Annotated in this window: 40 protein-coding genes (2 of these 40 running past the window's edge); 22 read left to right on the forward strand and 18 right to left on the reverse strand. The window is 72.4% G+C overall.

Going from position 1 to position 57,671, the window contains the following annotated elements:
- From ABD269_RS13635 to ABD269_RS13645, 3 genes are all read right to left on the reverse strand, one after another.
- Window positions 1–750, reverse strand: the 5' portion of a protein-coding gene (locus tag ABD269_RS13635; RefSeq protein WP_344118110.1) for an ABC transporter ATP-binding protein. Its footprint begins 120 nt before the window's first position; 750 of the gene's 870 nt are visible here — the first part of the coding sequence; it begins with the start codon at window positions 748–750; its stop codon lies off the left edge, out of view.
- Window positions 747–1,202: a MarR family winged helix-turn-helix transcriptional regulator gene (locus tag ABD269_RS13640; protein WP_344118111.1), complete on the reverse strand. Its 456-nt coding sequence runs from the start codon at window positions 1,200–1,202 to the stop codon at window positions 747–749. Before ABD269_RS13640 ends, ABD269_RS13635 begins: the two co-directional genes overlap by 4 nt.
- Before the next feature lie 173 nt (window positions 1,203–1,375).
- On the reverse strand, window positions 1,376–1,723 hold the full coding sequence (locus ABD269_RS13645) for a hypothetical protein (protein WP_301890090.1): 348 nt from the start codon (window positions 1,721–1,723) through the stop codon (window positions 1,376–1,378).
- A 223-nt stretch (window positions 1,724–1,946) separates the two neighbouring features.
- On the opposite strand from ABD269_RS13645, the gene ABD269_RS13650 reads away from it, so the two are divergent.
- Together ABD269_RS13650 and ABD269_RS13655 are read left to right on the forward strand one after the other, a co-directional pair.
- The gene (locus ABD269_RS13650; protein ID WP_301890089.1) at window positions 1,947–2,960 is read left to right on the forward strand and encodes an ArsR/SmtB family transcription factor; all 1,014 of its coding nucleotides are present in this window, start codon (window positions 1,947–1,949) and stop codon (window positions 2,958–2,960) included.
- Window positions 2,961–3,103: 143 nt separating this feature from the next.
- On the forward strand, window positions 3,104–4,459 hold the full coding sequence (locus ABD269_RS13655) for a cytochrome P450 (RefSeq protein WP_344118112.1): 1,356 nt from the start codon (window positions 3,104–3,106) through the stop codon (window positions 4,457–4,459).
- A 20-nt stretch (window positions 4,460–4,479) separates the two neighbouring features.
- Here the strand turns inward: ABD269_RS13655 and ABD269_RS13660 are convergent, their stop codons facing one another.
- Genes ABD269_RS13660 through ABD269_RS13675 form a run of 4 tightly spaced genes read right to left on the reverse strand, consistent with a single transcriptional unit; the run spans window position 4,480 to window position 12,956 of the window.
- Window positions 4,480–6,186: an AMP-binding protein gene (locus ABD269_RS13660; RefSeq protein ID WP_344118113.1), complete on the reverse strand. Its 1,707-nt coding sequence runs from the start codon at window positions 6,184–6,186 to the stop codon at window positions 4,480–4,482.
- A complete protein-coding gene (locus ABD269_RS13665; RefSeq protein WP_344118114.1) occupies window positions 6,183–10,904 on the reverse strand; it encodes an amino acid adenylation domain-containing protein in 4,722 nt (1,573 codons plus the stop codon). Before ABD269_RS13665 ends, ABD269_RS13660 begins: the two co-directional genes overlap by 4 nt.
- A gap of 45 nt (window positions 10,905–10,949) precedes the next feature.
- Window positions 10,950–11,774, reverse strand: coding sequence for an SDR family NAD(P)-dependent oxidoreductase (locus tag ABD269_RS13670; RefSeq protein ID WP_344118115.1), 825 nt, complete (start codon window positions 11,772–11,774; stop codon window positions 10,950–10,952).
- Window positions 11,775–11,798: 24 nt separating this feature from the next.
- On the reverse strand, window positions 11,799–12,956 hold the full coding sequence (locus ABD269_RS13675; protein ID WP_344118116.1) for an MFS transporter: 1,158 nt from the start codon (window positions 12,954–12,956) through the stop codon (window positions 11,799–11,801).
- A 146-nt stretch (window positions 12,957–13,102) separates the two neighbouring features.
- On the opposite strand from ABD269_RS13675, the gene ABD269_RS13680 reads away from it, so the two are divergent.
- Genes ABD269_RS13680 through ABD269_RS13695 form a run of 4 tightly spaced genes read left to right on the forward strand, consistent with a single transcriptional unit; the run spans window position 13,103 to window position 16,604 of the window.
- Window positions 13,103–14,644: an AMP-binding protein gene (locus ABD269_RS13680; protein ID WP_344118117.1), complete on the forward strand. Its 1,542-nt coding sequence runs from the start codon at window positions 13,103–13,105 to the stop codon at window positions 14,642–14,644.
- Window positions 14,645–14,685: 41 nt separating this feature from the next.
- A complete protein-coding gene (locus ABD269_RS13685; protein ID WP_344118118.1) occupies window positions 14,686–15,309 on the forward strand; it encodes an energy-coupling factor transporter transmembrane component T family protein in 624 nt (207 codons plus the stop codon).
- 57 nt (window positions 15,310–15,366) lie between these two features.
- Window positions 15,367–15,927 carry a biotin transporter BioY gene (locus ABD269_RS13690; protein WP_301890081.1) on the forward strand — a complete coding sequence of 187 codons (561 nt, stop codon included), beginning with the start codon at window positions 15,367–15,369 and terminating at the stop codon, window positions 15,925–15,927.
- Entirely contained in the window at window positions 15,924–16,604 is a 681-nt protein-coding gene (locus ABD269_RS13695) for an energy-coupling factor ABC transporter ATP-binding protein (protein ID WP_301890080.1), read from the forward strand. The genes ABD269_RS13690 and ABD269_RS13695 overlap by 4 nt, the downstream gene beginning before the upstream one ends.
- A 76-nt stretch (window positions 16,605–16,680) precedes the next feature.
- On the opposite strand, the gene ABD269_RS13700 is transcribed toward ABD269_RS13695, so the two are convergent.
- From ABD269_RS13700 to ABD269_RS13710, 3 genes are all read right to left on the reverse strand, one after another.
- Window positions 16,681–17,244, reverse strand: coding sequence for a streptavidin (locus ABD269_RS13700; protein ID WP_344118119.1), 564 nt, complete (start codon window positions 17,242–17,244; stop codon window positions 16,681–16,683).
- Window positions 17,245–17,394: 150 nt separating this feature from the next.
- On the reverse strand, window positions 17,395–17,856 hold the full coding sequence (locus ABD269_RS13705) for a hypothetical protein (protein ID WP_344118120.1): 462 nt from the start codon (window positions 17,854–17,856) through the stop codon (window positions 17,395–17,397).
- A 209-nt stretch (window positions 17,857–18,065) separates the two neighbouring features.
- The gene (locus ABD269_RS13710; RefSeq protein WP_344118121.1) at window positions 18,066–19,190 is read right to left on the reverse strand and encodes a uroporphyrinogen-III synthase; all 1,125 of its coding nucleotides are present in this window, start codon (window positions 19,188–19,190) and stop codon (window positions 18,066–18,068) included.
- A gap of 191 nt (window positions 19,191–19,381) precedes the next feature.
- On the opposite strand from ABD269_RS13710, the gene ABD269_RS13715 reads away from it, so the two are divergent.
- The 5 genes from ABD269_RS13715 to ABD269_RS13735 all read left to right on the forward strand — a co-directional run bounded on the left by ABD269_RS13715 (window position 19,382) and on the right by ABD269_RS13735 (window position 28,880).
- Window positions 19,382–21,490 (forward strand): molybdopterin oxidoreductase family protein, encoded by a 2,109-nt coding sequence (locus tag ABD269_RS13715; RefSeq protein WP_344118122.1) that lies wholly within the window; start codon window positions 19,382–19,384, stop codon window positions 21,488–21,490.
- Window positions 21,487–22,704, forward strand: coding sequence for an NAD(P)/FAD-dependent oxidoreductase (locus ABD269_RS13720; protein ID WP_344118123.1), 1,218 nt, complete (start codon window positions 21,487–21,489; stop codon window positions 22,702–22,704). The genes ABD269_RS13715 and ABD269_RS13720 overlap by 4 nt, the downstream gene beginning before the upstream one ends.
- A 16-nt stretch (window positions 22,705–22,720) precedes the next feature.
- Window positions 22,721–25,318 (forward strand): nitrite reductase large subunit NirB, encoded by a 2,598-nt coding sequence (gene nirB, locus ABD269_RS13725; protein ID WP_344118124.1) that lies wholly within the window; start codon window positions 22,721–22,723, stop codon window positions 25,316–25,318.
- Complete coding sequence (nirD, locus tag ABD269_RS13730) at window positions 25,315–27,048, forward strand: nitrite reductase small subunit NirD (RefSeq protein ID WP_344118126.1); 1,734 nt, start codon at window positions 25,315–25,317, stop codon at window positions 27,046–27,048. Before nirB ends, nirD begins: the two co-directional genes overlap by 4 nt.
- Before the next feature lie 326 nt (window positions 27,049–27,374).
- On the forward strand, window positions 27,375–28,880 hold the full coding sequence (locus ABD269_RS13735) for a glycoside hydrolase family 18 protein (protein WP_344118127.1): 1,506 nt from the start codon (window positions 27,375–27,377) through the stop codon (window positions 28,878–28,880).
- Window positions 28,881–28,952: 72 nt separating this feature from the next.
- Here ABD269_RS13735 and ABD269_RS13740 read toward each other — a convergent pair whose 3' ends face one another.
- From ABD269_RS13740 to ABD269_RS13760, 5 genes are read right to left on the reverse strand one after another with little or no spacing between them, the layout of a single operon-like run.
- Window positions 28,953–30,071 (reverse strand): hypothetical protein, encoded by a 1,119-nt coding sequence (locus ABD269_RS13740; RefSeq protein WP_344118128.1) that lies wholly within the window; start codon window positions 30,069–30,071, stop codon window positions 28,953–28,955.
- Window positions 30,068–30,958: a hypothetical protein gene (locus tag ABD269_RS13745; protein ID WP_344118129.1), complete on the reverse strand. Its 891-nt coding sequence runs from the start codon at window positions 30,956–30,958 to the stop codon at window positions 30,068–30,070. The genes ABD269_RS13740 and ABD269_RS13745 overlap by 4 nt, the downstream gene beginning before the upstream one ends.
- 26 nt (window positions 30,959–30,984) lie before the next feature.
- On the reverse strand, window positions 30,985–34,626 hold the full coding sequence (locus ABD269_RS13750) for a hypothetical protein (RefSeq protein WP_344118130.1): 3,642 nt from the start codon (window positions 34,624–34,626) through the stop codon (window positions 30,985–30,987).
- Window positions 34,619–36,964, reverse strand: a complete 2,346-nt coding sequence (locus ABD269_RS13755) for a hypothetical protein (RefSeq protein ID WP_344118131.1) — start codon at window positions 36,962–36,964, stop codon at window positions 34,619–34,621. The genes ABD269_RS13750 and ABD269_RS13755 overlap by 8 nt, the downstream gene beginning before the upstream one ends.
- A complete protein-coding gene (locus tag ABD269_RS13760) occupies window positions 36,961–41,622 on the reverse strand; it encodes a DUF6603 domain-containing protein (RefSeq protein WP_344118132.1) in 4,662 nt (1,553 codons plus the stop codon). The genes ABD269_RS13755 and ABD269_RS13760 overlap by 4 nt, the downstream gene beginning before the upstream one ends.
- A 542-nt stretch (window positions 41,623–42,164) precedes the next feature.
- Between ABD269_RS13760 and ABD269_RS13765 the strand changes: the two genes are divergently transcribed.
- Window positions 42,165–42,770, forward strand: a complete 606-nt coding sequence (locus ABD269_RS13765; protein WP_344118133.1) for a hypothetical protein — start codon at window positions 42,165–42,167, stop codon at window positions 42,768–42,770.
- Between the two features lie 146 nt (window positions 42,771–42,916).
- Window positions 42,917–44,746 carry an acyl-CoA dehydrogenase family protein gene (locus tag ABD269_RS13770; protein WP_344118134.1) on the forward strand — a complete coding sequence of 610 codons (1,830 nt, stop codon included), beginning with the start codon at window positions 42,917–42,919 and terminating at the stop codon, window positions 44,744–44,746.
- Window positions 44,747–44,759: 13 nt separating this feature from the next.
- On the opposite strand, the gene ABD269_RS13775 is transcribed toward ABD269_RS13770, so the two are convergent.
- On the reverse strand, window positions 44,760–46,037 hold the full coding sequence (locus ABD269_RS13775) for an erythromycin esterase family protein (RefSeq protein WP_344118135.1): 1,278 nt from the start codon (window positions 46,035–46,037) through the stop codon (window positions 44,760–44,762).
- A gap of 447 nt (window positions 46,038–46,484) precedes the next feature.
- Between ABD269_RS13775 and ABD269_RS13780 the strand changes: the two genes are divergently transcribed.
- Entirely contained in the window at window positions 46,485–48,194 is a 1,710-nt protein-coding gene (locus tag ABD269_RS13780; protein ID WP_344118136.1) for an enoyl-CoA hydratase-related protein, read from the forward strand.
- Here the strand turns inward: ABD269_RS13780 and ABD269_RS13785 are convergent.
- On the reverse strand, window positions 48,178–49,044 hold the full coding sequence (locus ABD269_RS13785) for a hypothetical protein (protein WP_344118137.1): 867 nt from the start codon (window positions 49,042–49,044) through the stop codon (window positions 48,178–48,180). The two genes, ABD269_RS13780 and ABD269_RS13785, sit on opposite strands and share 17 nt — an antisense overlap.
- Before the next feature lie 404 nt (window positions 49,045–49,448).
- Between ABD269_RS13785 and ABD269_RS13790 the strand changes: the two genes are divergently transcribed.
- The 8 genes from ABD269_RS13790 to ABD269_RS13825 all read left to right on the forward strand — a co-directional run bounded on the left by ABD269_RS13790 (window position 49,449) and on the right by ABD269_RS13825 (window position 57,092).
- The gene (locus tag ABD269_RS13790; RefSeq protein ID WP_344118138.1) at window positions 49,449–50,405 is read left to right on the forward strand and encodes a carbohydrate-binding protein; all 957 of its coding nucleotides are present in this window, start codon (window positions 49,449–49,451) and stop codon (window positions 50,403–50,405) included.
- A 69-nt stretch (window positions 50,406–50,474) separates the two neighbouring features.
- Window positions 50,475–51,410, forward strand: a complete 936-nt coding sequence (locus ABD269_RS13795) for a phytoene/squalene synthase family protein (protein ID WP_344118139.1) — start codon at window positions 50,475–50,477, stop codon at window positions 51,408–51,410.
- A gap of 389 nt (window positions 51,411–51,799) precedes the next feature.
- Window positions 51,800–52,075 carry a hypothetical protein gene (locus tag ABD269_RS13800; RefSeq protein WP_116210014.1) on the forward strand — a complete coding sequence of 92 codons (276 nt, stop codon included), beginning with the start codon at window positions 51,800–51,802 and terminating at the stop codon, window positions 52,073–52,075.
- 143 nt (window positions 52,076–52,218) lie between these two features.
- Window positions 52,219–53,580, forward strand: coding sequence for a type I glutamate--ammonia ligase (locus ABD269_RS13805; RefSeq protein ID WP_344118140.1), 1,362 nt, complete (start codon window positions 52,219–52,221; stop codon window positions 53,578–53,580).
- 42 nt (window positions 53,581–53,622) lie between these two features.
- On the forward strand, window positions 53,623–54,762 hold the full coding sequence (locus ABD269_RS13810) for an amidohydrolase family protein (RefSeq protein ID WP_344118141.1): 1,140 nt from the start codon (window positions 53,623–53,625) through the stop codon (window positions 54,760–54,762).
- A 156-nt stretch (window positions 54,763–54,918) separates the two neighbouring features.
- Window positions 54,919–55,812, forward strand: coding sequence for a TIGR03619 family F420-dependent LLM class oxidoreductase (locus ABD269_RS13815; protein WP_344118144.1), 894 nt, complete (start codon window positions 54,919–54,921; stop codon window positions 55,810–55,812).
- Between the two features lie 155 nt (window positions 55,813–55,967).
- Window positions 55,968–56,828, forward strand: a complete 861-nt coding sequence (locus ABD269_RS13820; RefSeq protein ID WP_344118145.1) for an SAM-dependent methyltransferase — start codon at window positions 55,968–55,970, stop codon at window positions 56,826–56,828.
- Between the two features lie 81 nt (window positions 56,829–56,909).
- Window positions 56,910–57,092 carry a hypothetical protein gene (locus tag ABD269_RS13825; protein WP_344118146.1) on the forward strand — a complete coding sequence of 61 codons (183 nt, stop codon included), beginning with the start codon at window positions 56,910–56,912 and terminating at the stop codon, window positions 57,090–57,092.
- A 128-nt stretch (window positions 57,093–57,220) separates the two neighbouring features.
- Here the strand turns inward: ABD269_RS13825 and ABD269_RS13830 are convergent, their stop codons facing one another.
- On the reverse strand, window positions 57,221–57,671 hold the 3' portion of the coding sequence (locus ABD269_RS13830; RefSeq protein ID WP_344118147.1) for a cupin domain-containing protein. It continues 47 nt past the right edge of the window; 451 of the gene's 498 nt are visible here — the last part of the coding sequence; its start codon lies beyond the right edge, outside the window; its stop codon occupies window positions 57,221–57,223.

Below are 57,671 nucleotides of genomic sequence, written 5' to 3' on the forward strand. Positions count from 1 at the left end.
GGTCGGGGGGCCGGTGTCCTCCCCGCCCGCTTCCCGGCGGAGGGTGACCAGCGCGCTCTTGAGCTCCTCCGGGGTGCCGAGCGCGCGGATCTTCCCTCGGTGCATCAGGGCCACGCGGTCGCAGCGCCGGTCGGCCTCCTCCATGGAGTGGGTGGTGACCAGCACCGTCATGCCCGTGCCGGCGCGTATTCGGTTGATGCGGTCCCACACGCTGTCCCGGGCGATCGGGTCCAGGCCGACGGTCGGCTCGTCCAGGATCATCAGCCGGGGCGCGCTGACCAGGGCCTGCGCCAGCTCCAGCCGACGGACCATGCCGCCGGAGTACGTGGCCACCAGGCGGCCCGCGACGTCGGCGAGGCCGACCGCCTCCAGCGCCTGCGCCACGCGGGCGGGGCGCTCGCGGCGGGGCGCGTCGAAGACCCGGGCGAAGAGCGCGACATTTTCCCGGCCGGTCAGGGTGCCGTCGGCGGACAGCTGCTGCGGGACGTAGCCGAGCAGGCGCCGCACCGCCATCTTCTGGCGGGCCGCGTCGTGCCCGAAGACCTCGACGGCCCCGGGCGGTACGGGCAGCAGGGTGGTGATCGCCCGCATGGTGGTGGTCTTGCCCGCGCCGTTGGGGCCGAGAAGGCCGAAGACCTCTCCGGGGGTGACGGAGAGGTCCAGCCCGTCGACGGCGGTGACGTGGCCGAAGGCGTAGTGCAGTCCGGTGCAGCGGACCGCGGGGGCGGGGGTGCGTACGGATGCGGTCATGGTGCCTCCCCGGTGTCGCGGAGCGACTGGGCGAGCCTTCGCAGGGCGGGCATCGCCGCGGCCAGGGCAGCCTGGTCCTCGGCCGCGAGGGTCCGCACCCGCGCGTGGAAGAGCGCGGTGCGCCGGGCGTCCCAGGACCGTAGCCGCTCCCGGCAGGCGGGGGTCGGATACAGCATGGCGACGCGGCCGTCGCGCGGGTCGGCCTCGCGGCGCAGCAGCCCGGCCTTGACCAGCTGATTGACCAGGGTGCTGACCGAATTGGCCGCCAGATAGAGCTCTTTGGCGGCGGCGGAGACCCCGATGCCGGGGCGCTCCGTGACGACCCGCAGGAGCTCGGCCTGGGCACCGCGCAGGCGCGGCTTCGTCAGCCCGGCCCACAGTCTGCGCCGGACCAGTCGATGGATACCCGTCAGGACTCCGGCGAGATCGTCGGAGAGGCCGTCTGCGCTCACCCTTCCAGCCTACCTCTGTATGAGAGGTATTGAAGGGGGCGGAACGGCCCCGGACACCACGGTCGCGGTGGCACCGGGCGGACCCCGGTGGGGGCGCCGCCGCCCCCGTACGCGTCGGCGGCGTCCCCGCCGGTGGGCCGTGCCCGTGCCGGTCGGAAGGTGACGCTAATCGGTCAGATGGTGACGCAGACGTCCTCGATGGCCCGGCCGTCCCGCTCCAGGCCACCGCAGACGAGCGAGTTGTTCTGCTCGTAGCCCACGTTCCACTTGTAGGAGGAGGCATTCACGCGGCCGCTGCGGAACTCGCCCCAGTAGGCGCGCAGGGTGCCGGGGACGCCGTCCTTGGTGTAGACGGTGATGTCCTGGACGAACTTGTTCTGGTGGGCGGTCATCACACAGACGTAGGTGCCGCAGTTGCCGTCGACCTTGGCAGGTGCCGCGTTCGCGGGTGCCGCGGCCAGGGCGCCGAGGGCGGTGAGACCGGCGGCCGTGGTGACGACGCGTCGCACGATGGCGTTCATGGGAAGCCTCTTCTTTCTGTACGGCCCACCGCCTGTGGCGGGCCCCCGTTTTCCGTGAACAGCAGCCTCTTATTCCGCTCGGGTTCGGATCAACATTTTCAATCTGGGCCAAAAAACGGCAATAGCCGTTCAGTGGGCAACCCTTGGAGCGGACCGCGGCGTCCGTGTGCTCAGGGAAGTCAGCCGTTCCCCGAGGGCGCAAGAGGGGAAGAGGGGGCAAGCGGTGCTGCGTATCCACTTCACCAGCGAGGACCTGGCCAGGACCCGGATCGCCACGGAACCGGATGTGCTGTGGGAGATGCTGCTGAGCATGCATATGGCGCAGTCGGTCGCGACCGGACCGGCCGCCGCGGATTTCCTGCGCTGGCGGGCCGCGGTCCGCCCTCGGCTCACCGCGGAAATACCGCACCGGGCCGTGCTGCTGGGGAAGTTGGCGCCACCGATCGGATATTCCGCGGACTTCCTCACCCCCACGGCCGGGTCGGCCGACATCGATTCCGCCGTCGACGCCGTCCTCGCCACACCGCGGCACCGGCTCGGCCGCGATATCGGCCGGCTCGCCGTCGCGCGGGGGCCGGTGGACAGCCGGCTCGCCCGGCTCGCCGAGGGCGACACGGAGGCGCTCGGCGCGCTGGGGCAGACGCTGCGCGCGTACCACCGGCTGGCGCTCGCCCCGTACTGGCAGCACGTGACGCGGCAGATCGCGGCCGACCGCGCGGAGCGCATGGCGGCACTGGCGGAAGGGGGCACGGAGCGGCTGCTGCTCGGGCTGCACCCGGCCGCGCGGTGGGAGCCGCCGGTGCTCTCGCTGGCCTATCCGCTGTCCCAGGATCTCTTCCTCGACGGGCGGGGCGTGACGCTCGTGCCCTCGTTCTTCTGCTGGGGCGCGCCCATCACGTTGAGAGAGCCGGGGGCCGTCCCCGTCCTCGTCCACCCCATCGCCCGCCGGACCGGCTGGATGGACGGCCACCTCCTCGGCCGCACGGTCCCGGCAGGCCTGGTGACGCTGGTCGGCCGCACCCGTGCGCAGGTGCTCTACGAGGTGATACACGGCTGCGGCACAGGCGAGCTGGCACAGCGCGTGGGCATCTCCAACGCGTCGGCCAGCCAGCACGCGACGGTGCTGCGGCACGCGGGACTGATCGTCACCCGCCGCTCGGGCAACACCGTGCACCACTCCCCCACGGCGCTCGGCAGGGCGCTGCTGGACGGCGACGCGCCACGGGCCGCGAGGTGACGGGCGTTCGCACCGCTCGGGCGGAGGCGGACGAGAGCCGATGCCGTACGGACAGCCGTGCGGCATGATCCGCTGCTACCGTGACGAACGGGGCCGTGTCCCCTGAGCCGCAGGCAGGAAGATCCGGATGCCGGGGGGCCGCCATGTCCAGCGACACCGACGGCCGGCCGGCCGTCGCGCAGACCTCCGGGGCCGGACCGGCGCGGAGACCACCGGGGGTGCGGCTGCCCGCCGTGGTGCAGACGCTGTTGTTCGCCCGCTACCGGCACCGGCTGTTCCCCCTGCTCCGCCGCAGGTACGGGGATGTGTTCACGCTCAGGCTGACCGCGCCGACCCGGCATCTGGTCATCCTGGCCGGGCAGGAGGACATCAGGACGGTGTTCGCCGGCCCGGTGGAGGTGCTGCACGCGGGCGAGGGCAACGCGATCATGGGCCCGGCGCTGGGCGACCACTCCGTGCTGCTCACCGACGAGCACGAACACCGCAGGGCACGACGGCTGTTGACGCCCGCCTTCACCGGCACGGCACTGCGCGGCTATCAGGACATGGTCGTCGAGCTGACCAGGGCCGAGGTCGAACGGTGGCCGGAGGGGCAGGCGTTCGCCGCCCACCGCAGGATGCGGGCCCTGACGCTCGAGGTGATCCTCCAGGTGGTGTTCGGGGTGACCGACCGGGCGCGGCTGGCCGCCCTGCGCCCGCTCGTGCGGGGCCTCGCGGACATCGGGCCGGTCACCCTGCTGGGCCTGCCGTATCCCGCGCTCCGGCGCGTCGGGCCGTGGCGCCGGTACGTCTCCTGCCAACGGCGCGTGGACCGGCTGCTGTACGCCGAGATCGCCGACCGGCGACGGGCCGCGGACCTGCACAGCCGCACCGATGTGCTCTCGCGGCTGCTGCAGGCCGCGCAGAACGAGCCGGGCGGCGGGTTCACCGACCCGGAGCTGCGCGACCAGCTCATCACGCTGCTGCTCGCGGGGCACGAGACGACGGCGACCGCCCTGGCCTGGGCCCTGCACGAACTGGCCCGGCGGCCCGAACAGTTGCGCAAGGCCCAGCGGGCCGCGGACGAGGGCGACGACGCCCATCTCACGGCGGTCGCGAAGGAGGCGCTGCGCCTGAAGCCGGTGGTGCACGAGGTGGCCCGGCAGCTCACCGAGCCGTTGACGGTCGGGGGGTACCGGCTGCCCGCGGGCGCCACCGTCATGCCCGCGATCGGTCTGGTGCAGTCGGATCCGGCGCACCACGAGGATCCGGACTCCTTCCGCCCGGAGCGCTTCCTGGACGAGCAGCCGCCGGCGAACACCTGGATCCCGTTCGGCGGGGGCGCGCGGCGGTGTCTGGGGGCGGGGTTCGCGCTGCTGGAGGCGACGGTGGCGCTGCGGGAGACGCTCGTGCGGTACGACGTCCGTCCGGAGCGGCCGGAGCCTGAGGCCCAGCGGGCCCACCATGTGACGCTGGTCCCGGGACGCGGGGCGCGGGTGGTGGTGACGCGGCGGGTCTGACCGCCGCCGGGCCCCCAGGCTCAGCGGGCACGGGCGGCCAGAACAACGGCCTCGCCCGACAGGCACAGATCGCGGCAACGGCCACGCTGGACCTTGCCCGACGACGTGCGGGGGATCGTCCCCTTCTCCAGGACGAGGACCTTGTCGGGCGCGTGGCCGAGCTGTTCCTTCAGCCGTGTCATGACCCGCCCGGCGAGATCCGCGTGGTCGGTCACTCCCTTCGCCGGTTCCACCGCGACGGCCATCCGTTCCGTGCCCGGTACCGCGAAGGCCGCACACGCGGGCCGTACACCCTCGACCTTGGCCGCCACGTGTTCGTAGTCCTCCGGGTAGAGGTTGCGCCCGGCCACGATGATCATGTCCTTGACCCGGCCGCAGACGACGAGGCCGTCCGGGGTGCGGTAGCCCAGGTCTCCCGTATGCAGCCAATTGTCGTGCACGGCTTCGGCCGTGGCCTCGGGGTCCGACCAGTAGCCGTGCATCAGGGCGGGGCTGTGGACCCGGATCTCCCCGACCTCGCGGTCGGCGAGCGGCTTTCCGTCCGGGCCTCTGATTTCGACGCGGACGCCGGGCACCGGGTGGCCGCACACCGCGAGGGTCCTGGCGTCGGGGGCGTCGGGCGGCACCGGCCGGGCGGTTCCGCCGACTTCCAGCCCTTCGCGGGACACGTGGTCCCAGACGATGCGTCGGGGCACCTCGCCCATGGTGACGGCGAGGGTGGCCTCGGCGAGCCCGTACATGGGGGTGACGGCTTCCGGTCTGAGGCCGTGGGCGGCGCCGGCCTCCAGGAACTGTTCGACGGCGGTGGGCCGGATCGGCTCGGCGCCGTCGCCGCACACCTGGAGCGCGGACAGGTCCAGGGCGCGGGGCCGCAGGCGCATGCCGCGGGCGGCCAGGCCGTACGCGAAGTTCGGGGCGACGGTGCTGGTGGCGCGGTGGCGGGACAGCGCGTCCACCCAGGAGTCGGGCCGGAAGAGGAACTCCTCCGGTGGCATCAGTACCAGGGGGATGCGGTAGGCCATGGCGGCGAGCGCGGAGATCAGGCCCATGTCGTGGTGGAGCGGCAGCCAGCTCACATGGACGCTGCGGTCGCGCTCCAGCCGGAACCGTTCGCAGCACACGGCGGCGTTGGTCAGCATCTGACGGTGGGTGAGCGTCACGGCCCGCGGCGGGCCGGTGGTGCCGGAGGTGAACTGGAGGTACGCGAGGCCGTCGGCGTCGGCGGGCGCCGGATCGGTGGTCGCTTCCCGTTCGGCCGCGAGCTGCCCGCAGGTCAGCACCGGCCGGTCCGCGCCGAGGCCGTCGGCCACGAGGTCCGCGAAGGCGTCGGCGACGACGGCGCAGCGGGCGTCCACGTGGTCGAGCCGCTGCCGGATCCCGTCGACGGTCTCCGCGAGGGTGGAGACGCGGTGCGGCAGCGGCAGGATCACGGGGACGGCACCGGCCCGCCAGGCGCCGAAGAGGGCGAGCAGGAACCCCGGTGAGGTGGAGGACACGAGCGCGACCCGGTCGCCGGGGCCGACGCCCGCCCTGGCCAGGGCTGTTGCCGCCCGGCGCGCCGAGGAGGCGAGCAGCGCGTACGGCAGCGGTGTCTCCGCCAGGTGGCGGTCGACGACGGTGATCCCGGCCGGGGCGGCCGCGGCGCGCTCCAGGGCCTGCGGGACGGTCGTCGCGCCGAACATGTCCTCGGGCAGCGGGTGGTCCACGGTGTGCTCTCCCCCGTTCACCGGGCGTCCTCGGCCAGTGCGCGCAGCTCCCGGGTGAACCGGTCGGCGAGGGCCCGGACAGTGGAGGCGGTGTGCAGGTTGGCGCTGTAGGTCCACACTGTCCGCAGCTCGTCGCCGGTGGTGAACGCCATCACGTCGAGCACCCTGGGGCGGTGGCCGCGGCCGCTGCGGTGGTGGCCGAAGGCGGCCGTGACGGGGTGTGCGTCGCCGGTGAAGTATTCGCTCACGTCGCCCCAGAAGTTGAAGCCGATCTCCGGTGCCGGCACGGCGGCGAGCCTCGCCCGGATCCCGGGGTCGGGGTGCAGGTGGCGCAGGACTCCGTAGCCGGTGCCCCGGTGGGGGACGGCGCGGATCCGGTCGCGCACCGCCGTGAGGTCGCCGGGGCGCAGCGCCAGGGGTGACAGGGTGGAGAAGCGGGCGACGGTGCGGGAGACGTCCAGGCTGCCGAACGCCTCGTTCCTGCCGTGTCCTTCGAGTTCGACGACGAGGTCGGGCTGTCCGGTCCAGTCGGTGACCGCTCGGGCGAGTGCGGTCAGCAGGATCTCGCGGATCTCGACGCCGTGCCGCCTCGGCAGCCCGGTGGTGAGGGCGATCACGGTGGCGCCGGTGATGTCCGCGATGTGGCGTACGGCGGAGGACTGTGTGTTGGGGCCGAGCCGGTGGTCGACGGGCAGGGGTGCGGGCGCGAGGTCCGCGAGCCGTTCCCAGTAGGGCAGTTCGGCCGCGAGTTCCTCGCTCGTGGCGTAGGCGGTGAGCGCTTCCGCGCACTGGGGCAGGGAGGCCGTCTTGGCCGGCAGGGTGACGGGCCGGCCCTCTTCCCTGGCGGTGTAGGCGGTGCGCAGGTCCTCGTGGAAGACGCGGGAGGCGTAGTAGTCCATCACCAGCCAGTGGGCGCTGACGAGCAGCCTGGTGCCGCGGTCCGGGCCGAGGTCGAGGCAGGTCAGCCCGACGGTGCGGCCGGTGGCGAGGTCGAGGGCGCCGTGCCGGAGGGCGACGTGGTGGTCGAGGGCCGCGTCGAGTGCGGCGTCGGGGACCGCGCGGAGGTCCACGACGTCGACCGGGGAGGCGTCCACGGCCTCCGGGCCGGGGAGTTCGGCGTACGGTCCGTGCTCGTCCCGGCGGAAGCGGGCGCGGAGCCCGTCGTGGTGGGTGAGGACGTCGGCGAGTGCCCGGCCGAGCAGTTCGGGGTCGAGCGGGCGGGCCAGGTCGAAGAGGGGCCACATGCCGTTCCAGTGGCCGGGCTCGGTGAAGTCCTGTTCGAAGAACCAGTGCTGGCCGGGCGAGAGGGCAACGCGGCCGGTGACCGCCGTCTGGGGAGCCGTCGCCGCCGGCAGCCTCCTGGCCACGGCCGCCTGTCCGGCGATGGTGGGGTCGGCGTAGAACTCCTTGAGGGTCAGGTGGAGCCCGTGTTCGGCGGCCTTGGCGACGGCGCGCACGCCGAGCAGGGAGTCTCCGCCCGCCCGGAAGAAGTTGTCGTGGCGGCCGATGTCCTGCGTCGGCAGGACGGCCGCCCAGGCTTGCGCGAGTGCCTTCTCGACGGGGGTCGCGGGCGCCTCGTGCCGCCGACCGGTTCCCGCCGGGTCCGGGAGGGCGGACCGGTCGACCTTTCCGTTGGGTCCCAGCGGAAGGCTGTCGAGGGTGACGAACGCCGAGGGCACCATGTACGCGGGCAGCCTGGCGGCGAGGTGGGCGCGCAGGTCGTCGGGGCGGGCCCCGCCGCCGTGCTCGGGGACGACGTGGGCGACCAGCCGTCTGGCGTCGGGGGCGACGACGACCGCGGAGCGGACCTCGGGGTGGGCGGCGAGGACGGTCTCTATCTCGCCGAGTTCGATGCGGTGTCCGTTGATCTTGACCTGGAAGTCGTTCCGGCCGAGGAACTCGATCGTGCCGTCGGGGAGATGGGCGCCGAGGTCGCCGGTGCGGTAGAGGCGTTCGCCGGTGCGCGGGTGGGTGAGGAAGCGCTCCCCGGTGTGGCCGGGGTCCGAGAGGTATCCGACGGCCAGCCCGGCACCTCCGATGTACAGCTCGCCGGGTACGTGGTCCGGCCTGGGGGCGAGGTCGCCGTCCAGCACCTGGACGGTCTGGTTCCGCAGGGGTGTGCCGTACGGGATGCTGCGCCGGGCCGGGTCGACCCGTTCGATCGGGTGGCAGATCGACCAGATCGCCGCTTCGGTGGCGCCGCCCAGGCTGATCAGCCGCGGTGTGCCGGTGCTCAGGGAGCGGACGCGGCCGGGCAGGGAGACGGGTATCCAGTCGCCGCTGAGGAGGACGGTCCGGATCGCCCCGGGGAGGCGGGTGCCCTGCCGGGCGCAGTGTTCCACGAGCAGTTCGAGCAGCGCCGGTACGGTGTTCCACAGCGTCACCCGGTGCTCTTCGGCCAGTTGGGCCCAGCGGCCGGGGTCGCGGTGCTCGTCGGGTGCGGGCAGGACGAGGGCGCCGCCCGCGCCGAGCACCCCGAAGAAGTCGTACACCGACAGGTCGAAGCTCAGCGACGACAGCCCGAGTACCCGGTCCCGCGGGCCGGTCGCGAAGCGGGTGTTGATGTCGTGGAGCGTGTTCACCGCGCTGCGGTGACTGATCATCACGCCCTTGGGGACGCCGGTGGAACCCGAGGTGAAGATGACGTACGCGAGGTCGGCCGGGGTCGCGGCGGATGGCTCGACGGCCCCGTCCGGCGGGTCCGCCCACGGCGGGGGCGTCACCACCACCGTGGTGAGTGCGGGCGGCGGGGTCACGCCGGGCTGGGTGACGGCGATGCGGGACCGGCCGACGGCGAGGAGCTGCGCGACGCGCGCCTCGGGCAGGCCCGCGTCCACCGGGAGATAGGCGGCCCCGGCGCGGACCACGCCGAGCGCGGCGACGGCCTGCTCCCAGCCCTTGTGCATCAGGACGGCGACGAGGGTGCCCGGTCCCGCGCCGAGGCCGCGCAGCCTCCGGGCCACCCGGTCGGCGCCGAGGCCCAGTTCACGGAAGGTCAGCGTCCGGTCGGCGGTGATCACGGCCGGGGCGTCCGGGCGGGCGGCGGCCTGGCGGTCGAGCGCGGCGTGGATGAGCTCGTCCGGGAGCTCACCGGCGGTGTCGTTGGCCGCCTCCCGCACGGCGAGCTGGCGCCGCGGCGGGGTGACGGGGGCGGGGGTGCCGTCCTCGGCGAGGCGCGCGACGAGGTCGGTGTAGGCGGTGAACATGTCGTCGAGCACGCCGTCGGGGAACACCTCGTCCACGGCGTCCCAGCAGATGACCAGGCCGCCGCCCCGCACCAGGACCTGGTTGTCCAGGTGCACCTGGGGCGTCTGGGAGGCCGTGTGGCCGGTCTCGAAGACCACGCCCTCCAGGGCGTCGAGGCGGTCCGGCTCCTGGAGCAGGCTGGTGAACACCACGGGCATCCGCGCGCGGGCGCCGTCCCCGCGGCGGGCCAGCTCGCGCTGCACCTCGACGCCGCCGAACAGGGCGTGCTCCAGGTCCGACCTCAGCCGGGCCTGGAGCCGGGCCGCCGTCGCGGCCGGGTCCGGGGAGCCGGTGAGGTCGCACTCCAGGAGGACGGTCGTGGTGAAGTCGCCGATCAGCCGGGGGACGTCCGGGTGCCACCTCGGCCGGTCGGCGAGCGTGAGGTTGACGGTGAAGCGGGGCGCGGCGCTCCAGGTGCGGAGCACCTCGGCGTAGGCGGCGCACAGCAGCACCGAGGGGGTGACGACGAGGGCGTGCGCGCGTTCCCTGACCCGCCGCCAGACAGGTGCGGGCAGCTGCTTCTCCCTGCGGACGAACGCCGGGGCACCGGTGTGGGCGAGGGCACGGACGGGCAGTTCGGGTGCCGGGGGCAGGGTGTCGACGCGCTCCAGCCAGTACGCGCGCGCCCGGTCGTAGGCGGGTGTCCGCCACTGTCCGGCGACGGCTTCGAGGTGGTCGCGGAAGGTCAGTCGCGGCGCGGGGCCGAGCGACCGGGGGTCGAGCACCAGCCGGATCCACTCCGACAGCAGCAGCCGGAGGCTGCCCGCGTCGACGAACAGCAGGTCGATGCTGACGTGCAGCCGCAGCCGGCCGCCGTCCAGGCTGTGGGTGCGGATCTCGTAGAGGGGCCAGGTGTGCGCGTCGAAGATCTGGCCCGCCAGTTCCTCGCGGGTCTCGCCGAGGCGACATCGGGTCTCGGGGTCGGGCAGCCCCCGCAGGTCGCGGTGGCGAAAGCGGTAGTAGGGCACCTCCCGCGCCACCTGCTGGCGGCCGTCGGGCAGGACGGTGGCCCGCAGCATGTCGTGGCGGGCGACGAGGTGGTTGAACATCTCCTCGGCCCGCTCGTTCTCCGCGGCCAGCAGGTCGATCTCGGCGTAGAAATGCGCCGAACGACCGCCGAGGTCGAATCCCTTGGCGCCCAGCCAGTAGGCCTGCTGGACATCGGAGAGGGGAAACGGGTCGTACCTGTTCTCACCGCTCCCCACGGGCCCGCCCACCGTGCCGGTACGGCCGCTTTCCACGCCGTGTGCGCCTATCGCCGCACCGACCGTACGCAGGGTGCAGGAGTCGAGGAACAGGGCCAGCGGAACATCCGTACCGAAGGTGGCGTCGATCGTGGACTTGAATGCGGTGGCGTCCAGCGATTCCAGGAAAAGCGGGTCGTCCGGCTCCGGTATCCGTTCGTATGCGTCATTGATCGCGGCGAGCAGTTCGCCCAGCCGGCCGAGCAGCTCACCGGTTTCGGCAACATGTGGACCAGAGCGCAATGACATGTCGAACCCCCCAATACGGCCGTCCGGCCGCGCTGTTCCGACGGGCTATCGCGAACGCTCCTGCGTTTCGGCGACCTTGCGCAGATAGGAATGGACACCACCGCGGCGCGCCACCCAGGAGGTCAGCCGCGGTGACACCGCGCCCATGACATCCGCGATCTTTTCCATGGGCGGCGAGACGGTGATCTCGACCTTGTTCTTGCGGATGCACTTCAGCACCGCGCGGGCCACCTCGTCCGGCCCCACCCGGCCCAGCAGCGGCGGGCGGCGCCCCGCCTGCCAGCGCGCGGAGATCCCGACGTCGGAGATCAGCGTCGGATAGACGGCCGAGACCCCGACGCCCGTACCGCGCAATTCCTCGCGCAGTGACCAGGTGAAGCCCACCACGCCATGTTTGGTGGAGGAGTTGACGGTGCCGTACGGATAAGCGGTACGCCCGGCGACGGAGCCGATGGTGACGATGTGCCCGCGGCCCGCGCTCAGCAGATGCGGCAGCACCAGCCGGGTCAGCGCCTCCGTGCCGAACAAGTTGACAAGAATGACCCTTTTGATGTCCTCGACCGTGGCGTCCTGAAAGCGGGAAATGTGTTCCACCGCGGCGTTGTTGACCAGGAGCGAGGGCGGCCCGAGGGTGCTGGAGACGGTGTCCACGACGCGCCGTTGGTCGTCCTCGTCGGAGATGTCGGCGGGGACGACGAGCGGTTCATGGCCGTGGTGCCGGATGCGCCGCGCTGTTTCCCGCAGGCCGTCCTCGGTGCGCGCCACCAGTGCCAGACGGACGCCCGCACGCGCCAAATGCTCGGCGATATACGGGCCGACGCCACGGGACGCCCCGGTGAGAATTCCGACAGCACCTCTCGGTTCCAGCACGGACCCACCCCCTGCTGCGAAAATTCAGCCACATTGTAGCTCCGCGGGCCGTCGGCTCGACGTCAGGTGAATGACCACGGCGACCAGGCACAGCCCGGCCCCGGTCAGCGGCACGGTGCCGACCCCGACGTGGTCGATCACCGCTCCCCCGGCGACCCCGGAAAGGCCGATGCCGAGGTACAGCGCCGAGGCGTTGAGCGCGAGCAGCAGGCCGCTCTCGCCGGGCGACAGCTCGATCAGCCGGCGCTGCACGGGCGGGTTGAACGCCCAGGTCGACAGGCCCCACAGGAACAACACGACCGCGGCGGCCACGACATGACCGGCCGCGGGCAGCACCGCGAGGGCCAGTACGCTCCCCGAGACCGCCACCAGCAACGGCACCCGGTAGCCGAAGCGGTCGGCGGCGATGCCACCGGCGGCGTTGCCGATCGCGCCGCCGATGCCGTAGCCGAACAACAGCAGGCTCAGCGCCCCGCCCCTGACCCCGGCGGTCGACTCCAGTACGGGCGCCACATACGTATAGGCCGTGAACACCCCGAGGCTGGCCGCCAGGGTGATGCCCAGGACGGCGACCACGCGGCGGTCCCCCAGGACCGCGAAGCGGCGGCGCAGGCTCACCTTCGGGGGCGCGGCGACCGGCGGCAGAAGGACGGCAGCGGCCACCGCCGCCAGTGCGCAGAACGCGGCGACGAGCCCGAACACCCCGCGGTAGCCCAGCGGTCCGACGAGCAGGGTGCCCGCGGGCACCCCGACGATCGTCGCGACGGTCATCCCGCCGAACACCCAGGCCACGGCCCGCGCCCTGCGCTCCGGACCGCTGAGTTCGGCGGCCACGGCCGTCGCCGCCGGGGTGAAGACGGCGGCGCCAGCGGCGGTGACGATCCTGGCGGCCAGCAGCGACGCGAAGTCCGGCGCGAGCGCCGCGAACGCGTTGCCGAGCGTGGCCACCAGCAGCGCGGCGACGATCAGGGTCCGCCGCCCCCAGCCGCTGGTGGCCACGGCCAGCAGCGGCGAGCCGACGGCGTACGCCACGGCGAACGACGTGGTCAGCAGCCCGGCCGTGGACACCGGGACGGACAGCTCGGAGCTCAGCTCGGGCAGCACGCCGGTGACGATGTACCCGCTGGTGCCGACGGCGAAGGCACCTGCCGCGAGCGTCGGGATCCTTCCGGAAGGGGACATGGGCGGGATCATTCCACGGCCCTTGCCGACCGGCCATCCGGGGTGCGTCAAGGAGCTTGATCGTCCGGGTAGTTGAACAACGGCGCCATGACGCCGCGCGAGTGGGATTCTGGCCGTCCTTCCAATGACCAGGAAACAGGAGTGTGATGACCGTGACCATCGCCGCCGGATTCCTCTCGCACGCAGTGGCATCGCCCCGCCGTGACGCCCTCGTCCTCAGCGGGGATCCCGAACGGCGGTGGGGGTACGAGGAGCTGCGCCGTGGCACGGTCGCCGTCGGGCACGCGCTGCGGGCCGAGTTCGGGGTGGCGCCGCCGCCGGAGGTGCGGATCGCCGTGCTGCTGGGGAGCGGCGGGGAGTTCCTGGAGATCTTCCACGGCGCGGCGCTGGCCGGCATACCGGTGATGGTGCTCGATCCGGCCTGGAGCCCCGCCGAGCTGTCGTCGGTGCTGCGGGACGCGCCGCCGGTGCGGCTGTTCTGCGGGACCGCGACCGAGGCGGTCCGCCGGTGCGTACCGGACGGGTCCGTGGTCGAGTCGTCCGCGTACGAGGACTGGCTGGGCCGGTACGGCGGCAGGGCGGCGGCCGACGAGGTCGCGGCGTTCGCCGACGTGCCGGACAGCACGCCGTTCTATGTGCCGTTCACCTCGGGGAGCACCGGCCGCCCCAAGGGCGTGGTGCGCTCCCACCGGTCCTGGCTGCGCTCCTTCGACCGCACCGCCGTGGAGTTCGGCATCGACGGCACCGACCGCGTGCTGCTGCCGGGCTCGCTGGCGCACTCGCACTTCCTGTACGGGGCGGTGAACGCTCTGCACGTGGGCGCGACGGTGCACCTGATGCCGGAGTTCGACGCGGAGCCGGCTCTCGGACTCCTCGACCGTCACGCCGTCACCCGGCTCTATGTGGTGCCCACGATCGTCGAGGCGCTGCTCGCGGCGGCGCGGCGGCGGCCGGGCCTTTCGTTCCCCGGGGTGCGTTCGCTGCTGTCGGTCGGGGCGAAGTGGTCGCCCGACCGCCGCGCGCGGGCCGGGGAGCTGTTCCCGCACGCGGACACCGTGGAGTTCTACGGGGCGACGGAGCTCAGTCTGGTCTCGCTCCTGCACGGCGACGGCGACGGCCCGCGGGAGTCGGTGGGCAGGCCGGTGGCGGGCGTCGAGCTGTCGCTGCGCGGGCCGTCGGGCGCGGAGGTCGGGGTGAACGAGGTCGGCCGGGTGTACGTGCGCAGCGACATGCTCTTCACCGGGTACCTCTCGCGCTCCGACGCCGGGGCCCCGGACCGGGACGGGTGGTTCAGCGTCGGCGACATGGGCCGGCTGGACGATCGGGGCTATCTGCATCTCGTCGGCCGGGACGGGGGAATGCTGATCAGCGGTGGCCTCAATGTGTACCCGGAGGAGGTCGAGGCGGCCCTGCTGCGGCTGGAGGAGGTCGCCGAGGCGGCCGTGGTGGGTGTGCCCGACGAGCACTGGGGCGAGGTGGTGTGCGCCGTGGTCCGGTGGCGTGACGGCGCCCGGCTGGACCTGGCGGGGATACGTGACCGTACGGCGGCGCATGTGTCCCGGCAGAAGTGTCCGCGGCGCGTCTTCGAAGTGGCCGGGCTGCCGCACACGTCGAGCGGGAAGGTCGACCGCGTGCGGATCCGCGGTGCGCTCCTGGAGGGAGCGCCGGACGTACGAGAGATAGCGTGAGCGTTCCACTCTCCTGTCCCGGACCACGAGGTACCCACCCCATGCTGAGCCTGCACCACGACGCGCGTACGCCGGTCCACGCCCTGCCCGCCGGGGTGAAGCTGCTGGTGCTCTTCGCGGTGGGCACGTCCCTGTTCTTCGTCACGTCGATGGCCGTGCTCGGTGCGGCCGTGGTGGGGGTCGGGCTCTGTTACGCGCTGGCCCGGATCCCCTGGCGGGCGGCGGGCCGGCAGCTGCTCACGGTGCTGCCCTTCGCCGTCTCGATCCTGGCCGTGCAGTGGCTGTTCTCCGGCTGGGAGACCGCCGTGCTGGTGGGGCAGCGCATCGTGGTGCTGGTGATGCTCGCCAATCTGGTCACGCTGACCACCAGGACGTCCGCGATGATCGCGGCGATCGAGACGGCGCTGCGGCCGTTGAAGCCGCTGGGGATCAGGCCGGAACGGGTCGGTCTGGTGGTGGCCATGACGATCCGGTTCATCCCGGTGATCAAGGAGCAGGCCGATCAGGTGCGCGCGGCGCAGCGGGCGCGCGGGGTGGAACGGAGCACGGCGTTCCTGGCTCCGCTGCTGGTCAAGACGTTGCGGCTGGCGGACGGGCTGGGCGAGGCGCTCGACGCCAGGGGCGTCGACGGCCCCCGGCGGACCGGGGGGACCCGCCCCCTATGATGATCGGCTGGAGCGAAGGGCGCTCGGGGCCGGGGGTCGGGTTTGCGTACGAAGGACATGGCGCAGATCGCGCTGTTCGCCGCGATCATGGTGGTGCTGGGGTTCTTCCCGCTGATCGAGCTGCCGCTCGTCCCGGCGCCGTTGACGTCCCAGACGCTCGGGGTGATCCTGGCCGGCTCGATCATCGGCGCGCGCCGCGGCGGCCTGGCGATCCTGCTGTTCGTGGTGCTCGTGGTGATCGGTCTGCCGGTGCTGCCGGGCGGCCGCGGCGGTCTGGGCGTCATCCTGGGGCCGACGGGCGGTTTCGTCCTGGCCTACCCGGTCGGTGCGTACGTCACGGGTCTGCTGACCGAGCGGCTGTGGAAGCGGTACAACCAGTGGACCGCCATGCTGTGCAACTTCGTCGGCGGGGCGCTGGTGCTCTACGCCATCGGCATCCCGTGGATGGCCGTCGCCGCGCACCTGTCGATGGAGAAGGCGGTCACGGGCTCGGTGGTGTTCCTCCCCGGTGATCTGCTCAAGGTGGTGATCGGCTCGCTGGCGGCGGTCACCGTGCGCAGGGCCTACCCGATGATCACGCCCGGGACGCCGCGCTCCGCCGGGGACGAGCGCGCGTGATCGAGATCGAGGGTGTGAGCCAGTGGTTCGGCGAGCGGCAGGTGCTGCGGGACGTCGAGCTGACGCTCACCGAGGACCGGATCGGCGTCATCGGGTCCAACGGCTCGGGCAAGAGCACGTTCGTGCGGCTGCTGAACGGTCTGCTGGTGCCCTCGAAGGGCCGGGTCGCCGTGGACGGGCTGGACACGGGCCGCAAGGGCAAGGAGGTCCGGCGGCGGGTCGGCTTCGTCTTCCAGGACCCGGACATCCAGATCGTGATGCCCACGGTCGCCGAGGATCTCGCGTTCGGGCTCAAGCGCCACGGGCTGAGCAAGGCGGAGATCGCCGGGCGGGTGGGCGAGGTGCTGGCGGAGTACGGGCTGAGCGAGTTCCGTGACCATCCGGCGCATCTGCTGAGCGGTGGTCAGAAGCAGCTGCTGGCGATCGCCGCGGTGCTGGTGACGGGCCCGCGGTACGTGGTGTTCGACGAGCCGACCACGCTGCTGGACCTGCGGAACAAGCGCAGGGTCGGCAAGCTCGTGCGGGAGCTGGAGCAGAAGGTCGTGGTGGTCTCGCACGACCTGGAGCTGCTGGCGGGGTTCGAGCGGGTGATCGTGTTCGACGGGGGCCGGGTGGTCGCGGACGGCCCCGCCGAGGAGAGCATCGCCGCGTACGTCGCCATGCATCCGCCGCTGTAGGCATCTGCGCGCGAAGGGGCCGTCCCCGGCGGGCGGTGCCCGCCGGGGACGGCTCGGGGCGCCTTGTCGTGCGGACTCAGTTGCCGGACCGGTCGCGCGCGAGGGCGAAGGGGTCGGCGGAGCCGCCGCCCAGCTTCCTCGCCCGGTCGATCTCGGTGGCCGAGGGCTTGGCGCGGCCGAACAGGTCGTGGCCGACCATGGTGGACTGCCACTCGTTGGCCTCGGTGGTGCCGGAGGTCAGCAGCCACTGCGTGGTGATCCGCGCCTTGTCGCCGCCGAAGAACTGACCGCTCCAGGTCGTGGCCGAGTGCGCGTCGCGGTATTCGTTGCGCCAGCCGACCGTCCAGCCGAGGGCGGTGCCGCTGCCATCGGTGGGGGCGGTGTCGTAACGGCCGGTGAGCACATAGCGGTTCTGGGCGTTGCCCACGGCCGATTCGTAGGTGCCGGTGAGCCCGCCGTCATCGGTCGCGGTGACGATCAAGGTCGAGCCCAGCTGGTTGTACCAGGTGCCGGTGATGCCCGCGGTGTGCCTCTGCGGGGCTGCGGCCTCGCGGGAGTCCGCGGTGGCGCTCGCCGTCACGGTGACGGTGGCGAGCAGGAGGGCGAACACTGCGAAGAGGATCTTTCTCGTACGAGACACGAACACACTCCTTGTCGACGGTCGTCGAGCCCGGAAGCGGGTCCGGAAGGCGCACCTGCCGCGTGCGCCTTCCCCCAATTCCGGTGAAGAGTACCGGTGTTCGGTTCGCGTGTCCGCCCTCGGCGGCCCCGCTCGTGCTCCCGTGCCTCGTCAGCCGCCGAGTTTTATCGGCGACGGGAGCTCGGCCGGGTCGCCGGTCCTGGTGAAGGTGTCCGCCTTCCCCGCGCCCCAGGAGACGACGAGGGTCTTGCCGTCCGCGCGCTCCACGGTGCCCGCGGTGCGCTCGGTGTTGCCGTCCGCGCACTTCAGCGCGATCTTCACCGGATCGGCCTTCTCGTCGACGGTGCCGGTGCAGGCGCGCTTGCCGCCGTTGGCGTAGACGACGGCCTTGCCCTGGGAGACGTACATGCCGATCACGCCGTCCGCGGAACGGGCTCCGTAGACGCCGTCGAGGCGCCCGCCCTTGGCCGCCGGCGCGGCGCTCGGCGCTGCGGGCGCGGCGCTCGTGGACGGCTTGTCGTCGGACTTCTTGCCGTCGTCGCTGCTCCCGCAGCCGGATATCAGCACAGTGGCGACCAGCGCCACCCCCGCGTACTGCGCTGCTCTGCGCACGTGATGTCCCTCCCTCGTGGGGCCCCGGGCGGGGCCTGATCCACAAGCTAGCGCCTGGCGGCGGGCCTTCCCCACCCCGCCCCTTCCCGCCGCGTCCGATATGCGGCTCCGCCGCGTGAGGGGCTCCGCCCCGGACCCCGAACACGGCTGCGCCGCGTGTCCTCAATCGCCGGACGGGCTGAGTTGTGCGGACCACGGTCCTCGAAAGGTCACCGGTCCGCCAAGCGATATCCCCGTTTCGGAACTGTACGCACCAAATGCGCGTGCGGGCCCAGCGCCTTGCGGAGGCGGGCCACGGACATCTCCACCGCGTGTTCGTCGGCGCGGCCGCCGGGCCATGCGCGGCGCAGGAGTTCGCCGCGGCTGAGGACGTGGCCGGGGCGTTCGGCGAGCGCGCGCAGCACGGCGGCCGGGAGGGGCGGCAGCCAGAGGGGGTCACCGGCGCCGAGCAGGGCGTTGCCCTGGAGCACGAGCAGGCCGGACGGGACGGTGATGTGGTGGCGTCCGCGCTGTTGCAGGAGGTCGGTGAGGGTGCGTACGAGGGCGCCGAGCCGCCCGCGCTCCGGCCAGTGGGCCGGGGCTCCGGCCATGCGCAGCGGGTGGGCGCAGAGCTCGCCGACGCAGACGGCGGCGACGTCCGTGCGGAGCGCCGTGAGCAGTTCCTGGCGGCGGCCCGCGGCGGCCGCGACCTCCAGGAGGGCGACGGCGGCCGGTGCGCTGGTGAAGGTCAGGGCGTGGAGGTCGCGGCGGGCCGCGGCGTCCACGAGGCGGCGTACGGCCTCGGGGTCCTCGGGCGGCCCCCAGCGGTAGACCGGCACTTCTATGACGTCGGCGCCGCGTTCGCGCAGGGCGGCGGTGAACCCGTCCAGGGGCGCGCCGTGTTCCTGGACCGCGACGCGCCGCCCGCGCAGGTCGTGGGAGAGCAGCCAGGCGAGCAGCTCGCGGTTGGCCTCGGTCGGCGGGGAGAACGCCTCGTCGAGACCGCTGGCCCGGACGGCCCCGATGGCCTTGGGCCCGCGGCTGACCACCGTGGCCGCCCGGCAGGCGCGGACGAGCGCGGCGCCCTGCCCCCAGCCCTCGGCGGCGCTCATCCAGCCGCGCCAGCCGACGCCCGTGGTGGCGACGACGTAGTCCAGGGGTGCGGCGAGGCAGCGTTCGGTGGCGTCGCGCAGGGCGGTGTCGTCACTCAGGGGCACGATGCTCAGGGTGGGGGCCTCGACGACGCGGGCGCCCCGCCGGAGCAGCAGTGCGGTGAGTTCCTCGCGGCGGCGCGCCGCGGTCACGCCGATGGTGAAGCCCGTGAGCGGCCCCGTCGCGGTGCTGGTTGTGCCCATGGGGGCAGGTTCCCTCCGAGGTGTTTCGGGTGGGTTGCCGCGCTGTCATGCCGATGAGCCGTACGGGGCCGCCTTGTTACATGCGTGCGCCGTGGGCATCACCGCTCCGTCGTGCAATGGTGAGGGCTTCGTACCGTGGCCGCAACACCGGTGATGTGGGGGCGCAACGGGTGGAGGGAACACTCCCTTGCATGACGACGACCGACACCCACTGCCCGTACTGCGCCTTGCAGTGCGGCATGGGCCTGCGCACCGTGGCTCCCGGGGACACGCCCGGCGCGCCTGCGGTGGAGGTCGTGGAGCGCCCCGGCTTCCCCGTCAACCGCGGGGCGCTGTGCGGCAAGGGGCAGAACGCGGCAGCCGTGCTGGCGGGTGCCGCACGACTGTCGGCCCCGCTGCTGCGGGATCCGCGCACGGGCACGCTGGAGGAGGTGTCCTGGGAGCGGGCTCTGGACCGGGTGGCGGCCGGGCTGGGCGACGTCGCGGCACGGCACGGCCGGGAGGCCGTTGGGGTCTTCGGCGGGGGTGGGCTGACCAACGAGAAGGCGTATCTGCTGGGCAAGTTCGCGCGGGTGGTGCTGCGTACCCCGTACATCGACTACAACGGCCGGTTCTGCATGTCGTCGGCCGCGGCCGCGAGCCGTGCGGCCTTCGGTGTGGACCGCGGGCTGCCGTTCCCGCTGGAGGACATCGCCACGGCGGGCTGCGTCATCCTGGCGGGCGGCAACCCCGCGGAGACGATGCCGCCCGCGCTGCGCTACTTCACCGGGATGCGGGAGAACGGCGGCCGGCTGATCGTCGTCGACCCCCGCCGTACGCGCACGGCCCGGCACGCCGATCTCCATCTCTCCCCGGCTCCGGGTACGGATCTGGCGCTGGCGTCGGGGCTGTTGCACGTGGTCATCGCGGACGGGCTGCTGGACCGGGAGTTCATCGCGGACCGTACGACGGGCTTCGAGGAGGCGCGGGCGGCGGCCATGGCGCACTGGCCCGAGCGGGTCGAGGAGCTCACGGGGGTGCCGGTGCCGCAGTTGCGGGAGGCGGCGCACCTGTTCGCGGGGGCGGAGACGGGGATGGTGCTCACCGCCCGGGGCTCCGAGCAGCACAGCAAGGGCACCGACACCGTCCGGGCCTGGATCAACCTCTGTCTGGCGACGGGCAAGGCGGGCCGTCCCGGCAGCGGCTTCGGCTGTCTGACGGGCCAGGGCAACGGCCAGGGCGGCCGTGAGCACGGCCAGAAGTCCGACCAGCTGCCCGGTTACCGCTCCTTGACGGATCCGCGGGCCCGCGCGCACGTGGCCGGTGTCTGGGGGGTGGACCCCGACGACCTGCCCGGGCCCGGGGTGTCGGGTTATGAGCTGCTGGACCGGGCGGGCACCGCGGGCGGCGTGCGGGCGCTGCTGGTCATGGGCTCCAATCCGGTGGTGTCCGCCCCGCACGCCTCTCATGTGACGGACCGGCTGCGGTCGTTGGACCTCCTGGTCGTCAGCGATGTCGTGCTGTCGGAGACCGCGGCGCTGGCGGACGTGGTGCTGCCGTCGGCCCAGTGGGCGGAGGAGACGGGCACGATGACCAGCCTGGAGGGGCGGGTGATCCTGCGCCGGGCCGCGGTCGCGCCTCCCGAGGGGGTGCGCAGCGATCTGTACGTCCTCAAGGAGCTGGCCGCGCGGCTGGGCGTCGGCCGGGGGTTCCCCGACGAGCCGGAGGAGGTCTTCGAGGAGCTGCGGCGGGCCTCGGCGGGCGGCGTCGCGGATTACGCCGGTATCAGCTACGCCCGGATCGGGGCCGAGGACGGGGTGTTCTGGCCGTGTCCCGACGCGGCGCACCCGGGCACGCCGCGGCTGTTCCTGGAGCGGTTCGGGACGCCTGACGGCCGGGCGCGGTTCGCCGGCGTCGTCCACCGTCCGCCCGCCGAGGAGACCGACGCCCGCTTCCCGCTGTACCTCACGACGGGCCGGGTGGGGTCGCAGTACCAGAGCGGCGCGCAGACCCGGCGCGTCCCCGCGCTGAACGCGGCCGCGCCCGGTCCCTTCGTCGAGCTCCACCCGTGGCTCGCGGACCGGCTCGGGGTGGGCGAGGGGCAGTTGGTGGCGGTGACAAGCAGGCGGGGCCGGGCCACGGCGCCCGCCAGGATCACCGACGCCATCCGGCCCGACACGGTCTTCATGCCCTTCCACTGGCCCGGTCCCGGCCGGGCCAACACGCTGACCAATCCCGCGCTGGACCCGGAGTCGAGGATGCCGGAGTTCAAGGTGTGCGCGGTGCGGGTGGAGCGGGCCACCGAGGAGGCCCCGTCATGACGGCCCGGCGGATCGCGGTGGCCGGCGCGGGCATGGCCGGTGCCCGCTTCGCGCAGCAACTGCTGGCCCGTACGCCTCCGGGCGCCGTGGAACTGACGCTGTACGGGGCCGAGGCGGACGGCCCGTACAACCGCACCGTGCTGGCCGAGGTGCTCGCCGGGCGCTACGGCGGTGGTGACGTCATCGGCCTGGCGTGCGGGCCGGACGCCGTGGTCCGTACGGGCGCCGAGGTCACCGCCGTGGACCCCGCCGCGGGGACGATCGCCCTCGCGGACGGTTCGGCCGCCGCGTACGACGTGCTGGTGCTGGCGACGGGCGCCGAGCCGGCACTGCCCGCGGTGCCGGGGCTGTACGGGCCGGACGGCGGCCTGCTCGGCGGGGTGCACACGTTCCGTACGCTGGCCGACTGCCGTCGGCTGACCGAGGACGCGGGGCGGGCGGGCGGCGCCGTCGTGGTGGGCGGCGGGGTGCTCGGGGTGGGGGTGGCCCGGGCGCTGGCCGCCCGCGGCCTCCCGGTCACGCTCGTCCACCGGGGCCCACATCTGATGAACCGTCAACTGGACGGCGGGGCCGCGGGAATACTGGCCGCCGGGCTCACGGCGCTGGGTGTGACGGTGCGCACCGCCGCGCACGTGCGCGCCCTGCGCGGCACGGACCGGGTCACCGCCGTGGAGCTCGATGACGGGCCGGCACTGGCGACCGCTCTCGTGGTGTTCGCGTGCGGGGTCCGGCCGCGCACCCGCCTGGCGCGCGCGGCCGGGCTGGCGGTGCGCGAGGGCATCGTCGTCGACGACGGCCTGGCCACCTCCGCCCCCGGGATCCACGCGCTCGGGGACTGCGCCGAGCACCGCGGCACGGTCCACGGCCGGTCCGGCCCGGCCTGGGCACAGGCGGACGTACTGGCGGCCCGGCTGTCCGGCGCCGACCCGGCCGCCCGCTGCCCCGGCAGCCGCCCCCTGACCCGGCTGACCGCCGGGCCCTTGCAGCTCGCCGTCTTCGGCGCCCCCGACGACGGTGACGCGGACTCCGTGGACGTGCTCCGCGTCGCCGACGCCACCCGCGGCACGTACAAGAAGCTCGTGCTGCGCGGCGACCGTCTGGTGGGCGCCATCCTTGTCGGCGATCTCACCGCCGTGGGCGGCCTGATCCGTGTATGGCGGCGCGGCGAGCCGCTGACCGCCGACCCCCTGGACCTCATCAGGACCCCGTCATGACCGAAGGAGCCCACCCGTGACGTCCCCGCTCCCCGCCGCCGGCCGCCGCCGTCTGGTCCTCGTGGGCCACGGCATGGTCGGCCAGCGGTTCCTGGAAGCCCTCTTCGAGCAGGAAGGGGCACAGACGCGCCGGCAGGTGACCGTGCTCGCGGAGGAGCCCCGCCCCGCGTACGACCGGGTGCGGCTCACCTCGGCGTTCTCCGGAACCACCGCGGAGGAGCTTTCGCTGTGCCCGCCCGGCTTCCTCGCAGAACACGGCATCGAGCTGCGCCTGGGGGACGCCGTCACCGGGGTGGACCGGCGGGAGCGGATCGTGCACACCGCGTCCGGCCACCGGGTGGGCTACGACGAACTGGTGCTGGCCACCGGCTCGTACCCCTTCGTGCCACCCGTGCCCGGACGCGACGCCGAGGGCTGCCACGTCTACCGCACGCTGGAGGACGTGGCCGCCATCCGCGACCGCGCGGCGGGGGCCCGGACGGGCGCCGTCGTCGGGGGCGGGCTGCTGGGGCTGGAGGCCGCGGGGGCGCTGCGGGACCTGGGTCTTGTCACGCACGTGGTGGAGTTCGCGCCCCGCCTGATGGCCGTGCAGATCGACGCGGGCGGGGGCGCGTTGCTGCGGCGCAAGGTCGAGGCGCTGGGGGTGTCCGTGCACACCGGTGTCGGCGCGCAGGGCATCGAGACCGGCCCGGACGGGCGGGTCCGCGCGATGACGCTCTCGGACGGCACCCGGCTGGCGGTGGACCTCGTCGTCTTCGCCGCGGGGGTCCGGCCCCGGGACCGGCTGGCCAGGGAGTGCGGCCTGCCCGTCGGCGAGCGCGGGGGCATCGTCGTCGACGCCCGCTGCCGGACGGCCGACCCGCGCATCCGGGCGATCGGCGAGTGCGCGCTGGCCGCCGACGGCCACGTCTACGGCCTGGTGGCCCCCGGCTACGCCATGGCCGAGACCGCGGCCCGCGAACTCGACGGCCAGGACGCCCGCTTCGCCGGCGGCGACACCTCGACGAAGCTCAAGCTGCTCGGGGTGGACGTGGCGAGCTTCGGGGACGCGCACGGCCGCACCGACGGCGCCCTGGAGGTGCTGTACGCCAACAGCCGGGCCGGGGTCTACAAAAAACTCGTCGTCGACGCGGACGGCGCCCTGCTCGGCGGCATCCTCATCGGCGACACCGACTCCTACGCCTCGCTGCGCCCGCTCGCCGGGACCGGCGAGCCGCTGCCCGTGCCACCCGAGCAGCTGGTGCTGCCCGCCGCGCCCGGCCGGCAGGCGGCCGGTGCGGCGGCACTGCCCGACGAGGCCGTCGTCTGCTCCTGCCACCACGTCAGCAAGGCCGCGATCAGGTCGGCCGTCGGGGAGCAGGGCTGCGGCTCCGTGGCCGCGGTCAAGAAGTGCACCAAGGCCGGTACGGGCTGCGGCAGTTGCGAGAAGCTCCTCGGCGAGATCGTCACCGAGGAGCTCGGCACGGCGGACGGCGCTCCCGCGCGCGGCCTGTGCGAGCACTTCACCCACACGCGCGCCGAGCTGTACGAGATCGTCCGCGTCAAGGGCATCACCACCTTCGCCCGGCTCGTCGCCGAGCACGGCAGCGGGCGGGGGTGCGCGGTCTGCAAGCCGGTCGTGGCCTCCGTCCTGGCGGGGCTGGGCGACACGCCGTACATCCTGGACGGCGAACAGGCCGCACTCCAGGACACCAACGACCACTTCCTCGCCAACATCCAGCGCAACGGCTCCTACTCCGTGGTGCCGCGCATCCCCGGCGGGGAGATCACCCCCGACGGCCTGATCACCATCGGCGCCATCGCCCGCGACTTCGGCCTCTACACGAAGATCACCGGAGGGCAGCGGATCGACATGCTCGGCGCCACCGTCGACCAGCTGCCCGCCATCTGGCGCCGCCTGGTCGACGCCGGGTTCGAGTCCGGGCACGCCTACGGCAAGGCCCTGCGCACCGTGAAGTCCTGCGTGGGGCAGACCTGGTGCCGGTACGGCGTGCAGGACTCCGTCGCGCTCGCCATCGAGCTGGAGCTGCGCTACCGCGGACTGCGCGCGCCGCACAAGCTCAAGTCGGCCGTGTCCGGGTGCGCCCGCGAGTGCGCCGAGGCCCGCGGCAAGGACTTCGGGGTGATCGCCACCGCCGCGGGCTGGAACCTCTATGTGGGAGGCAACGGCGGCACCTCGCCCCGCCATGCCGACCTGCTGCTCGAGGACGTCGACCGCGCAACCCTCGTCCGGACGATCGACCGCTTCCTGATGTTCTACATCCGCACCGCCGACCGCCTCGAACGCACCGCCCCCTGGATCGAGCGGCTGGAGGGAGGGCTCGACCACCTGCGCGCCGTGATCGTCGACGACACCCTGGGCATCTGCGCCGAACTCGACTCCCTGATGTCCCATCACATCCAGTGCTACGAGGACGAGTGGGCCGCGACCCTCGCCGACCCCGAACGCCTGCGCCGCTTCTCCTCCTTCGTCAACGCCCCCGGCACCCCCGACCCCACCGTGCGCTTCGTGCCCGAACGCGCCCAGATCCGCCCCGCACGCCCGGACGAGGACGGCCACGTCCTCCCCTCCCTCATCGACACCGCACTCGCAGGGAAGGCATCCGCACCATGAACGACGCCGCGCTCCCCCGCACACCACAGCCGCCCGTCACCGCTCCCCCGCCGATCGTGGAGATCGGCGACGGCACCACCTGGACGCCCGTGTGCCGCTACGACGAGCTCACCCCCGGCCGGGGGCGCACCGCCCTGGTAGGCGACGAGCAGGTGGCACTCTTCCGCGACGAATCCGGCGCCCTGTTCGCCCTCGCCAACCACGACCCGTTCAGCGGCGCGTACGTCATCTCGCGCGGCATCACCGGAAGCCGGGACGGGGTGCCCGTGGTGACCTCGCCGATGTACAAGCAGACCTTCGACCTGCGCACCGGCGCCTGCCTCGACGAGGGGGACACCGTCGACGGGGCACCGGCCGTGCTGCGCACCTGGCAGGTCCGTACGGTCGAGGACCGCCCCGCCGGTACGCGGCCGCGCGCCCGCACCCTGGCCGAGTGGCGCCCGGAGGACCCCGGCTTCTGGGAGCGCACCGGCGCCCGTGTCGCGCGGCGGAACCTGGTGCTGTCCGTCGTCACGGAACACATCGGGTTCTCGGTGTGGAGCATGTGGTCGGTGCTCGTGCTCTTCCTCGGCCCGGGGTACGGCATCGACCCGGCCGGCAAGTTCACGCTCACCGCCCTCCCCACGGCCCTCGGGGCGCTGCTGCGCCTGCCGTACGCCTGGGCCGTCACCCGCTTCGGCGGCCGGAACTGGACGCTTGCGAGCGCCCTGCTCCTGCTGGTCCCGACCCTGCTGATCCTCTTCGTCCTCGAACCGGGCGTCTCCTACACCACGCTGCTGCTCACCGCCTGTGTGGCCGGGGTCGGCGGCGGCAACTTCGCCTCGTCGATGGCCAACATCAACGCCTTCTACCCGCAGCGGCTCAAGGGGCGGGTGCTGGGCATCAACGCGGGAGGCGGCAACCTCGGCGTGCCCGCAGTGCAGTTGGTCGGGCTGCTCGTGCTGGCCACGGCGGGCGCGGGCCACCCCCGGCTGCTGCCATTGATCTATCTGCCGCTGATTCTCGGCACCGCCCTCCTCGCGGCGCTGCGCATGGACAACCTCCCGGCCGGACGCGACGACCGGCCCGTCCTCCGGGAGATCGCGCGCGACGGCCACACGTGGGCGCTGTCGTTGCTCTACATCGGGACGTTCGGGTCGTTCATCGGCTTCGGCTTCGCCTTCGGGCAGGTCCTGCAGGTGCAGTTCCACGCCCAGTTCGACACCCCGGTGAAGGTCGCGTACCTGACGTTCATCGGGCCGCTGCTCGGGTCGCTGTCGCGCCCGCTGGGCGGGGCCTGGGCGGACCGCTTCGGCGGTGCGCGGGTCACACTGGTGACGTTCGTGGCCATGGGCGGGTGCGCCGCGCTCATCCTGGTGGCATCGCAACACCACTGGCTCGCCGGGTTCTTCGCCGGTTTCGTCGCGCTGTTCGTCCTCAGCGGCGTCGGCAACGGCTCCACGTACCGCATGATCCCGGCCGTCCACGACGCGCGGGCACGGGCCGCGATCGCAGGCGGGGCGGACGCACCGGCCACGCGGGCCACCGCGCACCGCCGCGCCACGGCCCTGATCGGGCTCGCGGGCGCGATCGGCGCCCTCGGCGGGGTCCTGGTCAACGTCGCCTTCCGCCAGTCGTTCCTGGCGACGGGTCGAGGGGACGGCGCGTACATCGCCTTCCTGTGCTTCTACGGGGTGTGCGCGCTCACCGTGGGGTGGGTCTACCTGCGTCGGGGGCCGGCGCGCGTGTGAGTGAGCGGTCGCCCCGGGCGTACGCCGGTAATCGAGTGGGTGACCCCGGGCTCGGCCAATGTGAGCCCCCCATGACGAGCGGAACTCCCTGGCGGAAGAGCCTGATGTGAACGGCCGGGCGCGAGAAGAGGGAGTGCCGGACGACCTGGTATCCGTGGGGCGAATGCGGTGACCGGGTCCGGGGTCGACAGCTGAACAGGCGGCGGAGAACAGCCCTTCCCTCGTCTCGGACACAGGGCCGTCCTTCTGGAGAAACGATGCCGCGCAGGATGCTGGTGGCCGCCGAAATCGCACGGCGTACGGCCATTCCGGCAAAGGCGTGGGAAATGGCCGTACCCGGGTCCGGGACGGAATTCCCCGCAGGCTCGGTCGGCACACCCACCATCAGGAGAGCCCTCAAGGAGGTCCGCATGGAGTTCATCGGCTATTTCCCGCAGTGGGCGATCTACGACCGGAAGCAGTTCCTCAAGACCCTCCACGACAACGGCACGGCGGAGCGGCTGACGATCCTCAACTACGCGTTCGAGAACCTCACATCGGGCGACGTGAAGAAATCCGAGGCGTATCCCGAGGGATACACCGGATATCGCTGTTTCGAGGAGGTCAGGCCCCTCGACAACACGAAGCCGGGTGCCGACGCGGGCATCAACTCCGGGGACGCCGGAGCGGACTACCTCACCCCGTTCGTCAAGGGGTCGGGCAAGGAACCCATCGGCGCGAACGACCCGGGCTGGAGCGCGCAGGCCCTCATGGGGAACTTCAACCAGCTCAGGCAGCTCAGGGAGAAGCACAAGAAGCTCAAGGTCCTGGTCTCGCTGGGCGGTTGGACCTACAGCCGCAACTGGTCGCTCGCCGTGGCGACCCAGAAGGGGCGGGAGGAGCTGGTCTCCTCGTGCATCGACCTCTTCATCAAGGGGAATCTGCCCAAGAGGATCTGGGTGCGCAACTGGCAGACGCACAAGCTCGCCGAGCAGGACGTGTTCGGCGGCGCCAAGGCGGCGGCCGGGATCTTCGACGGGGTCGACATCGACTGGGAATGGCCCGGATGCGACAAGGGGCTTCCCGGGAACAAGTACGACCCGCAGCACGACAAGGCGAACTTCGTGGAGCTCCTGAAGGAGTTCCGCAAGCAGCTGGACGATCCGGAGCTGGTCAAGAACTACCCGCCGCGAGGCGGGAAGTATCTGCTGACCGCCTTCCTCCCCGCCGATCCGGAGATCATGAAGGCCGGCTGGGACGCGCCGGAAGTGATGAAGTGCCTCGACTTCGGCAACATCCAGGGGTACGACTTCCACGGGTCGTGGGACAAGACCACCGACCAGCAGTCCGCGCTGCACCCACCGGCGCAGGGGCTCTCCGTGGAGAGCGCGGTCAACGCCTGGATCAAGGCGGCGGGAGAGGGCGTCCGGTCGAAGCTGACCTTCGGCATCCCGTACTACAGCCGAGGCTGGAAGGGAGTGGGAACGGAACACGACAACGGTCTGCACAACTCCGCGAGCGGTCCGGCGGACGGCAAGTACGAACCCGGGGTGAACGACTACCGCGAGATCGCCAAGCTCGACACCACGAGCTACCCCGTGTTCCGCGAGAAGAGCAGCACGGGCGAGGAGAGCTCCGCCTGGCGGTACAGCAAGACGGACCGCGTCTTCTGGACCTACGACGACCCGACTCTCGCCTACCACAAGGCCGCCTACGCGAAGAAGATCAAGCTGGGCGGGGTCATGGCCTACTCCCTCGACGGTGACGACCCGTCGACCGGTGTGCTCTCCCAGCAGATCCGCGCCGGGCTCGACGGCATGAAGCCTCCGTTCAACGGCGCGAACGGGTCCTGACCGACGAGAACCCCGGAGCACAAGGGCGGCCCCTGTCGTGTGCGCACGACAGGGGCCGCCCGCTTCTTCGGCTCACGCGGGGAAGGTGTGGTTCCCCCAGGAGACAGTGACCTGCGCGGAGCCGGTGTGGTCGGCACTGGCGGACATCAGTGTGGCCTTGGCGGCGTCGAAGTAGCTGTCGCCACCTCGACCGCCCTGCCCACCCTGCCCACCGGCGCCGCCGCCTCCACCACCGCCTCCGCCGCCTCCGGCGTAGCCGAAGACGCTGGTGCCCGTGCCCGAGCCGCCTCCACCACCGCCTCCGGCGCCGTAACTGGCCGAGCCAGCGCTGCCGGTGTCTCCTCGAGCTCCGTCACTGCCGTTCGCACCGCCCGGACCACCCGAGCCGCCGGCACCTCCGTCACCGCCCGAGCCGCCCCAACCGCCACGGTTGCTGTCGTCCGAGGTCTTGGGTGACCCGCCCGAACCACCCTGCGGCCTGGCGCCGTTCCCGCCGGGGTGGGTTCCGTCGCCATGAGCACTGCCCCCGGAGCCGGCACCGGAAAGAGTCCCTCTTCCACCGCCATCGCCTCCGGTACCCCCGACCTCGGCAGCGTAGCCCCAGCCTCCTCCTCCCTGACTGCCGCCACTCCCGGCGGTGCCTTCGGAGCCGTTCTGTCCCATGGAGCCGACGGCCTTCCCGCCGGAGGGTGCTACCAGTCCGGCGTCGCCACCGGCACCACCGCTACCTCCGCTGCCTCCAGTGCCGCCTGACCCTCCATGGCCCACGCCCGACGACCACCCGGCCCCGCCGTCGCCTCCGGAACCCCCGTCACCACCGCGGCTGCCGCCTCCACCCGCATCCCCTCCACTGCCCGCGCCCGCGACAAGATCACCGTTCTGCAGCACCTTCGCCGACGCCCCCGAAGCGCCCTGGCGCGCGATCCGAACGGTGAGCCGGTCGCCAGGCTGCACATACAAGAGCGCTTGGATGTCGGCGCCCTTGCCGCCGTTCGAACCGGCGCCCGCCGCACCCTGCAGGTGGAGGTCGAGGATCGTGACCTTGTCCGGGACGTCGAAGTGCTGGTCCTCGTCGCCTTCGGTGTGTGCGAAGGACCGATTGCCCTGCGGGTTGCGGATGATGAGATTGCTGCCAGCGGTGATGTTGCCCGTGACCGTGAGGCGGCCGCCTATCGTGACCCGGGAGTTCACTGCCGCTTCCCCCGCAGAGGCGTGCCCTTGGGATCGAGGAACTGCGCGGACGTCGTGATGTCGTCGGTGGCCTCCAGAGCCCCGGTGACGTTGGCGTCACCTTCTACGTCCAGCCCCGTGAGCCGCGGGTTCTTGACCGTGACCGTCGTCGTCAGGACATGGGTGGCCTCGTCGGGGGTCGTGTACGACAGGTGGAACGTCGTGTCCCGGACCACCTTCCCGTTCCACTGGAAATCGGTGATGTCCTTCTCCCCCTGCCCGCTGCCCGGCGTGGCGCCGGAGCCGTGCACGACGCTGTACGCGAGGGACTTCGGGCCCCTCCAGGTGAGCCGTACGGCGTCGCCGGATTCCACGTCGAACGGCTCGGCATGGAAGTCGGTGACCGCCTGGACCGGAATCCGCGGGGCCGGGAACTTCGTGACCGGGAGGGTGGTGAATCCCGGGCTCGTCGGCCAGTTGCCCGGGTCCGTGGTGGCGGTCTCGCGGATCTCCACCCGGGCGGTTCCGGGGTTCTTGCCGATGTGCAGGTTCGTCAGCGTGATGGTGATGCCGGAGACGTCCACGGGCGCGTCGCCCTGGGTCGGCTTGGCGACGAAGTTGGCGTAGTCGCCCTCCGGCAGGGCGATGTCGGCGCCCTTCTGGATCTGCGCCACGGTCCACCCCGGGGCGCTCCCGTCACCGTCGCCCGTGTCGACCAGGCTCTGGGCGAGGTCGCCTTCCGGCAGGGAGAACACGATCTCCCTGCAATGGACGGTGTCCCCGCGCCCGTTGGAGACCACGATGTGGAGGGTGGTGGGGGTGTCGTCATCGGTCGCCGCGTACAGCGGGAACGGCTCGCTGATGATGGCGTAGTCCAGCAGGCATTGGCCGATGGCCGGCTCGTTCACGGAAGGCAATCCTTTCGGGGTCTGGGTCACTTGTCGCTGAATCCGCCGGACAGGCGCAGGAAGCCGGTGCGTACGACCGGGCCGTCCTCGTCCAGCCGGGCGTTCTGGTCGATCTGCACGATCGGCTCATGGACCCACTGGGGTGAGGGGTCGGTACCGGCGGGCGCGTCCGGGACGACCAGTTCGGCCCAGTCCCATGTGCCCTGCGGTGAGGTGGGGTGCGGCAGGGCGAGGGCGTTGACGAAGCCCGTCGGCCCGTCCCCCGGTCCGTCGCCCACGTCCTTGGCGGGGACCTTGCGCGTCGTGGTCAGCACGGGGCTGAGCCGCAGCGCCACCCGCATCGCCGCCATCGCCGTCCGCGTGAAGCGGGACGGCAGCTGAAGATCCGTGACCGGGAGCACGTCCGTGGTCGCGTGGACGGCTGCCTGGGGGTCGAGCAGCAGCGTGATGTGTGTCTGCTGGGTGGAATCCGCGGCCAGCGTGGGCCAGTTGGCCTCGTCGATCTTCGCCACGTAGTCGGATGCGTCCGGTGCGGTAACCGCGTAGAACTTCGTGTAGTCGGCCTCGGAGAAGTAGCCGATCAGCCCGTCGCCCCGCTGTCCGGCGTTGCCGAGCCTGACCGGCCACCGGTAGTCCAGGTGGGCCATCTCCGGGGGCGCGGGGCGCACGGCCGTCCTCTTCTTCCAGTCGGTCAGGGCCTGCCAGTCCAGCGCGTACTGCCATCCCGGGTCGGTGACCGGCGGGCCGTCGAGTTCGAAGCCGAGCCGGGCGCGGACCAGGGCGAGGGGGCGCCCGAGGAGTGCGCCGAGCACCTCGTCGCCGTACGGGTTGCCCGGGTCGATGCCCGCGAGGGCGAGATCGACGGTGGACAGCAGGTCCGCGAAGGCGTCCGGGCCCTTGGCGGCCAGTTCCCGCGCGAACGCGTACAGCTGCGGCCGTGCGTCGCGGAGGTCGTCGATCGTGCGGACCTGCGAGTCGGGGAGGGGGCCCCAGCCGACCACGGTCGTCACGGCGTCCCCCTCCCCGGCCCGGAGTTCGAGGCGCAACTCGCCCAGCGGCGCTCCGGTCGGGGCGTAGCAGAGCAGGGAGCGGTCGACGTAGTTGGGGATGACCCACGCGCACACCGGTGTGGTCTTCGCGGTGAGCTCGACGAGGTGGCTGTCGTCGCGTTCGTCGACGAAGTCGAACCGCAGCCGGGCGGGCTGGAGCAGCCGCGGCGGCAGTTGGACGAAGCGGTCACTCAGGTCGTCCTCGGCGTACTTGCCGTTGGTGTGGAGGCTGTCCGCGACCTTGGGGATCAGATAGTCCGCGTCGCCGGGGAGCAGGACGTCCAGGGTCCGGCCGAACTCGTCGACGATGCTCAGGGTGCTCAGGGCGAACTGTCCGGCCCTGATCTGGGTGAATCCGGAGTCCTGCCAGCCCTTGAACGGCTCGGGCAGCGGGCCCGCGTCGGGCAGGTGGCTGAAGGCGTCGCCGACGAGGTCGCCGACCGCGCCCGGCGGGCGGAGGTTCGGCGCGGGGTCCCGGAGGGCGAACGCGTCGGTGAGCCCGTCCAGGCTCTGGGACAGCAGGTCCAGGTCCTTGATCTGGTCCGCGGCCGCGGTGAGCGCCTCGGAGGCCGTGGGGTGGTCGGCGGCGTGCCGTTCGAGCCCGCCGCTCAGGGTGTGCTGCGGCAGCGGTACGAGGAACCGGCGCCCGGTCACCTCGACCGGGGAGGTGGCGGAGCCGTTCCGCCACTCGTAGCGGCTGCCGTCGAACGTCCAGTTCGGCGCGGCCGGATCGCCGTAGGGAACCTGCCAGTGCTTGACCCGCCACTGGAACAGCAGCGGCTTCCAGGGCTGCCGCCACGGCTCCGGGGCGGCCTTGTTGTCCGGGTCGAGGACGTAGATGAGCTCGCCCAGCAGCGCCGACACGATCGGCGGCAGCCCGCCCGCCTTCAAGGAGGCGAAGGCGTCCGGGAACGCGCTGCCCGGGGCGACCTTGCCCTGGATCTGCGAAGGCAGTCGGCAGACGAGCGCCTCGCCGCCCTTCAGCGCGGTGTGCGCCGTGTGGCTCTTCGCCCCGGCGAGCACCACCGTCGGATCGGTCACCTCGTAGAAGGGCGGCAGTGTTTCCCGGCGGACCTCGTAGGTGCCGGGCAGCGGGTGCGCCTTCCGGTACGCGGCGATCGACAGCTTCAGCTCGGGCCCGTCCGCGCCGTGCGGGATCTTCGCCCGAAGGTCCCGGAGGTCGCCCAGCCGCTTGGTGACCTCGGCGGCGAGACCGGCCGGGTTCGACGGGTCGATCTCGGCGCGGAGCCGCTCGCGGGTGTACTGCGGAGGAATGAGGGGCAGGCCGTGCATCCACCACAGCGCGTACAACCGCTTCTGGAGTGCGGCGAGTTCACGTGCCGCCCTGTCGTACGCGTCCTGGTCGCGGTTGAGGCGCGCCAGCCACTCCTCGTGCTCGGGGGCCGTGCCCGACCAGGTGACCGACTTCGGGTCGCCCGAGGCGTTGCCCTGGTCGGAGGTGTCGGCGAGTCGCCACACATAGCCGCCGGGGAGCTGCTGGAACCAGCCCGTGTGCAGGGCCTGGGCGGCGGCGACGGCGCCGTCGGGTCCGTCGTAGGTGTGCTGCAAGCCGCTCGCGAGCAGGTGCAGGTGAGCGGGGTCGGCATCGCCGATGATGTTGCCGGAGCCGGCGGGGAGGGCGGCGCGGGCCTTGGCGATCAGCGCGGCGTGGGCCTCGTCCGCGCTGCTGCCGACCGCGATCTTGTCCTTGACCTGCTCCTTCCCCGGACGGTCCGAGTCGGGGACGGCATCGGGGTTCCACTGGACGCCGACGGCGCGGCCGCAGTAGGTCGTACTGTCCGGGCGCCATCCCTGCTTCGCATCGGCGACCGTCCACCCGAGCCCGGCCAGCACGGAGTCCACCGCCGCGCCCGGCACATCCAGCCTGCGGCGCAGCTCCTCCTGCCCCGGGTCCGAATACCAGCCCACGACCTGATAGTTGAGGGATGTGCCATCGGGGATGTCGGTCAGCGGGTCGTGCAGCGAGAAGACGTCCTCGTGGTACGGCTGGTAGACGTGGAAGGTCATAAGACCGGGACCGATGGCCGTGAGGAACAGCTCCCTGCGGGACTCGTCGGCCGGCTCGCTCCACGCGGCTCCGTCGCCGCCGATGCCCAGCTTCCTGCCGATCTTCGTCGTCACGATCGTCGAGCGGTACGGGGTCACCGTCGGATCCTGGACGCCCGGCTTGACGGGGTGCATGAAGCGCGACGTTCCCTTGTCGGCGTCCAGGAAGTCGCTCTCCACCACCCAGCCGGTGGTCAGTTTCGCATCGCCCTGCACATGCCGGACGACGAGCCAGCGGTTGGGTACGAGCGGGAATTCCGTACGCCCGCCGACTTCGCGGGCACCGCCCTGCCGCAGCGCGTCGGGCAGCTCCCAGCGCACGTACACGCCGTCGTGCTGCTTGTACGCGTCGTCGCTCTCGCCCTTCTCGGTGGCCCGCCACTTCTCCTCGTTGGTGAAGGGGTCCGGCTCGGGGGTGCGGTTGTGGCGCAGCAGGTTGAAGTTGGGCTGCCAGCGCCGGAAGCCTCCGTCGATGTCCTGGCGCACGCTCCGGTTGACCACCAGGGCGTCCACGGTCACCGGGACGATGAGCGTGTCGTCGCGGTCAGCCATTGGGGTGGTCTCCTGTCGTGATGAGGGTGTGCTGTGCGGGTTCGGTGGTGAAGGTGCGGCGCTGCGCGGCGTTGATCATCTGGATGGCGAACTCGCTCGGGGTCAGCGGCCGGTCCAGGCCCAGCGCGCCCTTCAGCCCGTCGGCGAGGCGTGTGACGCTCAGTACGGTGTCGGGGTTGCCCGTTCCCGGGGCGCGCAGGCAGGAGCGGAGGCCGGGAGTGGCCGGGAACGCCTTGCCGGGAATCTCCTTGCCGATGTCCTCGCCCGTGAGTGCCCGCAGCCGGATGATGCCGTCGTCCAGCGGGTCCGTGCTGCGGCCGTCGTCCGGCTCGTCGATGCCGAAGTGGACGCCCTGCTGTGGCTCGGCGATCTCGACCCGGCCCGGCACGCCCTCGACGAGGACGAGCAGGACGTCTTCGGCGAGCGCCTCGCGACGCATGACCCGCAGTGCCTGCTCACCGTCGGTGGCCTTGGCGTCCGCGTACGGGCGGATCTCCAGCGCGGGCCAGCCGGTGACCAGTTGGGAGCGCAGCAGCAGACCGGTGACCGGTGCGGCGGGCGCGGGCAGCGGGGCCTGGCCGTCGGGGCCGAACATCAACTCGTCGGAGGTGAGGTCGAAGGTGTGGGCGAGTCCGACGCTGAGTGCGCCTTCGAGCAGGGTGGTGGTCCAGTCGGAGTCCACGTGGAAGAAGCGCACGCTCTCCGCGGGCAGCATCCGGGTGTCGGGGACGAGGTGCGCGAACGGCACCCCCGTGAGGTTCCGCAGCCCGATCAGCCGGTCCCGGACGAGGGCGAGATCCTCGTCCTTCGAGGGGATGAGCGGCTCGCCGTCCGCGACCAGCCGGGCGTGCAGCTCCGTGTCCGCGCGCAGTTGCCGGACGGTGAGACCGGCGGTGGGCGGCAGTTCGGTCGCGGCCGGTGCCGGTGTGACGCCGGGCGGCCGTACGGCCACGGCGGCGGCCGACTCGCCGTGGGCCGGTGCGGTCAGGAGCTCGCCGAGGTGGTCGGCGAGCCCGTTCGTCACGAGGTGCTCGATCCGCGTGGCGGCCGATACCGGCCCCGGCCGGGCCTTCTTCTGTGCCGCCTGCTGCACCTTGCCGCGCAGCCGGAGCAGCGCCGCGCAGAACTGGCGGTCGGCGAGGGCCACGCCCCGGCCCGCGGTGAAGGCGGTCGCGAGGCTGACGTCGAAGACGCCGTACTGCTCCAGGTGGATCAGCGCCTCGGCGGCGCAGCGGCGGCGTTCGCGCGGGGTCAGCGGTGCGGCCGGTTCGGGGATGAGCGGGCCCCGGTACCAGCCGTAGGTGGCGCGCCCGGACTCGGTGCGGCACGAGATCGGCAGGTATCCGGCGTGGAGCCGGTTCGCGACCTCCCGCTGATCGGGCGCGGACAGCGGACGGTCGGCCGGCGGCACACGCAGCAGCAGCGCGGCCCCCTTGTCGCCCTCCGTCTCGACGAAGTGCTCGGTGAGGGCGGCGAATCCGGGCGCGTGGTCGGGGATCGTCTCGAACGACCACGACCACAGCGATATCAGCCGCAGCTTCTCGTCGGGGCCTTCGTACGTCTCCTTCTTCCCGTCGGGCAGATGCGACTGCCAGCCCTCCAGGGAGACGAGGTGTGCGACGTAGCGGCCGCCGGTCGCGCGGGGCAGCCGGTTGCCGACGACGACCGCGTAGTCGCCGACCTGGATCAGGTCGTCGGTCAGGGTCAGGCCCTGGTGCTGCTCGTTGACCCGGCGGACGTGGGTCAGCAGGGGCAGTTCGCCCTCGGTGGGGGCGACGGAGTGGAAGACGGCCCCGGGCACGAGGACGGTGCGGCAGACCTGCTTCTTGTCCTCGTCGGTGATCGGATCCTCGGTCTGGTCGAAGGCGGGCAGGACGACGCCCTTCTCCGTGCCGCAGAGGTCGCCCACTGTCGTCGCGTCGGTCTGCCCGAGGCAGTGCGGGTCTCCGGGCAACTCGCCCTCGCCGAAGACGAGTACGGCCAGCCACGGCAGCCGCGTACCGTTCCCGTCCTTCGCCTCCTCCCGCTCCCACGGGAGCGTGGGCCGGTTGAGCGTGAGGTGCGGCAGCACGTCGTCGTAGAGGCCGGTGGCGCCCGGCGTCGGGTACGCGCCGTGGATCCACTCCGGCTCCACGGTGAAGCGCGGCGCGCGGACCTCCACCTGCTGGGTGACCGGGGTGTCCAGGTAACCGTCCTCGTCGACCCGGTCCTTGCCCCGGGTGAGGGACTGCTGCGCCGTGAGCGTGTACCGCCCCGCGGTGATCTGCGGCACCAGTGAGTCGACGAACTGCACGTTCAGCGACGGGTCCGGGTCCGGGGCGTATTCGGGGTGGCTCATGCCGCACCGCCTTCGGTGATTCGTGTGTCGCGGGGAGCTGCCGGGGCTGCCGTGGCCGGCGGCGGCACGGTGACGGCGAGCGCCACCGGGTCATCGGTCAGGAGAACGGTGCCGGGCAGCAGGGCGGGCGGCGTGGACGCGACGTCCACGACCTGGACCTCCCGGGTCTTCGACCGGACGACGTAGAGGCGGTCGCCGGTGGACGAGACCGCGAGCGCGATCGGCTGCGGGCCGACCCACACCGGTTCGTCCGCCTCTTGCGGCATCGCGCCGGACGTGTCGAACACCGACACCGTGCCGGTCGTCGCGTTCGCCACGTACAGGCGGTTGCCGTCGGCGGAGGCGGCCAGGGCGCTCGGGCCGGTGCCGGTGCGCAGGGTGGTGGCCACCGTCCCGGCGGAGACGTCGACGACGGTCACCGTGGACCTCCCCGCGTTGAGGACGTACAGCCAGCGGCCCCTGGGGTCCACGGCCAGGCGGTTGGGAGCGGGCCCGGCGGGGAGGTAGATCCGCGCCGTGGGGTCGTTGATCCTGAGGAGGTCCAGCTTGAGGACGGTGCCGTCGTCGGGCAGCGCGATGTACAGCGTCTGGTGACCCGCGTCCCACGGAGCGGCGGGGACCACCTGGCCGGGCGCCGACTCCGTGCCGCTCGCCGTCTGTACGCCGAATTCCTGGAGACGCTTCGGCGGACCGTCCCAGAGGTCGAGGACGGCCAGCTGGTCCGGCTGCGCGAAGGTGGCGTACGCCTGCTTGCTGTCCGGCGAGAAGGCGACTCCCCGCGCGTTCTTCGCCAGCCAGACCGGCGGGTCCGCGGTCAGGTCGGTTGCAGCCCCTGGCGGGTTGGCGGATATGTCGAAGGAATCGACGTGCTGGGTGTCGGGGTTGGCCGCGCACAGCCGGGTGCCGTCCGGGCTGACGGCGAAGTGGGACGGATCCTGGTAGCGCAGCGTGAAGGGCTCGTACGCGGTCAGGCTCTGCGCGTCGACCGGTGTCACGGTCTTCCCCGCGCCCAGCACGTACAGCCGCTCGCTGGCCGTCGGCGTGCCCGGGACCGTGTCCGCGGGCTGCGCGGTGATGTCACCCGCCACGAGCGCGTCGTCGGCCGTCAGGCGTTCGTTGGTGACGGGGCTGACGCCAAGGTATTCCATCGCGGCGAAGAGCCGGTCACGGGACTGGTCGACCAGGGTGCCGGTCATGCCGCCCGTGATGCCGGCGACGTTCGCGCGGCTCTCCCGCAGCGGTCCGGCCTCGGCTGCCAGCTCCAAGGTGACGGGTCCTGCGATCTCGGCCTGCGCGACGGCGGTCGGCTTCTTCAGCGGCAGCGCCCCGTCCGGCTTGCGGTCGTCGTGCGCGATCGAACCCGCCTTGACCGGACCGGGCGTGCCGCCTTGCGTGGGCGGCGGCAGCCGCAGATCGACGCCCATGAGCTGGTTGTCCACCCGCTGTGCGCTGTCGGGCTTCAACTTGCCGTCGTACTCGCTCCACAGCGCGGCGGGCAGGCGAGCCAGGTTCCGCGCCGAGCCGCCCGCGTACCAGGCACTCAGGTCTTGCTCCTTCTCGCCCTTCTTGGCGAGCGTGACCGTGAGAGTCGAGTCCAGGTCCTTGCCGTCGCCCTGGAGGGGACGGATGTCGACCTTCTGGCCGTCGACCTTGTGGCTCTTGTCGTCGCCGAAGAACAGCGTGGTGACCGGCACGGCGGTGCGGACGGCGAAGGAGAAGGCGCCGGGGCCGACGACCCACAGCTCGTTCCCCTGCTCGTCCTTGGCCCGTACGGGCGTCAGCCCGTCCATGGGAACGAGCCGGACGGCGTTCTCCTTCGCGGGCAGCTGCTTGACCACGTCCGCCCATGTGGCCGCCGGTACGTCGCGGGCACTGCGGTCCCCGAAGCCGATGGTGAACGAGATGAACCACAGGTGGACGGTGACCTCACCGGCCGTCGGCGGTCCCCACAGCCGCAGCGACGCGCCGACCTCGACCCGGATCGTCTCGCGGACCAGCCACAGGTCGAGCACGAAGCTCACCCCGATGCTGATGTCCACCTCGGCCTCGAAGTGGAAGGGCGCCCACTCGATCAGCATGTTGGCGTGCGCGGTCAGCCAGGCGTGCAGGTCGCCGGAGCGGAAGTTCACGTCCAGCGCGCCACCGGCCATGATCGCGCCGGGGGTGAGGGCGAAGTACGAGCCACCGCTGATGGTCAGCTCCGAGGTGACCGGCCAGTTGAAGCCCAGCCTCGGCACCTGCGGATAGCGCGTGGGCACCGGGTAACCGGGATAGTAGCCGCCCAGCGTCAGCACGAAGTCACCGGCGTGCGCGTCGTCGAACCAGGTGTACAGCGCGAACCCGCCGGTCAGCACGCACGCCTCGTCGATGAGGAACGAGCCCGGCGCGAGCTGCGCGGTCAGCTTGAGGATCTGTTCGCTGGCGCGGTACTTCGCGGACAGCCCCAGCCGCACCCGCGCGTACTGCGTCGGCCCCTCCTTGGGGAACCTCGCCTCCGCCGTGCCCAGCACCGCGACGGCGAAGTCGTCGCCGACCTCGAGCACCAGCAGTGCCTGGCCGTCGAGGAACTCGAAGATGTTGAAGGCCAGCCCCGCCGCGAACCACAACTGCCCGGCTCTCGGCCGCACCCAGGCGTCCTCGCCGCCCATCAGCCCGTTCAGGACCTCCAGCGGGTCGGCGTCCGGACCGGTGGAGGTCATGTCCTTGAGGAAGGGGAACTCCAGCACCTGGTCGCCCTCGGGCAGCCGCAGGTCGGTGTTCAGCCCGAATCCGGCCATGATGCCGGTGATCTCGACGGGCGGCGGCCCGCCGAACTTGCCGCTCGCCCTGCCGAACAGGAACAGCGACGGCTGGTCGGGGTTCGCCCTGGTCTGCGCGTAGGCGCCGAGGGCCGTCAGCCCGAACTCCTCGGCCGTGACGGCCAGTACGCCCTCGATCAGCGTCTTGTACGTGTCGTCGGCGGGCCGGTTCACCAGCGCGCCCTTGATCGTCAGCGGTGGCCGGGAGTAGCCGACGCTCAGCCCGTCCAGCCGGAACTGTGGGGGCACCGGGTCGGACAGCTGGATGCCCAGCCCCAGCCCGTCGACGCCGACGGTGAGTCCGGCCATGCCCAGGGAGGCGTCGAACAGCACCCACACGGTGCCGTCGGCGAAGCCCGCGCCGACGCGGCGCAGGCTCAGCGGGCCGACCGAGCGCTGCACACTGACCCAGGCGACCAGGGGGAGCCCGGTGCTCACTTCGCCGACAGGATCGCCGTCCTGGGTGATGGCCCGCGGCCGCGCGGGTGCCGGGGTCTTCTCGCTCCGACCGCCGCCCCGGACGACGAGCGGGGTCGTCCCGGACCGGCCCGGCAGGGTGACGTCGACCGTGAAGGCCATGCCCTTGCCCAAGCCGTCGGCGGGCAGCAGGGGCAACGTCCCGTCGCTCGCGGCCAGCGCGTTGTTGAGCTCGGTGACGCGGTCGGCGGGCAGGTCCTGGGAGGCGATCAGCACACCCAGCCCGCGCACGCCGACATCTTGGTCCTCAGGTATCTGCCCTTGCAGCAGCGGCACTTGCGACAGCCTGGCGTCCAGACCCACGCCGACCCGTACGGCCCACGCACGGGTCCCCTCGCGCGGCTCGTCCGACACGACGACCAGCGAGCCGCCGCTCTTATCCTTCGCGGCGAACACGACGGATCTGCGGGCGGCGGAGTACCCGACCGTGAGGCCGGTGACCGTCCCCAGCTTGGCCAGCACCTCGGCGGCGGAGGCGTCCGTCACCCCCAGCAGCCCGGCGAGGTCCGCGAGGGTCACGCCCTTGGAGTCCTCGCAGCTCGCCGAGAACTCGGCGTGCTGGGCGTCGTGGACGGCGAAGGTCAACGTGCGGACGTCGCCGCCCTGTTCAGGAACGTCCAGGAGCAGACGGCCCGCGTAGTCCCCGTCGTACCCCTGGCCGTCGGACCGCTTGGTCAGCGTCACATTGACGTCGAGGTCGGCGGTGATGTCGCCCAGCGGGAAGCCGGCGTCGACCTCAACCTGGAATGTGCCGCCCTGGTCGTACGCCAGCATGAGGCGCTGCAGGGTGATGCCCTTCAGGACGGGCGGCGGGGCGGCGCCGAACAGCCCGAAGAACGCCTCGGCGACGTGCCACTCCTTCCCGGACTCCGGCTCCACGGTGAACTCGAAACTCTTCTGCCCCGCTTCGAAGTCGAGCGCGCAGGCGATGACGATCGACTCCCCGTCCTGGACGGGGACTTCCGCCTGGGCGGAGAGCTTCCGGACGGCAGCGCCGTCCAGCATGCGGATCTCGTAGACCAGCTGGAGATCCTGGAGTCCGATGCCGCCGAGGACCGACAGCACGGGGTGGTTCTTCAGCGACAACGCGATCTGGACGCCGGTGATTTCGGCACCGTCGGGCGCGGGGTCGGACTCGTCGTCCGTGAAGAACCACAGGGAGACGTTCGGCGTTTCCGTGGCGATGATTCCGGTGACACACAGATTTCCCGCGTCCGGGTACGGCATGGTGAGACCGGCCCCCACGGTGAACCAGTCCGCGAGCGCGTCGACGTTCACCGCGTTCTTGAGGTCTCCCAGCTCATCCGGAAGCCCACCGGGGAGCGGCAACTCCTTTTCGTCGCTCAGGCCTTTGAGCCATTCCTTGAGCTTGCCGACGGTCATTACCACAACGCATTCCCTCCCGACCGATTTGGCCGCGCTGGGCACAGGCCGCCGTAAGTAATGGAGTTCGAAATTCGGGCGAACGCTATCAGCGCCGGAAACGGCGCCGGAGATGATCAAGCCATGCGCAGGGCGGGCACCCCGGGGGCATTCGCCGGTTTCCCTCACGAAGTCCCGCTGTCGGCCGTTTTGTCGGCACGTACGGCGGTGCGCCGGTTTCGCTCCCCGAAAACCGGCCATGACCTGCGGCAGGACCGGGCCGGAGCAGGCCGAAAGATGACCTTCACAGGGTGACCCGGCCGCGACGGAACGTCACCGGACGACGTCCAAAAACGATCTCTCACGCTTGCGGTGCAGGTGGGGGGCGCTGGGGCGCCGTGCTATTTTCGCCCGCGTCATTGACCATCGCGGGAAGGTTCGAAATGCCGAAGAAGAAGCCCCAGCCGCCGAATGTGAAGCCAAATCTCCGATATGGCGGAAAGAACTCCCAAACCTGCCCCCGATGCCACTTCGGGAGGAACCGCGAGGAGAACAACGGGAAGTTGCTCCACGGAATTCCAGAAGTCACCGACAATGCCGATCTGCGCAATGTCCTCCGCACGATCGGGGACAACCTCAAGGCCGACAAAGATCTGACAGGCAACCCTCACGCGAGCTTCATGATGGGCGTTCTCGAGGCGGAGATAAAAGAGACTCGGTACTACTTCGTCGCCTCCAGCGGGAACTACAAGGACAGCGATACCGAGTGGACGCAGGAGTCGTGGATCCAGAGCGAGCACCTGAAGGGCATCTCCTACCATCGGGGGAAGTGGACGATGGTGAACCCGACCGTCCCCAACGGCAGCACGGGGTGGCTGACCGTTCGTGGCGCCAAGGTGGGTCTGGACGCCGGAATACCGGACGTGGGGAAGAAGTGCTCCGCCATCAAACTCCTGCTCGCACTGGGCAACGCGCACCCTGATTGGGGAACGGCCAAGCTGCACATGAGCGAGATGGTGTATGTCGGCTCCGCCGCGACCAGCCCCCGCATGCGAAAGTGGCACGGCGAGGGCGCCACCAACTCCTGGACCGCCCACTCCTGCGACGCCTGCGAGGCCCGCATCCCGTACCTGATCTGCGACGTCCCCGACAACCGATTCACCAACTGACTCCCGCGCCAGACCACGGCACCCGCCGTTTTCACACCCCTTGCCCCGGTCCGGCCCTCGTTCAACTCATCCGCCGCATGGCCGTTTTGGGCCGACGAGCGGGGGCCGGGAGACGCGGTGATCTTCGTTCTGATAGTGGTGACCATGTGATCACTACCGACTTATGCCCGACCGGCCCGCTCAGCATGGTGGGCGCCCTTTCCCAGGCTCTCTTCGAAGGTGATGCCGCAGGGGTGCACGAGCCCTGGCGGCGTCTCGTCGCGGACGACGCCTTCCGCTATCGTCCGGGTCTGTCACCCGCGCAGCGCGTGGGGCTGGCGTACGAGCGGCTGGCCCTGCTCAACGCGACGGTGGACGACCCCTTCGCCCTGGCCGCCGATCCGTACGGGCTGGCGAGCATGCACGAGTGGACGGTGATCGCCGACGGTTCCCTCTCCACCGTGGCGGGCATTCATTACAACCTCTTCCTGGGCAGTCTCCTCGACCACGGGGCCGTGGGGCGGTGCGACACGGGTGACTTCACGGCGCTGCGGCGCATCGGAACCTTCATGTGTACGGAGTTGGAGCACGGCAACGACGCGGCCGCGCTGCGGACGACGGCCACGTTCGACCGGGCCGGAGGCGGGTTCGTGCTGCACACGCCTGCCGTCGGTGCGCAGAAGTTCATGCCGAACACCAGCGTCGCGGGCGGTCCGAAGAGCGCGGTCGTGGCGGCCCGGCTCGTGGTCGACGGCCACGACCACGGGGTGTTCCTCTTCCTCACACCGCTGACCGATGAGAACGGGGCCCTGCCGGGCATCCGCATCCGCGCGCTGCCGGAGCGTACGGGCAGCCCGGTCGACCACTGTCTGACCTCCTTCGACCGGGTGCGGCTGCCGTGGGAGGCCCTGCTCGCGGGTGAACACGAGGGCCTGACGCCCGAGGGTCTTCTCACCGGCAGGCCGGGAAGCAGGCGCAAGCGCTTCCTGCACGCGATCGGCCGGGTGACACAGGGCAAGCTGTGCATGTCGGCGGGCGCCGTGGGCGTCACCCGGGCGGCGCTGGCGGTGGCCGTGCGATACGCCCACCACCGGTACATATCGGGACCCCGCGGCGGCGAGCGGGTGCCCCTGGCCGCCCACCGCAGCCACCACGCACCGCTGTTGAAGGGGCTCTCCACGGCTTACGCGATGACGTTCCTGCACCGCGAGACCGTGCACAGGTGGGTGACGCACGAGGAGTCCGAGCGCGAGCGGGCCGAGCGGCTCGTCGCGATCACCAAGGCGTGGGTGACCTGGCAGGCCCGGGACATCACCGTCGAGTGCCGTGAACGCTGCGGTGCCCAGGGGCTGTTCCCGGTGAACGGCATCGCTGACTTCCCGCTGAACGTCGAGGGAGCGATCACGGCCGAGGGGGACAACCTCGCCGTCTGGGTCAAGGCCGCCGCCGAAATGATCTTCGATCATCAGGCGGCCGGGCCCCGGGCGACCGGGGTGCCCTCGCTGGAGAACCCGGCCCATCTGCGGGACCTGCTTGCGGCGGTGGAGACCGCCTGGCACCGGCGGGCCCGTACGCGGCTGCGCCGTGGCTCGCACCCGGACTCGCTCAGCCGGTGGAACGCCGCGGTCAACCCGGCCCTGGAGGCGGTCGGCGTCCACGCGGCGCTCCAAGCGGCCGACGCGTTCCTCGCGGCCGTCGAGCGCGTGGAGAACCCCATGGCCCGCGCCCTGCTGTCCGACCTGTGCCGGCTCTTCCTGCTCGGCCAGGTCGGACAGCACACGGGCGCGCTTCTGGTGGAGGGTCATCTGACCGCGGATCAGGCCTGGGAGCTGCCGGACGCCGTGGACAACCTCACCGCTTCCCTGGCGCCGCACATGGCGGCGCTGGTGGAGGCGTTCGACCTGCCCGAGGCGTTCCTGGCGGGCCTTCCGCTGGCCAACTCCTCGTACGCGGACGCCTACGACGACCCGGACGGCCCCTGGTACCGGACGCCCTGACCCGGGGCCCGCGTCAGAGGTCCGCGTCCTCGATCACCGTGGACGACGGGACGTGGAGCATCCCGTCGAAGGCGTCGAGCACGGGGGTGTGGAGGTAGGCCCCCTGCAGGCGGATCCGGTCGGGGCCGCCTGACGGGGGCCTGGGCACCGGGCGGAGACCGGCGACGCTCAGCCCCGTCCCGGCGGCGTCGAAGGCGGCTTCGACGCTGCCCGGCTCCGGGGGATCCAGGGGCAGGTTCTCGACGGTGAAGCCGAACCGGGCGGCCTCGTCGAGGTGCATCTCCGCGGTGTGGCCCGCGGTGCTGGTCACGCCGAGGGCGAAGTAGTCGTCGCCGAGGGCGCGTTGGAGGTGGTGGCCCATGGGCAGACCCGTGAGGCGGCCGTCGAAGGAGACCGGCGTCTTCTGGATGTGGGCGTTGTGCGCGGCGAGGACCATGCGGGTGCCGGGCGCGGAGTGCTCCAGGTGCCAGAGGACGGATCCGGCCATGTACACATCGCGGGCCGAGGTGTCGCCGGGCAGGCCGCGTCCGGCGAAGAGGTCGGACATGGCGCGGAAGGTGTAGTCCGCGTGACAGGCCGCTTCCACCCGCCACAGGGCGACGTCGTAGGCGTACTGCCCGCTCCGGTCGACGTAGAGCGGCCGCAGGGAGCGGAAGCGGGTGAGCAGGCGCATCAGGGCCGCGGTCAGGGCGTCCTGCTCGGTGGTGTCCAGCCGGGCCCAGGCGGGCGCGGCCAGCGCGCCGGAGGTCGCGGCGAAGCGCCCGGCGATCCCGGTCGCGGCCTCGACGAGCGGCAGGAGGTCGGGGTCGGTGTCCCGGAGATAGCCGGTGAGCGGCTCCAGCGCGGGCAGCAGCGAGCCGCCCGCCTCGGGGATGTCGACACCGGCGAACCGTACGGGCCGGGGTGCGGTGCGGTTGTGCCGGCGCAGCCAGCGCAGCGGCTCGGCGAGCCCCATGGGGAGCGCCGCGTCGAGGTGCCGCGCGAGGCCGTCGTCCGTGCCCGCGCCCTGGACCCAGGCGTCGAGCGCGAAGCCCTCGCTGAATCCGTACTCGAAGGCGAGGACGGTGAATCCGCAGCGCTCGGCGAGGAAGCGCAGGAGGCGCCGGCGGGCGAGCCCGAACTCCTCGATGAAGTGGGAGTTCTCGCCGATGGCGACGACCCGGGCGGAGCCGAGCACCTCGCGCACCGGCTCCAGGTCGTCCAGCGGCGCGTCGGGGTCGAGGCCGGTGAGGGGGATGGCGTGCTCATGGAGCCAGCCGGCGAAAGGATCGTGGGAAGGCAGGGCAGTCATGCTGACGGCTCGATTCTCGGTGCGGTTGCGAAGGAGGTCACCGATACGGGAGCGCGGGCCCGGGCCGTGCGAAGACATCGCGGACGGCGGGGCGGCGCGGCGGTGGAACGTCGAAGGTTCTCACCGCGGGCGAGCGGCTCCCGAGGAGCGCGTCAGAGGTACAGGATTCCCATGTGCATGCGAGCACCGTACGACAGTCGGCACCCGGCGCTCGAATGTTTTTCCGGGTGGCATCCGCCCCGGTGCGCCGTCGTCCGGGTGACATCCCGGACGCGCCTCGGGCGCGGCGGGACGCGTACGCATCAAACTCTCATCCTGCCGTCCCCATCCGCCTCGACAGGCCCAGCCGCCACACGGCTTCGTCCCCGCTCCGGCCCGTCGCCAGCCCGCTCCCGGGCCGCACGCCTCGAATTTCGGCCCGACGCGAGATCTGCCCGGAGGTCGCCCATGAACATCCTGCTGCTCGCCGACGCGTTCAACAGCCTCACCCAGCGCGTCTATGCCGAGCTGGGCGACCACGGGCACACGGTGGCGGTGGAGCGGGTGCCGCGGCGGGGCGATCCCACAGCGATCGTGGACCGCCACTCCCCCGACCTGATCCTCGCGCCGATGCTCACGGCGGTCATCCCGCGCGAGGTGTGGTCCGCGTACCCCTGCCTGGTCGTCCGCCCGGGCCCGGTGGGCGACCGGGGGCCGTCCGCGCTGGACTGGGCGGTGCACGAGGGCGTACGCAAGTGGGGCGTCACGGTCTTCCAGGCCGATGCCGAGCTGGACGCCGGGGACGTGTGGGCCTCGGTCCCGTGTGCCGTACCGGCGGTGGCCAAGAGCGATCTGTACCGCAACGAGATCGCCGACGCGGCGCTCACCGCGGTGCTGCTGGCGGTGCGGCGCTTCACCTCGGGCACCTATCTCCCCGTCCGGCAGAGCGGGATCGACGGGGCGGAGGACGTGCCGGTGCGCGCCCGCCCGTACTTCCGTCAGGAGCTGCGCCGCATCGACTGGGAGGCGGACTCCACCGAGACCGTCCTGCGCAAGCTGCGCGCCGCGGACTCCCGGCCCGGTGTGCTGGACACCCTGCTCGGCCGCGACTGGTATCTGCACGGCGGCCACTTCGAGGACCGGCTGACGGGCACTGCGGGCGAGCTGCTGGCCACCCGGGCGGGCGCCGTCTGCCGGGCGACCGCCGACGGCGCGGTGTGGATCCCGCAGCTGCGCCGGCGCGGCGGACCGGGGGAACCGGCGGCGGTCAAGCTGCCCGCCACGCTGGCGCTGGGCGATCTGCTGCCGCGCCTGCCGGAGGCGAAGGTCCCGCTCGACGTGGGCGGGCACCGGAGCACCTGGACCGACATCCGTTACAGCGAGGAGGGGCGGGCGGGTTTCCTGTGGTTCTCCTTCCCCGGTGGCGCGATGAGCACGACCCACTGCCGGCGGCTGCTCGCCGCCTACCGCTACGCCCGCTCCCGGCCGATGTCCGTGCTGGTCCTGTGCGGGGGCCGGGGCTTCTTCTCGCACGGGATCCACCTCAATGTGATCGAGGCCGCCGCCGACCCGGCCGCGGAGTCCTGGGCGAACGTCAACGCGCTCGACGACCTGGTCCAGGCCGTTCTGACGACCACCGACCGGCTGGTGGTCTCGGCGCTGGGCGGCAACGCCTCCGCGGGCGGGGCGATGCTGGCGCTCGCCGCCGACGAGGTGTGGTGCAGGACCGGCGTCGTGCTCAACCCGCACTACCGGCTGATGGGGCTCTACGGCTCCGAGTACTGGACGTACTCCCTGCCCCGCCGCGTCGGCGCCGAGATGACCGAGCGGCTGATGGAGGACGCCGCACCGGTCAGCGCGGCCGCCGGGCAGCGCCTCGGGCTGGTGGACCGGCTGGTCGACGCCGCGCCCGCCGAGTTCGGCGCGCGGGTCACCGACCTGGCCGTCGACCTGGCCTCCTCACCCGGCGTCCGGCCCCGGATCGCGGCGAAGGACAGCGTGCGGGAGCGGGACGAGGCCCAACGGCCGCTGGCCGCCCACCGGGAGGAGGAACTCGCCCGGATGCGCGCCGTCTTCTACGACCGCGGCGCGCCGTACCACGCCAGGCGGCGGGCCTTCGTCCGGAAGGAGCCGCTGGTGGAGGCCGGTGCCGAGGAGAGCGTCACAGCAGGTCGGTGAGGGGCAGCGCGGCGATGTCGGCGGGAGGCCGGGAGACGTAGAGGTCGGCGTGGTAATAGCCGTCGGCCTCCTTGTCCGCCGTGCCGAGGCCGTGCGCGGCCAGGGCGTCGAACGCGGCGTGCCGCTCGGCGGGGTCGGCGAAGCGGCGCTGCCGGAACGTGCGCGCGGGCAGCTTCTCCGTGACCAGGCCCGACCGGGCGAGCAGTTCGGCGATCGGCTCGTACGGCACCGTGCGCAGCACGAAGGCGGCGACCCACGGGGGGCGGGACATGCAGGCGAGGAGCCTGGCGAAGGTCCGGGTGAAGACATAGCCGATGCCACCGGTGACGGTGACGAGATCGGTACCCGTCAGGGCCTCGCGCAGGGCGGGGCTGGGGTCGGTGGTCTCGAGGTTCTCGGCGAAGGCGTGGTCGAGGAGGCCGGTGGCCCGGGCGTACGCGACGGCCCGGGGCGCCGCGTCGATGCCGGTCACGGTCACGGGCTCGGGGCGGCGCCGGGTGGCGAAGAAGGCCCGGTCCTCGGCCACGAGGTGCGGGACGGGGGCCTCGGCGGGGCGCTCGGTGTAGCGGGCGTAGAGGTCGTCGAGGGTGACCTGGTGGTTGAGCAGGGCGGCGTTGATGCCGTACGAGCAGCACACGTCCACCACGGCGGGTGGTTCGTGGTCACAGCGGGCGGTGCGCAGCGTCTCCGCCAGTGTCCGGAATACGGCCTGGCCGTGGTGGGGGATCTGATAGCCGAGGGGGCGCAGGGTGGTGAAGTAGGTGCTGGGGTCGGGGCAGTCGTAGATGTCGCCGAAATCGGCCTTGCCCCAGTCCGGACTCGCCGTCGTGAGGTCCGTCTCTGCTGTCATCGGTGACCCCCAGAGGTTGGTGCCACGGGAAGGACTCGACAGTCATCCAGGATAGGGCGGCAACCGCAGGTGGCGCGCGGGTGCCCGGGACCCCTTCCGGGTGAACGGGAGGGCGCCGCCGGGGGTGTGACGTCGCCTTTCGGGCGCGCGGGAGGCGCGCGGGGCGACGTGCGGGGCGGCGGAGGACGGCCGCGGCGGGCACCGCCTCGCCGGGCGCATTCCGGCCATGCCGTCGGGCGGGCCTGCTCCGCGCCCCGGGGTGCGCGGGGCGGCGGAGGCTCTTGACACTTCAGGGGTTGTCATGGACATTCTCACCGATTGGTCCGGACCGGTCCACCACCGGGACCCGGCCTCGCGCTCCCACCCCCCGCCGTACCCGCTTCGCCCGGTTCCGGAGGAGCCCCATGAAGAGATACCGCACCGCTCTGGCCGCGGCCCTGCTCACCGCGTGCGCCGCACTGGGCACCACCGTCTCCGCCACCGCCGACCCCGCCGCCCCGGCCGCCTCCCGCGCGGCGACCCGCACACCGTCGCCCGACGCGCCGCACCGCGGGACCGTCACTCTCGCGCACCGCCCCGCCGACTCCCCCGCACCGGGCCGGGACCGGGCCGTGCGCGCCTTCGCCGAGGGCCGCCGCCAACAGGCCGCACGGCAGTCCCGAATAACGGGCCGGCAGGCGAAGGACGCCGACCTCACCCACAACTGGTGGGGCGTCTTCCCGCAGCCGGGCACCCACGACGGCATCATGGCCACCCACAGCGTCGACCCCGCCTATCACGTGTCGGACGCCGAGAACTTCACCTACGCGCCCACGACCAAGGCGCAGAACTCCTGCATGGAGATGGTCACCGCCTACTGGAACACCGGCGACGAGATCTGGGCCTGGGACTGGTGCTCCAGCCCCGGCGGCCCCGCCAAGACGCTCACCATCGACGCCGCCTTCCTCGCGACGTACACCACCACGGCGACCGGGCGCCCCGCGTACACCGTGCAGATGGTCCAGGACAGCCCGTCGGCCAACCAGTGGTCCGCGTACCTCTACAACTACCGCACCTCCGGCTGGGACCTGCTCTACCGGCAGTCCGGCCGCGACCAGAGCGGGCTCGACCACGGCTGGGACATGTTCGAGATCTACGCGAGCACCAACCCCTCGACCGGCACGGGCTACTACTGCACCGAGGCCCGCTCCACCGTCTTCGACAGCAGCGCCGTCCAGCTGCGCGGCGGCGGCGCCTGGCGGCCCGCCCGCCCCGCGGACTCACCGTGGACCGACACCGCACCGCAGGGCCGCGACTTCCTCTGCCCCGCCCTGCGCTTCCTGCCGGCGGGCGCGAACGACCACTGGACCGTCCGCCAGTAGCCGCCCCGGGCCGGGGTGCGGGCACGGGTAGGCTCGACGCTCCCCGGCACGCGAGAAAGAGGACTACCGGTGCACACTTGGGCGACCGTCCTGGACGCCGCGGACGTACACGACGAGCGGCTGCGCGCGGACTTCACCCACCGGCGCGGCACGGTCGCCCGCTACCGGCCCCACGCCTACCTGGCCGTACGACTGCTGCTGCCCGCGCGCCTGGTCGCGCCGGTCATCGCCCTCACGGCGTTCATGCACCACACCGACACCCTCCTGGACACCGGCCCGGTGGCCGGGCGGGACGAGGCGTGGAAGCGGTGGGAAGAGGACGTACGGTCGGCACTGGCCGCCGGACACAGCCACCATCCGGTGCTCCGGCCCGTGCTGCACACCATGACCGCCCACCCCGCCCTGCACGGCCACATCGAGGACTTCCTCGCGGCCGCGCCGGCGGACCTGCACTACACGGGCTTCGCCACCGAAGCCGACTACCAGGAATACGTCGACTCCTACTCGCTGCCCGCGTTCATGCTCATCGCGGGCCTCCTCGCCCCCGACGGCGCGGACACCGCGGCCTACCGCGCGGCCTGCCGCCTCTACATCGACGGCAGCCAGCGGCTCGACTTCGTCAACGACCTCGCCGAGGACCTGCGCGACGGACGCCTGACGATCCCTCAGCAGACCCTGCGGCAGCACGGGGTGACACGCGTGGGGCTGGAGGCGGGCCAAGGCACACCCGGCACGCGCGCCATGCTGGACGAGCAGCTGACGCGGGCCCGCCGGTCCCTGGCGGAGAGCCGGAGCCTTGCGTCCCTGGCCGTCGCGGACGCGCGTCCGCTCGTACGGGCCATGACGGCACTGGAGTCGCTCACGGCGGACGCGGCGCGGGCGAGCGGCTGCGGCGTGCTCCACCGCAGCGCGCGCCCGTCCCTGCCGGGGGCGCTGGGCGTGCTCGCCCGGGAGTACGGCGGCGCGCTCCGGCTGCGCGCCGCGAGCGGCCGGCGCCGGGGGTGACCGGAAGCTCCGGCCGGGCTTCCCGGCCGCGCCGCCGGCACAGCCATCGCCTGTCATGGGGATTTCAACAGCCGTGGCTAGCCTCGGGGTTGTCCGGTACGCATCCCGACCCGACCGCATCTCTGTCGCGCCCCGCACGGGGGTCGGGGCGTGACCGTCTGCCCGGCCGACAACTCCTGGCCGGGCAGGCGGACGTGGTGGACCGTGGAGTCCGGAGCAGAGGCCCTGCATTTGTGACGAAATGTCAAAATTGAGCCCCACAGGGCCCAGCGGGCCAACACGCATCGTTACCCCGCACCGCTCACACTTACACGTAGCGTCACCGATGCGGGGGAGACATCCCGCGATCACCCCCCTCGCCCGCGGACGGCTCCCCGACAGTGGAACGCATGAGTTTGACGACCGCAGGCAAGACCCCCGGACCCGTCCGGTTCTATCTGGCGTGCGACCACCGCGGCTGTGACGCCCGCACCACCTTCGATCTCGTCATCTCCGACCCCGGCCCGTCGCGCGACGACGACCTGTGGGGATACCTCCTCCACCACGCCCATACCGCCACCCCCCACATCAAGGAACTCGGCTGGGCCTACGTCCACGGCGACGGCTACTGGTGCCCCGAGTGCTCCACCCCCGCTCACCACCCCCTGCCCGGACCCGCCGCCTGACCCGCCCGGCGTCCACGCCCGCCGACGGCGGCGGGCGTGAGATCTAATAGCGACCACAAGGCGACGTCCCACCCCCGGAGGGCCCGGCGGCTCCGGCCGGGGGTGGCGTCGTCCGGAGCCGCCGGGCCACGAGGAGCCAGCTCATGGACAGCACCGAACGCGAACGCGCGGGATCGCAGGCCCGGCAGCACGCCGCCCGCCTGACCGCGAAGGACATCCACGGCGTCGCCCTGACCTGGGTCGACAACGCGGGCATGACCCGCGTCAAGGCCGTGCCCACCACCCACCTCGCCCACGCCGCCCAATGGGGCGTGGGCATGTCCCCCGTCTTCGACGTCTTCCTCTCCGACGACTCCAGCGTCACCAGCACCCACATCGGCGGCCCCGTCGGCGACCTCCGCCTGATCCCCGACCTCGACCGCCTCACCGTCCTGGCCGCGCAGCCGGGGTGGGCCTGGGCCCCGGCCGACCGCCACGAGCAGGACGGCACTCCCTACGCCGCCTGCCAGCGGCAGTTCGCCCGCCGGATGACCGCCCGCGCGGCCGCACAGGACATCCGGCTCCTCATGGGCTTCGAGACCGAATGGACCGTCACCACCCGGTCCGCCGACGGGCCCGGGCCGCGGGTGCCGGACTCCGCCGAGGGCCCGGCGTACGGCATGACGCGCCTGGTCGGGATGTCCGGCTATCTGCGCGACGTCCTCGAAGCCCTCGCCGCGCAGGACGTCGACGTGCTCCAGATCCATCCGGAGTACACCACCGGCCAGTTCGAGGTCTCCGTCGCCCCCGCCGAGCCGGTGCACGCGGCGGACCTCACGGTCCTGGTCCGCGAGACCGTCCGCGCGGTCTCGCTCCACCACGGCCTGACCGCCTCCTTCGCACCCGTCACCGCGGCGGGCAGCGTCGGCAACGGCGCCCACCTGCACTTCAGCCTGTGGCGGGACGGCAAGAACCTCTGCCGCGGCGGCGACGGCCCGCACGGCATGAGCCGCACCTGCGAGGCGTTCCTCGCCGGGGCCCTCGACGAACTCCCCGCCCTGCTGGCCATCGGCGCGCCCCTGCCCGCCAGCTATCTGCGCCTGCGGCCCAACCAGTGGGCGGGCCCGTACCAGTGCTGGGGAGTGGAGAACCGTGAGGCGGCGCTCCGCTTCGTCCCCGGTCCACCGCTGAGCCCGGACGCCGCCAACGCCGAGCTCAAATGCTTCGACGCCGCCGCCAACCCCTACCTCCTCACCGGCGCCGTGATCGCCGCCGGGCTCCAGGGCCTCGACCGCGGCCGCACCCTCCCCGCCCCCGTCACCGGCAACCCCGCGGACACCAACGCCACCCGGCTGCCCGACTCACTCCCCGCCGCGCTCGAACACTTCGCCCGCTCGTCCCTCCTCCGCGCGGAGCTGGGCGAACCCCTCTTCGCCTCACTCCTCGCCGTCCGGCAGGGCGAGACGGACCTGGCCCGCGACCGGTCCCCACAAGCACTCGCCGACGCACTCCACAACCGCTACTGACCGCCTGCCGACCGCCGACCGCCGACCGCCGGGGAGATGCCGATGACCACGCGCGAGGAGCCGCCGACCGCACCGTTCGCCCTGGTGGACCAGCACTGCCACGGAGTGGCCCGGTCCCCGCTCACCACCCGGCAGTTCACGGCGTACCTCACGGAGTCCGACTCCCCCGCGGCGCCCGGCACCACCTTCTTCGACACCCAGCTCGGCTTCGCGCTGCGCCGCTGGTGCCCGCCGCTGCTCGGCCTGCCCGCGCACTGCCCGCCCGCCGACTACCTCGCCCGCCGCGCCGAACTCGGCACCGCCGAAACCCTCCGGCTGCTGCTGGGCGCGACCGGCATCACCGACTTCCTCGTGGACACCGGCCTGTCCGACGGCCTGACCACCCCGGAGGAGACGGCGGCCGCGGCGGGAGGACGGGCCCACGAGATCGCCCGCCTGGAGACCCTCGCCGAGCGCACCGCCGACACCGCGGGCACCTGCCGGGCCTTCCTGCGCGAACTGCCCGGCGCGGTACGGGAGGCCGCCCGTACGGCCGTCGGGTTCAAATCGGTCGTCGCCTACCGCCACGGACTGGACTTCGACCCCGCCCGGCCCGCCCCGGAAGAGGTCCGCCGGGCCGCCGACGGCTGGCTGGCCACCCGGAAGCCCGGGGACCGGCTGCACGATCCCGTGCTCCTGCGCCACCTGCTGTGGACCGCCGCCGACACCGCGCTCCCGCTCCAGCTCCACACCGGCTTCGGCGACCCCGACCTGCGCCTGCACCGCAGCGACCCGCTGCTGCTCACCGACTTCGTCCGCGCCGTCGCCCCCACCGGCTGCCCGCTGGTGCTGCTGCACACCTATCCGTACCACCGCGGCGCCGCGTACCTCGCCCACGCCTTCCCCCACGTCTACACCGACGTCGGTCTCACCCTCACCCACGTCGGGGCTCGCGCCGGGGCCGTCCTGGCGGAGACGCTCGAACTCGCCCCGTTCGGCAAGCTGATGTTCTCCACCGACGCGTACGGTCTCCCCGAGCTCTATGTCACCGCCACCCGTCTCTACACCCACGCCCTGACCCGCCTCCTCGACGGCTGGGTGCGCGAGGGCGCCTGGACGGCCGGTGACGCCCGGCGCGTCACCGAGATGATCTCGGCCGGGACCGCCCAGCGGCTCTATCGCCTCGACCCGGCGACGGGGTGACGGGGTGACGGCCCCGCGCGTTTGCGATCGTCAACGAGGGCACGGAAGAGCCGTCCTGACGGGTTGTCACACATCGGACCCCACCTCCCTCCGGGTGACATGCGTCACTTCAGGCGCTCTTGGCGGGGCACCCACCCCGGGGCGCACGATGGTTTTATGCAGATAGGCATAGCGCTTCCTCAGTACGGCACCCACGCGCAGGCCGGACGCGTCGCGTCGTTCGCGCGGGACGCCGAAGCGGCCGGCTTCGACTCGTTCTGGGTCAGCGACCGGTCGCTGACGCCCGTCGAGCCCAGCGATGTATACCCGGTGACGGGCTACACCCCGGAAAACCCCTACCCGCGCGCGTACACCACCTTCCTCGACCCGCTGACCGTGCTGACCATCGCCGCGACCGCGACGACGCGGGCGCGGCTCGGCACCAGCACGCTCAACGCGACCTGGTATCCGCCCCTGTTGCTCGCCCGCAGCCTCACCTCGCTCGACCGTCTCAGCGAGGGTCGCGTCGACGTGGGGCTGGGGCTGGGGTGGATGCGCGACGAGGCGACGGCGGTCAACACGGACTTCGACAAGCGGGGCGCGCACCTCGACGAGATCCTCGACATCCTGCACGGCATCTGGACCGAGAACCCCTTCGGGCACGAGGGCCCCAACTGGCGCATCCCCCGAGCCCACTTCGACCTGCGGCCGGTGCAGCGGCCCCGCCCGCCGGTGCTGCTGGGCGGTTTCTCGCCCGCCGCGATGCGCCGGATCGGGCGCCGGGCCGACGGCTGGGCCGGCGTGACCCTGCCGCCCGACCGGCACGCGGCGCTGTGGGACATCGCGCGGCGGGCCGCGGACGAGGCAGGGCGCGACCCGGCCGCGCTCCGCCAGGAGATCCGTTACTTCCCGGAGCCGGAGGCCACGCCGGAGAGCATCGCGACGGCCCTGTCCGCGATCCGCGCCACCGGGGCGGACGGCTGCTTCTTCGACCTCCAGCAGTCGGTGAACGATCCGGCCGAGGCTCTCGACCTGGGCATCAGGATCCTGGACCGGGTACGGGCGGGCTGACCGACCGGACCGCCGGCCCGTCACACCCGACGTCCTCGCTCCGGCCGCGCGCCCCCTTGCTCCCCGTGCGCCCCTATGAGCACTTGCGGCGCCCCCGTGCCCACAGTGATCGTGCACTGACGCACCAGTGATCCACCGCACGGAAGGCTTGGACCATGACTGTCGAGAACCAGGTCGAAGACCAGGGCGTCGCGCCCGAAGTGGTCGGGGAACTCTACGACCAGGGAACCGAGTTACTGAGTGCCCTCATGGGCGGCAGCCTGCACTACGGGTACTGGGAGGACCCCGCCGACACCGGCTCCATGGCCGAGGCGTCCGGGCGGATGACCGATCTCATGATCGGCAAGCTCGCGGTGCGGCGGGGCCTGCGCGTGCTCGACGTCGGCTGCGGCACCGGCCGTCCGGCCCTCCAGCTCGCCCGGACCACGGGCGCGGAGGTCGTCGGCGTCACCATCAGCCGCGAACAGGTCCGGCTGGCGAACCTGGCCGCCGAGACGGACGGGCTGCACGGGCAGGTGACGTTCCAGCACGGCGACGCGTCCGACCTGGCCTTCGCTCCCGACTCCTTCGACGCGGCCTGGCTGTTCGAATCACTGCTGCACATGCCCGATCCGCAGCACGTACTGAAGCAGATCGCCACGGTCCTGCGGCCGGGCGGCCGTCTCGCCATCGCGAACCTGGTACAGCGGACCGCCCTCACGGAAGCCGAGGAGACGGGCCTCGCGGGGTACCTCCGCATGACCGGCATCGCCTCGCTCGCCCCGCTGGACGACTACCCCAACCTGATCACCAACAGCGGCCTCGTCCTGGACGAACTCGTCGACGTCTCCGACCACAGCGTCCGCCAGACCCTTGAATGCGTCGGCGCCGGACTCGTCGACGCCGTGATCCCCGAGGTCGCCCGGACCGCCGCGGCGAGCGAGGCACTCGGGCAGACGCGGTCCGTCGTGGAGCAGTTCGCCGCGACGCGTGGCATCGGCTACGCGCTGGTCGTCGCGTCGAAGCCGATGCGATAGCGGCTGCGCAGGGTGCCCCTACGGGTTCCGTCAATCCATAGGGGCACCCGATTGTCAGTGCCCCACCCTAGGCTTGTCCGCATGCCCACCACACCTTCTCCCGGCCCCGCGCACCGGGACGCCGACGCGCTGAACGCCGAGATCCGCGCGTTCCTCGTCGCACGCCGGGGGCGCGCCCTGTCGAGTGAAGAGCGGGCGGAGTACGAGGAGTTGCGCACGCGGTGGGTCGAGGCTGTGCGGGCGCGGTACGACACTGCGGCGTAGAGCGGCCGTTTTTTCCACAGCGTCGTGACCATCGCCGCCATTCGCTTCCGGCCTCGCTAGTGATTCCAGGCGAGCCGTGGACCGGGGTTCGAACATGGCTGGTCCAGCCGCGCGGAGAAACGCGATGGCTATCCGCGTGCGGCGTCCCAGGCCGCACTGGTCCCGAAGTAGGAGTCGTACAGTTCCTGGACTTCGAGAAGGCTCTCCGGCGGCACCTTGCCGTAGCGGATGCGCTCGAGGTGGCGGAAGTACTCGAATCGCTCCACCCCGGGCGTGATGATGACGAGCATGTCCGCGATCTCGCCCGGCGCGGCGGCGAAGGCGTGCTGTGTGCCCGGCGGTACGACGACCACGTCCCCGCGCTCCGCGGTGACCACCTGATCGCCGGACAGCAGCTGGGCGGTGCCGTCGAGGACATAGAACATCTCGGCGGACTTGCCGTGGTGGTGCGGACGGGCTCCATTCGCGCCCTTGCCGAGGGTGACGCGCATGCTGGAGAGAGCGCCGCCCGTAGCGGGGCTGTCGACGAGCAGCTGGTTGGTCACCGGGCCGCCCGCGCCGATCATTTCGGCGTCGGCA

The organism is Streptomyces blastmyceticus (genome assembly GCF_039521185.1).
Lineage (GTDB): Bacteria > Actinomycetota > Actinomycetes > Streptomycetales > Streptomycetaceae > Streptomyces > Streptomyces blastmyceticus.

What these genes read in the sequence shown, in the direction of transcription:
- ABD269_RS13645 (WP_301890090.1), bottom strand. Translation starts at nt 1,723, where the DNA reads ATGAACGCCATCGTGCGACGCGTCGTCACCACGGCCGCCGGTCTCACC.
- ABD269_RS13655 (WP_344118112.1), top strand. Translation starts at nt 3,104, where the DNA reads ATGTCCAGCGACACCGACGGCCGGCCGGCCGTCGCGCAGACCTCCGGG.
- ABD269_RS13665 (WP_344118114.1), bottom strand. Translation starts at nt 10,904, where the DNA reads ATGTCATTGCGCTCTGGTCCACATGTTGCCGAAACCGGTGAGCTGCTC.
- ABD269_RS13675 (WP_344118116.1), bottom strand. Translation starts at nt 12,956, where the DNA reads ATGTCCCCTTCCGGAAGGATCCCGACGCTCGCGGCAGGTGCCTTCGCC.
- ABD269_RS13680 (WP_344118117.1), top strand. Translation starts at nt 13,103, where the DNA reads ATGACCGTGACCATCGCCGCCGGATTCCTCTCGCACGCAGTGGCATCG.
- ABD269_RS13685 (WP_344118118.1), top strand. Translation starts at nt 14,686, where the DNA reads ATGCTGAGCCTGCACCACGACGCGCGTACGCCGGTCCACGCCCTGCCC.
- ABD269_RS13690 (WP_301890081.1), top strand. Translation starts at nt 15,367, where the DNA reads ATGGCGCAGATCGCGCTGTTCGCCGCGATCATGGTGGTGCTGGGGTTC.
- ABD269_RS13710 (WP_344118121.1), bottom strand. Translation starts at nt 19,190, where the DNA reads ATGGGCACAACCAGCACCGCGACGGGGCCGCTCACGGGCTTCACCATC.
- ABD269_RS13715 (WP_344118122.1), top strand. Translation starts at nt 19,382, where the DNA reads ATGACGACGACCGACACCCACTGCCCGTACTGCGCCTTGCAGTGCGGC.
- ABD269_RS13720 (WP_344118123.1), top strand. Translation starts at nt 21,487, where the DNA reads ATGACGGCCCGGCGGATCGCGGTGGCCGGCGCGGGCATGGCCGGTGCC.
- nirD (WP_344118126.1), top strand. Translation starts at nt 25,315, where the DNA reads ATGAACGACGCCGCGCTCCCCCGCACACCACAGCCGCCCGTCACCGCT.
- ABD269_RS13735 (WP_344118127.1), top strand. Translation starts at nt 27,375, where the DNA reads ATGGCCGTACCCGGGTCCGGGACGGAATTCCCCGCAGGCTCGGTCGGC.
- ABD269_RS13750 (WP_344118130.1), bottom strand. Translation starts at nt 34,626, where the DNA reads ATGGCTGACCGCGACGACACGCTCATCGTCCCGGTGACCGTGGACGCC.
- ABD269_RS13755 (WP_344118131.1), bottom strand. Translation starts at nt 36,964, where the DNA reads ATGAGCCACCCCGAATACGCCCCGGACCCGGACCCGTCGCTGAACGTG.
- ABD269_RS13760 (WP_344118132.1), bottom strand. Translation starts at nt 41,622, where the DNA reads ATGACCGTCGGCAAGCTCAAGGAATGGCTCAAAGGCCTGAGCGACGAA.
- ABD269_RS13775 (WP_344118135.1), bottom strand. Translation starts at nt 46,037, where the DNA reads ATGACTGCCCTGCCTTCCCACGATCCTTTCGCCGGCTGGCTCCATGAG.
- ABD269_RS13780 (WP_344118136.1), top strand. Translation starts at nt 46,485, where the DNA reads ATGAACATCCTGCTGCTCGCCGACGCGTTCAACAGCCTCACCCAGCGC.
- ABD269_RS13785 (WP_344118137.1), bottom strand. Translation starts at nt 49,044, where the DNA reads ATGACAGCAGAGACGGACCTCACGACGGCGAGTCCGGACTGGGGCAAG.
- ABD269_RS13790 (WP_344118138.1), top strand. Translation starts at nt 49,449, where the DNA reads ATGAAGAGATACCGCACCGCTCTGGCCGCGGCCCTGCTCACCGCGTGC.
- ABD269_RS13800 (WP_116210014.1), top strand. Translation starts at nt 51,800, where the DNA reads ATGAGTTTGACGACCGCAGGCAAGACCCCCGGACCCGTCCGGTTCTAT.
- ABD269_RS13805 (WP_344118140.1), top strand. Translation starts at nt 52,219, where the DNA reads ATGGACAGCACCGAACGCGAACGCGCGGGATCGCAGGCCCGGCAGCAC.
- ABD269_RS13810 (WP_344118141.1), top strand. Translation starts at nt 53,623, where the DNA reads ATGACCACGCGCGAGGAGCCGCCGACCGCACCGTTCGCCCTGGTGGAC.
- ABD269_RS13815 (WP_344118144.1), top strand. Translation starts at nt 54,919, where the DNA reads ATGCAGATAGGCATAGCGCTTCCTCAGTACGGCACCCACGCGCAGGCC.
- ABD269_RS13820 (WP_344118145.1), top strand. Translation starts at nt 55,968, where the DNA reads ATGACTGTCGAGAACCAGGTCGAAGACCAGGGCGTCGCGCCCGAAGTG.
- ABD269_RS13825 (WP_344118146.1), top strand. Translation starts at nt 56,910, where the DNA reads ATGCCCACCACACCTTCTCCCGGCCCCGCGCACCGGGACGCCGACGCG.